Origin of the sequence: Streptomyces sp. NPDC020965 (assembly GCF_044333555.1) — a bacterium.
Classification (GTDB): domain Bacteria; phylum Actinomycetota; class Actinomycetes; order Streptomycetales; family Streptomycetaceae; genus Streptomyces.
Genome location: NZ_JBIRRE010000014.1, coordinates 115,344 through 173,014 on the forward strand (window position 1 = coordinate 115,344; position 57,671 = coordinate 173,014).

The following is a 57,671-nucleotide window of genomic DNA, read 5'->3' on the forward strand; positions in this document are numbered from 1 at the left end:
TCGGCGGCGCCCCACCGTCCGCGCAGCCGGTCGCGGTGGTCGCGTCCATAGCCGCTGGAACCGGTGTAGTTGACGTCGGCGACACCGATGCCACGGCTGGTGAAGTACGCCTTGCCCAGGTCGAGCGCGGGCCCGGCGAAGCCGGTGGGGCCGCCGTGCACCCAGATGACCCACGGGGGTTTCCCGGCGGTGTCCGCCGCGCCGGCCGGCCGGGGCAGCGGACCGGTCGGGGCGTAGAGATAAGTCGATACCGGACCGCCGTCGCTGCCCCGCACCACGCGTTCGTACGGTTCGGGGAGCCGGTCGGCGGGCGGGAGGCGGTCGCTCTGGCGGGCGAGCACCCGGTGCCGTCCTGAGGCGACGTCCACGGCGAGCACCGACCGCGCGAGCCGGGTGCCGCCCGCGATGCCGGCCACCGTCATACCGTCCACCGCGATGCCGCCGTCCCAGCAGTCGTACGGCAGGTCGAGGTCGTCGAGGGTGCCGGTCTCCGGGTCGAGGATTCCCAGGCGCAGCGGTCCGCGCCCGTGCAGCACGGCGAGCCGGCCGTCGCCCAGGACGCCGTAGGGGCGGTCACCGAGCTGCCACGGCGGTTCGGCGAACTCCTCATCGGCAGGGCACAGTGCCCGCGCGGCGGAGCCGTCGGCGGCCAGCAGCCAGAGGTTCCACCAGCCGGACGCGTCGGACACCGCGTACAGCTCGGTGGTGTCCCGCCACACCGGTGCCAGCACGGATTCGCCGGGGCCGCCGCGCAGGACCGTCGATCCCGCCAGGGTGCCGTCCGGCAGGATGCGGGCGAGCCGTAGTTCGGTGCCGTCCCAGGGCATCCGTGGGTGGTCCCAGGCGAGGTAGGCGAGGGTGCGGCCGTCGGGTGAGACGGTGGGGCAGGCGTAGAAGTCCGCTCCCCGGGCGAGGGTGCGGACGGCCGCCGGATCGTCGGCGGCCGAGCCGCAGAGCGGGACGGCCGCCAGAGAGCGGACCGATCCGTCCGTGGCACCTTCCCGGACGCACTCCTCCTGGCCGCGTTCCTCCTGGACGCACTCCTCCCGGACGCACCAGACCTCGCCGTCCGGGCCGGGGGTGAGGTCGGCGTAGCGGACGGCGGGTCCCGCGGGGGAGGGTGCGGGGGTCAGCGGGCGGGCATCGCCGTCCGGCCCTGACCGGTAGATGCGCTGGTCGGCACGGTGGATGAAGAGCACATCGCCGTCGGGCAGCACGAGGTAGGAGCGACCGCCGTACTCATGGACGCGGGTCGCCACGTCCCAGTGGGGGGCGAGGGGCTCGGCGGCCTCCCCCGGGCGGTGCGGGGGTCCTCCCCCGGCGGCCCGGGGGGCGGGCGCCGCTTCTCCGGCATGCCGGGCCCCCGCCGGGGGCTCATGGGCGGGCGGCTCTTCCCCGGCGGGGGCGCCGGTGTGCCGCACCAGGACCGTACGGCCCTTCTCGTGGGGTCGGCACTCCTGCCACCAGATGCCGGCGCCCGGCCCGTCGGCGATGACGGTGGGGAAGCCGAAACCGAGCCGGGCCCGCGCGACATCGGCCGCGCCGATCGGGGAAGGTGTGGCGCCCGTCGGGGCGCCCGGGGCGTTCAACGCTCCATCACCGCGACGGGGCTGCCGCCGTCCAGCAGCCACTTCGCGACCATCGAGGCCCGGGTGTGGACCTGGTACCGCGAGTAGAGGCGCTGTAGGTGGGAGTCGACCGTCCGGGCGGACACCCCTAAGCGTCTGGCTATCTCCTTGTCGCAACAGCCTTCCGCGATCAGCGAGAGGATCTGTGCTTGGCGTGGGCTGAGATCCATGGGGTCTCCTCGTCCATGGCCGGGGCACACGTACCGGGCGATCAGCGGAGTGTGCGGCGGCTGCGGCGATCTCTGGGCTCGGTCTGTGGTGCGTGATCACTGAACGCGGCGTGGGAGACTCACCTCCGGCCGGGGGAGCCGGGAGATGTGCCGCGGCGGATGAAGTCCAGGCCACCATACCCCGAGGGCGTACTTGTTCCGAGGTTGTCGGAGGCGTTGTTGAGGGCGTTCCGGTCGCTGTGGACCCCGGCCCGTCCGACCAGGAAACAGGTTAGGCTAACCTAAATTCATGTCGGTTGCTCATGTCTCCTGCCGTGCACGCGTCGAGGCGGACCCGGCCGCGCCCCCGCGGTGGTCCGCGCCGGTGATCGGCGGGGCCGAGGTGCGTCCGCCGTATCTCCTCACCACCGCCGTCTTCGACGGCAGCGGGCGCATGGGGCCGTTGTTCGGCGAAGCGCACACCCATACCGACGCGCTCCTGGTGTGGCCGCACACCGGGTCGATGACCCTGCACACCCCGACCGGGCTGCGGCGGCTGGTCCCCGGGCAGGGGCTCTGGGTGCCGCCGGACACCCCGCACACCTCCACCGCCGACCCCAGCGGAGTCGGCTGCTACACCTATGTGGCCCGGTCCGCGGTCCCCGCCGAATGGACCGCCCTGCGGGTGCTGAAGGTGGGGCGCGCGCTCCAGGAGATGCTGCTCCACCTCGACGCGACCCCGATGCCCGACGATCTCCGACTGCGGACCCAGCGGGTCATCCTGGAGATGCTCCAGGACGACCCGCTCCCCGTCCTGGAGGTGCCGATGCCGGCCGACTGGCGCATCCAGGCCCTCGCGGACGACGTCCTGCGCGACCCGGACAGCGATCGCTCGCTGGAGGAGTGGGCCGCGCGGCACGCGCTCAGCGTGCGTACGGTCACCCGGGTGTTCAGCAGTGACATCGGGATGTCGTTCACCCGCTGGCGGTCCCTGGTGCGGATGTCCGCCGCGACGGCCCTGCTCGCCCAGGGACAGCCGGTCAATCTCGTCGCGCACCGCTGTGGCTATGCCACGACCAGCGCGTTCAGCGCGGCGTTCCGCCGGGTGACCGGCGCCAGCCCGACCGAGTACCTGCGGGAGCGCTCCGTACCGGCGGCGCCCGCCGCCGATTCCGCCGACGGCTCGGCCGATGGGCCCTGACCGGTCGGTCGGTGGCCGATTCGCGACGCACCCTGGCCGGGGCACGACGCCCGAGAGCCCCGGCATTCCCTAGCGTTGATTCAGGTGAGGGTTACCTAACCTCCGGTACGGCAGATCGAGCGCCCCCGTACCCCGACCGCGCGCGTACGTCCCGCACCGCTGTGACGGCTCGCCACCCCGAGCACCGTCACGCCGCCCCCGCGGTGCACAGAAACGAGGAGAACCATGTCCGTACCCCCGGCCGCCCCGACGGCCGCACCCGCCCCGGCGCCCCACCGCGCCAGGGTCTGGGCCCGTGCCGCGGGACTGGCGGTCGCCGCCGCCCTCGTCCTGACGGGCTGCGGAACCTCCGCCTCGGGGTCCGACGGTGACGGCAAGGACGCCAAGGCGGGCTCGTCCGCCGCGTTCCCGGTCAGCATCAAGCACGCCCACGGCACCACCGAGATCACCGCGAAGCCCAAGCGGGTCGTCGCCGTCAGTTGGATGAACCAGGACATCGTCGCGGCGCTCGGCACCATGCCCGTCGGCGTCGACAAGCAGTGGGGCGGCGACAAGGACGGCCACACCCCCTGGTTCCGCGCCCAGGCCGAGAAGATCGGCGGGAAGCTCCCCGAGACCCTGAACTACGGGGACGCCGGCGAGATCGACTTCGAGCAGATCCTGTCCCTCGAACCGGATCTCATCCTCGGCCTCTACTCCGGTATCACCGACGTCGACTACAAGCGGCTCGCCGAGATCGCGCCCACGGTCCCCTACCTGAAGCGGCCCTTCGACGGGGGCACCTGGCAGAGCATGACCCGCACCATCGGCAAGGCCCTCGGCGAGAACGAGAAGGCCGAGGCCCTGGTCACCGGCGTGGAGGGCCGGCTCGCCACCGTCGTCAAGGAGAACCCCGATTTCCAGGGGAAGACCTTCACCTTCGGCACCGCCCTCACCCCCGGCTCCACCGAGGCCGGGCTGTACGTCGACTACGACCCCAGGGTCCGGCTGCTCAACGAGATGGGCTTCGTGAACACCCCCTCCATGAAGGCCATCACCGACACCGTGAAGGGCACCAACTTCTACGGCGGCATCAGCCTGGAGAAGCTCGACACCATCAAGGCCGACGTCTACGTGGGCTGGGCGTACGACCCCAAGGAGGTCCCGTACTCCCTGAACGACCCGCTCTTCAAGCGCTGGGCGCCCATCAAGAACAAGAACTACACGTTCATCAAGGACGCCGAACTCGGCATGGCCACCAGCGGCCCGACCGTGCTGTCGATCCCCTGGGCCCTGGAGCGGTACGTGCCGATGCTGGCCGACGCGGTCGCCGGCAAGGGTGCCCCCGCCTCCTGATCCGCCCGGCCACCGCCCGTACCCCACCCAGCCCACCCACGAGGATCACCCGTGACGACGACCGCATCACCTCCCGGTGAGACCGCCCCCGCACGGCGTGACGCGCCAGGCCCGTACTCCGGTACGGGCCTGGTCCCGCGTCATCGGCACCGCTCCCTGGTGCTGCTGGCCGCCGTCGCGCTGCTGCTCGCCGTGTCCGTCCTCAGTGTCATGGTCGGCGCCCGCGGGATCGCCCCGGGCACCGTGTGGGACGCCCTGTTCCACTTCGACGGGTCCTCCGACGAGCAGGTGATGGTCCGCGAACTGCGCGTGCCGCGTACGGTGATCGGGCTGCTGGTGGGGGCGGCCCTCGGCATGTGCGGTGCCCTCATCCAGGCGTTCACCCGCAACCCCCTGGCCGACCCGGGAGTCCTCGGCGTCAACGCGGGCGCCGGCTTCGCCGTGACCTTCGCCGTCGCCGTGCTCGGTCTCACCGATCCGTCCCAGTTCGTCTGGTTCGCGCTCGCCGGGGCCTTCGGAGTGACCATCCTCGTCTACACCCTCGGTTCGCTGGGCGCCGACCGCGCGACCCCCGTGAAACTCACCCTCGCCGGGGTCGCGCTCACGGCCGTGTTCGGCGGACTGACCTCCGCCCTCACCCTCAAGAGCCTGGCCACCCTCGACATCATGCGGTTCTGGGGGGTCGGCTCCGTCGGCGGACGCTCCCTCGACATCCTCCCGGTCGCCCTCCCCCTCATCGGCGCCGGACTGGTCCTGGGCCTGGCCTCCGCCCGCTCCCTCAACGCCCTCGCGCTCGGCGACGACAGTGCCCGCGCCCTCGGTGTCCGCCTCGGTGCCACCCGCACCGGCGTCGTCCTCGCCGTCACCCTGCTCGCCGGTACCGCCGTCGCCGTCGCCGGTCCGATCGCCTTCGTCGGACTGATGGTGCCGCACGTCGTGCGCTGGTTCACCGGCCCCGACCAGCGCTGGATCCTCCCCCTCACCCTCGTCGTGGCCCCCTCCTTCCTGCTGGCCGCCGATATCGTCGGACGGGTGGTCCTGCCCTCCGGGGAGCTGCGGGTCGGCCTCGTCACCGCGCTCATCGGCGCGCCCGTCCTGGTCGCCCTCGTCCGGCGCCGGAACGTGAGCGGACTGTGAACACCCACCCCACCCAGGAACGTGAACCCGCCGTGACCCCCGCTCACCTCCCGCCCCCCGCATCGGCGCCGACCGCCGGAGGGCCGCCCGTACGGGTCGACTTCGGACGCCCCGCCTGGACCCTGCGGTGGCTGGGCGCCGCCCTGCGCGTGGACCGCCGTGCCGTCCTGGTCTGCGCCGTGCTCACCGCCGCCGTCCTCGCCCTGGGCGTGCTCACCCTCGGCACCGGGTCCATCTCGCTGAGCCCCGCCCAGGTCGTGACCGCGCTCATCGATCCGGAAGCCGACCGCCGCGCCCGGCTCGTCGTCGTCGACTGGCGGCTGCCGAGACTGCTGTTCGCGCTGGTCTGCGGCGCCGCGCTGGCGATCAGCGGGGCGATCTTCCAGTCCCTCACCAAGAACCCGCTCGGCTCCCCGGACATCATCGGCTTCTCGTCCGGCTCGTACGCCGGGGCCAGCGTCGTGATGCTGCTCCTCGGCACCGCCAACTACTACGCCATCGCGACCGGGTCGCTGATCGGCGGGGCCGTCACCGCGCTCGTCGTCTACCTGCTGGCGTACCGGCAGGGACTGCATCCGTTCCGGCTCATCATCGTCGGTATCGCCGTCGGCGCCGGCCTCAGCTCGCTGACCTCGATGCTGCTGATCTCCGTCAATCCGCACCAGGCGATGCTCGCGGCGACCTGGGCCGCCGGATCCCTCAGCGGACTCGGATTCGGGGAACTGGGCCCCACCGTCGTCGTCTTCCTCGTTCTGCTGCTCTGCTCCGCCGCGGTCGTCCGGTCCCTGGTGCACCTGGAGATGGGCGACGACACGGCCGTGGCCCTCGGCGTACGGGCGAACCGCGCCCGGCTCGCCGGAACCGTCGTCGGGGTCGCGCTCACCGCCCTGGTGACCGCCGCCGTCGGACCGATCGCGTTCGTCGCGCTCGCCGCCCCCCAGATCGCCCAGCGGCTCACCAGGGGTTCCACCACACTGCGGCTCGTGCCCGCCGCCCTCACCGGGGCCCTGATCCTGGTCGCCGCCGACTTCGCCGCCCAGCGCGTCGACCTGCCGGTGGGAGTGGTGACCGTCTGTGTCGGCGGGGCCTACCTCGCCTGGCTGCTCGCCCGCCAGTACGCGTCCCGCCGATGAACCCCGCCCCGCCGCCTTCCCGAGGACCCCTCATGCCCCCGAAGACCGACCGCCCCGGGCCGCCCCGCGCAGCCGCGCCCACCCGGACCGCCGACCAGGACCGGGGCCCCGGTGCGGGCGCCGTGCCGACGCCTCCCGCCCCGCTGGAGGTACGGGACGCGACCTTCGGCTATGCGCGTCACCCCGTCTCCGAGCACCTGGACCTCCGGATACCGGACGGCTCGTTCACCGCCATCATCGGCCCCAACGCCTGTGGCAAGTCCACCCTGCTGCGCGCGGTGGCCCGGCTGCTGGCGCCCACCGCCGGACAGGTGCTCCTCGACGGCCGGTCGATCGCGTCATACCGCTCCAAGGAGGTCGCGCGCCGCCTCGGACTGCTGCCGCAGACCTCCCTCGCCCCGGACGGCATCAGCGTCTCCGAACTCGTCGCCCGGGGCCGCTATCCGCACCAGACCATGACCCGCCAGTGGACCGCGGACGACGAACGCGCCGTCGCCGAGGCAATGGCCGCCACCTCCGTCACCGGGCTGTCCGGCCGGCTCGTCGACGAACTGTCCGGCGGCCAGCGGCAGCGCGTCTGGGTCGCGATGGTGCTCGCCCAGCAGACCCCCCTGCTGCTGCTGGACGAGCCGACGACGTTCCTGGACATCGCCCACCAGATCGAGCTGCTGGAACTCTTCACGGATCTGCACCGCTCCGGCCGGACCCTCGTCGCGGTCCTGCACGACCTCAACCACGCGGCCCGCTACGCGACGCACCTCGTCGCCATGCGGGACGGCCGGGTCGTCGCGGAGGGCCCGCCGTCCGAGGTGATGACGGCCGAGTTGGTGCGCGAGGTGTTCGAGCTGCCGTGCCGGGTGGTGCCCGACCCGGAGACCGGCACCCCCATGGTCGTCCCGCTGGCCCGTCACCGGGACACCCCGTGAAGCGGCCGGAGGACGCCGGGCCGGCGGTTCGGGCGGTGCCGGCCGGGGAACTGTTCAAGGTCGCCCTGCTGCGCGGCGGACGCGGCCTGCGGCTGGGCCTGACCACTCTCGCGTTCATGGTCCACCAGCTCTGCGAGGCCCTGGTGCCGATCCTCATCGGCGTCGTCATCGACCGGGCGCTGGAACCCGGCGACCCCGCGGCCCTGCTGCGCTGGCTCGCGGTGCTCGCCGGGGTGTTCCTCGCGCTGTCGCTGTCGTACCAGCGGGCCTCGACGGCGATGGTCGGCGTCTACGGCTACGCCGAGCACGAGCTGCGCCGGCTCACCATGACCCGGCTGCTCGACCCCTACGGGCTGCGCCGCCGGCGCGGCCCCGGTGAGACCCTGTCCCTGGTCACCTCCGACACCTACCGGGTCGCGGGCGTCTCCTGGAGCGTCGTCGAACAAGCGGCCACGATCACCGCGATCCTGACGGCGTCGACCGCGCTGCTGCTCATCTCCGTACCCCTCGCGCTCGGGGTGATCGTCAGCACCCTGCTCGTCCTCTTCCTGATGCGCCGCATCGCGACCCCGCTGGAGGCGCGCGGCCTGGCCGAACAGGGCTCCGCGGCACGCGCCGGGGAGGTCGCGACCGACATGATCACCGGACTGCGGGTGCTCGCCGGGATGAACGCCCGGACGGAGGCGGCCGACCGGTACCGGTCCGCGAGCGACGCATCGCGGCGGGGCGCGGTCGCCGCGTCGCGCGCCGTCCTCGCCTACTCGGCCCTCAGTCTGCTCCTGTCCGGCGTCTTCCTCGCCGGGCTGGCCACCGCGTCCGGTCTCCTCGCGCTCGACAGGCAGCTCACCATCGGACAGTTGGTGACCGTCCTCGGTCTCGCCCAGTTCCTCCAGGGCGCCCTCGCGCACGTCGGGACGTTCGCCTCCAACTGGGCCCACAAGCGCGCCTCCGCCCGGCGGATCGGCGAGCTGCTGGCCGAACCGCCGCTGATCACACCGCTGGTGCCCGGTACGGCGAGCGGGTCGCGCGCCGAGGCCGCCGTCCCCCGGCCCCGTACCGAACCGATCCCGCTCCACGCCCACGCCGACGCCGACGCCGTACCGCCCACCGGCGCGGTACCGTCGCACGCCCGGACCGTCTGGCGGCCACCCGGCCATGAGCAGCCCGTCGAACTGGCGCCCGGCACGCTCATCGGAGTCGTCCCCCGGCACCCCGCGCACGCCCGGCACCTCAGCGACCGGCTGGCCTGCCGGGTCCCGGCGGACCGGGGGGAACTCCTGATCGACGGGGCCGACGCCGTCGATCTCGGCCCCGACGCGGTCCGCGCCCATCTGGCGGCCCCGCCCCATCAGGGCACCCTCTTCTCCGGCACCCTGCGCGCCAACCTCACCCCGCCGGGCGGCGCTCCCGACCCCGCCGTGGTGCGGGCGGCGATGCTGGACGACGTGCTGGAGCACATCGGCGGCGCGGACACGGACATCGGGGAGCAGGGCCGCAGGCTCTCCGGCGGTCAGCGACAGCGGCTGTTGCTCGCGCGGGCGCTGCACGCGGACGCCCCCGTGGTCGTCCTGGACGAGCCCACCACGGCGGTCGACCCGGTGACCGAGCAGCGGATCGCCCGTGGGCTGCGGGAACTCCCGCGCACCACGCTGCTGATCACCACGAGCCACATCCTGCTGTCCGCCTGCGACCAGGTGGTCGACCTCACCGACGCGACCGGCGACGACGACATCGCGGAACCCGGCGACGCGGGCGGTGGGGACACCCGAGACGACGACCCGAACGGACACCCCCGGTGACCCCGCCTGCGACCACGCCCGCGATCGTCCCCGATCCGGACCCGACCGCCGGGGGCGCCCCCGGCACGGACACCCGCGCCGACCCGGCGGCCGCCCGGCTCCCCGTCGCCACCCCGGACCGCACCCGGCGGGAGGTCGTCCGCCGACTCGCCCGCCACCGGCGCCGGCTGACGATCACCCTGCTCGTCCTGGTGGCCGGTACGGCCGCCGCCCTCGCCACCCCACCGCTCCTCGGCGCGGTCGTCGACGCGGTCGTCGACCGGGCCGGCCGCGGTCGGGTGATCGCCCTCGGCGCCGCCCTCGTCGGCTCCTCGCTGGTGGGCGCCGCGCTCATCTACCTCGGGGGCCGGATGCTGGTCGGCCTGGTCCAGGAGACCCTGGCCGGACTCCGCGAGGACGTGTTCGACGCGGCGGTACGGCTGCCGGCGGACACCCTGGAGTCGGCCGGCAGCTCCGATGTGGTCTCCCGGGTCACCGGCGATGTCGAGGCGGTCTCCGAAGCGGCGTCCGGCGTACTGCCGGACATCACCGGCGCGGCCCTGACCGTCGTCCTGACCGTGGCGGGCCTCGCCGTCCTCGACCCGCGACTGGCCCTCGCCGGACTGGTCTGCGTACCGCTCCAGTGGTACGCCACCCGCCGGTTCCTCACGCACTCCCACGAGGTGTACGGGGACGTCCGCCGGCTGGAGTCCACCCGCGGGCAGACGGTCATCGAAGCGGTTCGGGGCGCCGAGACGATCCGGGCGTACCGCACCCAGGACACGCATCTGACCGAGTTGGCCGAGCGCAGCGAGCGGGCGATCGACCGGCAGCGCGACGGGGTACGGCTGCGCAACCGCTTCTTCGGCTGGCTGAACACGGCGGAGTTCGTGGGTCTGGCCGCCGTCCTGGCGACCGGGTACGTGCTGCTCGGGCAGGGCGCCATCACCCTGGGGACGGCGACGGCGGCGGCCCTGTACTTCCACCGGCTGTTCGGCCCGATCGGTCTGCTGCTCACCAGCCTGGACGACATCCAGCGCGCCACGGTGGGCCTGGCCCGCCTGGTCGGTGTCACGGACCTCGCCGCACCGCGCCCGGTGTCGCCGGAGCCCGCGCCGGGCACCCGGCCGCCCCCGGCCGTGACCGTGACCGGGGTCTCGTACAGCTACGGCGACGCCGCCCGCGAGGCGCTGAGCGACGTCACCCTGACGATCCCCGGCGGTGCGACCGTCGCCCTGGTGGGCGCGAGCGGGTCGGGCAAGAGCACGCTGGCGCGGCTCGTCGCGGGGGTCGGCGAACCGGACCGGGGCCGGATCGCGGTCGGCTCCGGACCGGAGACCGGCCCCCGATACCTCGTCACCCAGGAGATCCACCTCTTCGGCGGCACCCTCGCCGACAACCTGCGGCTGGCCAGGCCGGCGGCCACCGACGCCGAACTGGTCACGGCGCTGCGGGAGACGGGGGCCGGCTGGGCACTGGAACCGGGGCGCGGACTCGACTCGGTCCTCGGCGGTCCCGACGGCGCCCCCCTGGACGACGCGTCGGTTCAGCACCTGGCGCTGGCCCGGGTCCTGCTGGCCGACCCGCCCGTGGTCGTCCTCGACGAACCCACCGCGGAGTCGGGCCCGGCGAGCCGGGCCGTCCTCGGCGCGGCCCTCGAACGGGTCACCCGTGACCGGACCAGCGTGATCGTCGCCCACCGACTGGAGCAGGCCCGCGACTGCGACCACATCGTCCTCCTCAAGGAGGGCCGGGTGGCCGAGCAGGGCACCCATGAAACCCTGATGACCTCGGCGGGCGAGTACGCGGCGCTGTGGCGGGCGTACACCCCGGCGGGGGAACCGGACGGCGCGCACGCGGCGGAGCCGCCCGCGCACGCGGAGACCGGACCGCGACCACACCCCGAGCTGAACACCGCACCGGAACCAGGCACCGGCGCGGGAACCGACAAGGAGCACTGAACGTGGAGATCTACCGAGCCGTCGTCGCCCGGGTCCAGCACCTCACCACCACCATGGTCCGGGTGACGCTGACCGGCGGGGACCTGCCGACGTTCACCTCGACGGGCGTGGGCGACGAATACGTACGACTGTTCTTCCCGCACGGCCCCGACCGTCATGACCTCTCCCTGCCGGTCGCGACGGAGACGAGCTGGGAGACCCCGGAGGGCCGCCCCACCGCTCCCATGCGGACGTACACGGTCCGCGCGGTACGGCCCGAACTCAACGAGATCGATATCGACTTCGTCGTGCACGACCACGGAGTGGCCGCCACCTGGGCGGCGGCGGCGCAGCCGGGTGACCCGGTGGGGCTCAACTCCCCCACCGGGCTCTACGACCCGCCCGAGGACTTCACCCGTCAGATCCTGATAGCGGATCTGACGGGGCTGCCCGCCGTAGCGCGGCTGCTGGAGAACACCCCGGAGCACATCGAGACCCGGGTGATCGTCGAGGTCCCGGACGAGGCTTCGGTGCTCCCCCTCCCGGCCCACCCGCGGACGAAGGTCACCTGGACGTACGGGGGCAACGGGCACTCCCCGAGCCGGCTCGCGGACCTGGTCACCACGGCCCTGCCCGAGGACCGGGATCTGGCGGGGACCTATCTCTGGACGGCGGGCGAGACGACCGCCCTGCGCTCCGTCCGCAAGCACCTCCGCAGGACGCTGTCCCTCCCCACCGACCGTTTCAAGGTCGTCGGCTACTGGGTCCCGAACTCCGATTCCTGGTCGGAGCGGTGGGAGGCCCTCCCGGCGACCGTGAAGGCGCAGCTCGAGGCGTTGTGGGAGGACCCGACGGACGATCTGGAAGACGTCACGATCGAGTACGAGGACCGGCTGAGCGGTCTGGGCCTCTGAGCCGGGCGTGGTGCACCGCGATGGGCCGGGGGCGCCCATGAGTGTGTGCAGTCGTCCGCATGGGCGTTCGCGCCGGTGCGCCGCGGCGGTGTCCGTCACCGCACGTCGACACCGTGGGCCCGGGCCAGGCCGTCGAGTCCGTCGGCCCAACCCTGGCCGATGGCGCGCATCTTCCACACCGGCCGGCCGTTCGCGCTGTGCCGGTACAGCTCGGCGACGACCATGGCGCGTACGTCCGGGTCGCTCGGCGGCCGGCACTCCCAGGCGGCCCCGGTGCCGCACTCCACGCGCAGCACGGCACGGGTGAGGGCGTCGCAACCGAGGCCCGTCTCGACATTCATGTTGACCGCCACGGCGACGCGCCGGACCTGCGGGGGCAGGGCGGCCAGTTGGACGGACGCGCTCTCCACGGTGCCGGTCCCCGCCGTACTCCTGCCCAGCAGCCGGACCGCGCCCGCGGCGGCCGACGGCTGGTTGTAGAAGACGAAGTCCTCGTCGCCGGCGACCCGTCCGTCGCCGTCGGTCAGGAAGAACGTCAGATCGGCGTCGGCTCCGGCGAATTCGAACGCGATCAGCAGCCCCTGCCACGCCTCTTCCGGAAGCGTCAGGGTCTGCCCGGGGACGAGGGAGACCGGGGCCGCGCGCTGCATGACCACCGTGGCGGCCGTCGGCGAGGCGGTGATTCCCTCCCGCCACTGCGCGAACGGCATGATCCAGTACGGGTCCGACGGCGGCGCGGCGGCACCGGAGGGGGCTCCGTCGCGCAGCCCGATGTCCAGATTGGCCAGGGTGGATCCGCCGGAGTCCGGATCGTCCTCGGCGTGGTCGAGGAGGTCCTGGAGTCCGGGCAGTCGACGGGTGTTCAGGGGTCTGACCGTGCTGGAGATGTTCCCCGTCGGGGTCTTCCGGACCGAACAGAGCACGTCCTCGCCGATGTCCAGGAACCGCAGCGCGTCATCGGGCCCCTGCCAGACCGCGTTCTCGATCGCTTGGCGGGTCCACCGGCCGTACGCCACCACACCGAGCTGCCGGCTCTCGGGCATCCGGGTCAGTACGGCCAGGTTGATGGCGGTGATGCCCGGAGCCGTCGCGAACCCCTCCTTGAGGGTGGCGATGACATGGGAGCCCATGGCGGTGAGCCACCACCGGGTGCGGTCGCGCTTGGTGAGGTCCTTGAGCGTCGGTCTGCCGGCGGGGGTGAGCCCCGGCGCCTGCTCGGGCAGCGAGTCGAGGTCCTGCTGCCGCATCACGACGGACATCACCGAGCCGTCCACCCCGACGGCGCACCCCGCGGCCGGGTTGTCGGCGAAAGCGGCGTTCACCGCCTCACAGACGGTCTCCTCGTCGTTGCCGGTCAGCGCCCACCACCACTGCTCCGCCTCGGACATCAGCTGATCGTGCGCGCTCCGCAGCCGCATCTGCTGGTCGGCCAGGTAGACGGGGGCGTCCCGCTCCGCCCGTTCCTTGCCCGCCGCCCGCTCGGCGCGGGCGAACATCCCGGTCCCCCGCAGGTGGAACGCCTGGGCCTCGGCGCGCGCCCACTCCATCCCCAGGGCCGGCGGGCCGGGCACCACGGGCGGCCGGGCCGCCTGGAAGCTCCGCACATGCTCATTGGTCGTCCGGTGCCACAGCTGCCGCAGCTCGGCGATGGCCGCGTCCCGCTGGGCGTCCAACTCGGCCCGCTCCGCCGCCCGTCGGGCCCGGTGGAGTTCCTCGGCCGACGGTGCGACCTCGCGGGGCGGCGGCGTGCGCCGGGTGCTGGTGCCCGGATACGCGGCACCCGGTGTCCCCGCCGGGGACCCGGAGCCCTGTGGCGGGATCCCCCGGAACTGCCCCTGCCCGGGCGGGACCCGGGTCCCCCCGCTGCCGGCACCGACCCGGACCACGCGTGACCCGACGGACACCCGCACCCCACGGGTCGACACCCGCACGCTCATTCCCGGCACACCGACACGAAAGCCGAACCCCATGGTGGCACCCCTCCCTCAGGGCTGGAGTCTGTCACCACCTTCGGCTGCATGGGCACCCGACACCCGACACCCAATACCTGGCTCCGCGGCGCGGCGGCGCCCCGGAGCCGCCCTGGTTGCGGGGCGGTCGCGACCCCGACCGTAGCTAAGGTTAGCCTTACTTCACTGCGTGCCCGATGTCTTCGCGGCCGGGCAAAAAGCCGGGGCGGAAAGGCAGTTGGGCCCATCCGGAGACCGGTGCGGCCGGGCGGAAGAGGAGAGCTGGAAGATGCGGTGTGCCATGTTCGGCTGCCAGACCCGGGGGCATCGCGCGGTGGCGCGCTCCCGTACGGGCGCGCCACCGCCGCTCCGGGCGTCCGTCGGCGGTGCGCCGACAACCGCCCCCGCCGGCCACCCGGATCCGGTCGGTGATACGCGCCCGTGAGCCGGAAAGCCGTACTCTCACCCGCTCCGCTCCCCGACCGGGACGATGAGCGGAGCACGACCCGCGCGGTACTGCGCGGCGCCGGACTGCTGCTGGCCGTCGGCGTACTGCTGCTGATGGTGGTCCTCAGCACCTGGATCGGGACCAAGGACACCTCCCTCGGGCAGGTCTGGTCCGCGATCCGGGGCGACGACGGCTCCTACGCCACCGGAGTCATCCGGGAACTGCGGCTGCCGCGCACGCTGATGGGGCTGGCCGTCGGCGCGGCGCTCGGGGTCGCGGGCGCGGTGATGCAGGCCATGACCCGCAATCCGCTCGCCGATCCGGGACTGCTCGGTGTGAACGCCGGGGCGTCCGCCGCGGTGGTCCTGGGCATCGCGGTCCTCGGCCTGGGCACCTTCACCTCGCTGGTGTGGGCCGCATTCGCCGGCGCCGGAGCGGCCACCGTCCTCGTCTACGTGCTCGGCGCATCGGGGCGGGCCGGGCCGACACCGGTACGGCTCGCGCTGGCCGGGGCGGCGGTCAGTGCCTGCCTGGGCGGGGTCATCGGCGGGCTCACCGTGTTCAACGCGGCCTCCTTCGAATACATGCGGTTCTGGATGGTCGGCTCGCTCGCCGGTCATGATCCGGATCTGCTGCGGCAGTTGCTGCCGTTCGTGGTGACCGGTCTGGTGGTCGCCCTGCTGATGGCGCGCTCGCTCAACTCCCTCGCCCTCGGCGAGGAACTGGGCCGGGCGCTCGGCACCGGGGTGGCGCGGACCCGGCTGGCCGGCGTCGTCACCGTGACCCTGCTCTGCGGCGCGGCGACCGCGGCCGCCGGGCCCATCGGGTTCGTCGGACTCGTCATCCCGCTGGTGGCGCGCTGGCTCACCGGCCCCGATCTGCGCTGGGTGCTGCCGTACTCCCTGGTCCTGGCGCCGATCCTGCTTCTCACCTCGGACATTCTAGGGCGGGTGGTGCTGCCCGAGGGAGAGCTGGAAGTGGGCGCCGTAACCGCTCTGGTGGGTGCGCCCGTATTCATCGCCATGGTGCGCCGGCGCAAGGAGATCTCGCTGTGACCACCACCACCGGCCGTCCCGGCCCCCCGTCCGACACACCGAAGGGAGTCGGTGCGAACCGGCCGGTGAGTCTGCTCTCCGCCAGGATCACCTTCCGGCTGCACCGCCGCACCGGCGAGGTCTGCCTGCTCGCGGTGGCGCTGTCCGCCGTGGCACTGGTGATCAGCCTCAGCGTCGGCGCCTATCCGGTCCCGCTGCCCGATGTGGCGCGGGCGCTCTTCCAGGGCACCGGGGACCGGTTGGCGGTCCACTTCGTCAATCAGGAACGGCTGCCGCAGGCACTGCTGGCGGTGCTGGTGGGCGCGGCCCTCGGGGTCAGCGGCGCCATCTTCCAGAGCATTTCCCGCAATCCGCTGGCCAGCCCGGACGTGGTCGGGTTCAACAGCGGCGCCGCGACCGGCGCCATCGCGGTGATCGTCACCCTCGGCGGTGCCGCCAGTGCGGCGGCGACGGCGCTGGGGGCCATCGGCGGTGGTCTGGCCACCGCCCTGGTGGTCTTCGTGCTGGCGAGCCGGGGCGGGCTGCACGGGGTGCGGCTGGTGCTGATCGGCCTGGGGGTGACCGCGATGCTCGGCTCGGTCAACTCGTACCTGCTGACCCGTGCCAGCCTTAACAACGCCCAGAGCGCCCATATCTGGCTGGTCGGCACCTTGAACGGCCGGGGCTGGAGTTCGGTGCAGATGATCGCGCTCGCCCTGGTCGTGCTGTTGCCCGCGGCGATGCTACTCGGCCGCCCCCTGCGGATGCTCGAACTGGGTGACGAACTGGCGAACGGACTCGGGGTGCGGGTCGACCGGGCGCGGATCGCCCTGACCGTCCTGGGCGTCGGGCTCTGCGCGGTGGCGGTGGCGAGCGCCGGTCCGATTCCCTTCGTGGCGCTGGCGGCGCCGCAGATCGCGGTGATGCTCACCCGCAGCCCGGGGGTCAGTGTGCTCGCGGCGGGGGCGGTGGGCGCGGCGCTGCTCTCGCTGGCGCATGTGGTGTCCAGCCAGTTCTTCACCGCGCTCGCCTGGGTGGGGGACCGGGTGGGCTGGCTGAAACTCGTGGACGACTCACAGCGCAACAACCTGCTGCCGGTGGGGGTCACCACGGCGGTACTCGGCGGCGCCTATCTCGCCTGGGTCCTCTTCAAGCGGCGCGGGACGGGCCGCGCCTGAGCGGGTCCCCGGCACTGCCGGCCCGGTCCCGCGGCGGCGCGGGAGGTGGGCGGCCGGGGGCGTCGGCATCGGTGTACACCGAACACAACAAGCCATTCCCAGCGGGCTATTGTTCCGAATCGATCACTGAGGTTAGCCTTACCTAACCCAAAGGAGGACTCAGTGACCAATCCGTTCGAGGACGAGGACGGCACCTATCTGGTGCTCGTCAACGACGAGGGACAGCACTCCCTCTGGCCCGCCTTCGCCGAGGTTCCGGCCGGGTGGACGACGGTCCACCCGGAGGACTCGCGCCAGGCATGTCTGGCGTATGTCGAGGAGAACTGGACCGATATGCGTCCCAAGAGCCTCGTGGAGAGCATGGCGAACGACCGGCCATGACCGCACCGCGGCTGCGAGCGACGACGGGATGGGCCGCGCGAGGAGAGAGTGTGGGCACCGGTGAGCGGGACTGAGAACGGCACCACCGGCCGCGGGACCGACGGCGGTCCGGTGGCCGAGACGGCGGACCGCCGGCCGGGCGGCGCGCTCCGCAGACGCAGGTTCCTCGCCGGCGCCGGGGCCCTGGGGGGCGCGGTCGCCGTGGGGGGCGGTATGGCCCTCACCGAGGGCCGTGGCCACGCCGCGGTGCCACCCCGGCCCGATCTGATGACCGCCGCCCTGGGCACTCCGCTCGCCGACCTTCCCGGCGCCACCGAGGCCGCGCGGTCGAAGGCCGGCACCGTCCGCGCGGACCCGGCGGTGAGTCGCGCGTTACGGGCGGCCCGGCAGCTCACCCCCTTCCGGGACCCATTGCCCATCCCCCGGGTACTGCGGGGCCGGAAGGGACAGTTGACCGTGTCCCTCCGGGAGGCCCGGTTACGCCTGCACAGCGCGCTCCCGCCGACCCGGCTCTGGACCTACGAGGGCACCCATGTGGGGCCCACGATCGAGGCACGGAGCGGGCGGCGGCTGCGGATCGCCTGGGAGAACGACCTGGACGGGGAGTTCCCCGTCCCGGCGGTCCGGGTGCCGTTCGCCTACGATCCGGCGCTGCCCCTGATGTGGGACCGGCCCGGCCGCGAGGGCGCCACCGCCCGTGCGGACGTGGCGCGGCTGCCGCCCTGGGCGGCGGTCCATCTGCACGGCGCCATCACCGGCGGCGGCAACGACGGCTGGGCGGAGAACGCGGTCCTGCCCGGCGCGGCCCAACTGGCCGAGTATCCCCACCAACAGCCCGCGGCCGGGCTCTGGTACCACGACCACGCCATGCACATCACCCACCTCAATGTGATGACGGGGCTGGGCTCGGGCTCGTATCTGATCCGGGACGAGGAGGAGGCCGAGCTGCGGCTCCCGTCCGGCGACCGTGAGATACCGCTGGTCGTCTTCGACCGGAATCTCGATGTGGACGACGAGGGCGCCCTCACCGGTGGCCTCCTCTACAAGGGCATTGTCGTCATCGCCGAGCCCTATCAGTTGGTGCGCCCCTTCACCGGTCCCTTCAACCTGGTCAACGGGGTGATCTGGCCCCATCTGGAAGTCGCCGCCGGCTGGTACCGCTTCCGTGTCCTCAACGCCTCCAACAGCCGCCCCTATCTGCTGAAGGTCCTCGACGAGGACGGCACCGAAGTACCGTCCGACGCGCTGGTGATGATCGGTACGGACGCGGGGCTGCTGCCCCGCCCCGCCCCGGTGGCCGGCGGGGTTCCCCTCACTCCGGGCGAACGCGCCGATCTGCTGGTCGACTTCTCCCGCTTCCGGGGGCAGCGGCTGCGGCTGGTCAACGACTCCCCTGAGCCCGGCATCCGGCCCGATCTGATGCAGTTCCGCGTCGGGTCCCGGGCCGACGCGGGCGGCTTCGCCCCACCGGCCGTGCTCGCCGCGTCCTTCCGGCCGCCGGGCCCGGCCGAGACGGCCCGGGCGACCGAGCGGCTGGTGGTCGTCACACCCGTCTACCCCAAGGACCCGGAACTCTGGGAGATGGTGGAGACCGGCCCGCCGAGCGGACCGCTGCCCATCGACGGAATCATCCAGATCGAGGAGGCGGACGGCACCGTACGGACCTTCCAGCGGGTCTCCGCCACCTTCCACGACCCGGTGCGGTTCACCGTCCCCTCCGGAGCGACCGAACGCTGGACCTTCCTGAGCCTGGAGAGATCCCCGGGTGCCTATCCACACCCGATGCATCTGCACGCGGTCGCGTTCCAGGGCGTCAGCCGTGAGGTGTACGACGTCAGCTCCTTCGCCTTCTTCGAACAGGAGGGCGGCGGCTACGGCGCCGGAACCACCAGGCCCCTGAGACGGACCGGTGGTCGAAGCCTCACGGCGGCCGAGCAGGGGCCCAAGGACGTCATCAGGCTGGCACCGGCCGAACGCCTCACGGTGGTGGCCCGCTTCGACGGACCACCCGGCCGGTTCATGCACCACTGTCACACCTATGAGCACGAGGACATGATGATGATGCGTCCCTTCCTCGTGCAGCCGAAGGCCGTTCTCGACCTGGCCCCGCACGGCGGCGGCAGCGGGCCCGGCGCCCACCACTGACCCGGGCCCGCCGCCCCACCCCTGACCCGGGCCCCCGCCGCGTCACGCCCGTACCCACGGGACCGTGCACCGCGGCGGCTCCCCCGGCCCCTGCCGGGCCCGGACCGCGGCATCGGCCGCCCCCGGCCGGGCCCCCCGCCGGGGGGCCACTCGGACGGCGAGCACACCAGCCGACGTACGGACACCAGTCCCTCCCCCTGGACGGGAGGCGGCCGGGGTGCCCGCGCACACCGGTGCGCCCTCGCGCGCACCGGACGGACCGACATATCCACCGGCCCGGCTCCCGGCGTCCAGGGCCCGACCAGCGCGCATGGGACCGGGACCACCGCACGATCACGACCCCACGACCACCACCACCGGACTCGGGCGAGTCCGTTCTGCCGGGAGATTTCGCATGAGCATCCGCCGTGATCGTCTGCCGCTCAGCGCGGCACAGCTCGGACTCTGGTCCGCTCAGCAGTTGGACCCGGCGAGCCCGGCGTATCTGACGGCCGAGTACGTGGAACTGACCGGCCCGCTGGACGAGGCCGCCTTCGTCGCCGCGGTGCGGCGGGCGGTGGCCGACACCGACGGGCTGAGCGTCCGGTTCTCGGTGGTGGGCGACGCGGTCCGGCAGGAGCTCGGCGCGGTGCCGCCGGCGGAGCCCCTGGTACTCGATCTGAGGGCGGAGACCGACCCCGGGGAGCGGGCCCGGGAGTGGATGGACCGCGAGCGCTCGGTCGCCGTCGATCTGGAGAGCGGCGAACTCTACCGCCACGCGCTGCTGCGGACCGGTGAGCAGCGGTGGCTCTGGTACCACCGCTGCCACCACATCCTGCTCGACGGATACGGATATCTCCGCTTCGCCGAACGCGTCGCCGAGGTCTACGGCGCCCTCAGCACCGGGCGCACCCCGGAGGAACACCGGCTGGGTTCGCTGCGGGATGTGCTGACGGCCGACCGGGAGTACGCGGGATCCGAACGGGAGCGCGCGGACGCCACCTACTGGCGCGGGCTACTCGCCGACCGGCGGGACCCCGTCACCCTCGCCGGACGGGAACCGGACGGCCCCAGCGGTCACTTCCTGCGGCACCGGTGCGCGCTGCCCGCCCCGGCCGCCGCCGCGTTGGAGGAGTTCGCCCGCCGGGCCAGGGCGACCTGGCCGGAAGTGGTGCTGGCCGCCTGGGCGCTCTACCTGACCCGGCTCACCGCCGTGGACGAGGCCGTACTCGCCCTACCCGTCATGAACCGCACCGGTGGTGCCCCGGCCCGGGTTCCCGCCACCACCGTCAATGTCGTCCCCCTGCGGATCGCCGTGGACGAGCGGACCGGTCTCGGTCCGCTCGTCCGCTCGGTCGCCCGCTCCCTCCGCGACCAGCGGCGCCATCAGCGCTACCGCGGCGAGCGGCTCCGCCGGGAACTCGGCCTGTCCGGGCGGGGACAGCGGCTCTTCGGTCCGCAGGTCAACATCAAGCCCTTCCCCACCCGGCTCTCCTTCGGCGCCTGTTCGGGCGAGACCCGCTATCTGGCGGCGGGGGCCGTCGACGATCTCACCGTGACGGTGAACGGCCTGCCGGGCGCCGACGGTCTCGATGTCACCCTCGACGCCAATCCCCGGCTGTACGGGGCCGCCGAGACGGTCGCCCACGCGGAGCGGTTCACCGACCTCCTCGCCCGCATCGGTGGCTACGACGACGACACCCCGGTGGGCCGTGTCCCGCTGGTCGGCCCCGCCGAGGCGCGGCGGATCCTGGACGACCACCACCCCGACCCGCGGATCCGGGCCGCGGAGGAGAGCCGGGCGGCCGGGACGTCCCCCGACCTCTGGGCCGCCTTCGCCGACCGGGTCCGGCGCACGCCCGACGCGGTGGCGGTGGTCGGCGGCACCGGCCGGCTCACCTACCGCGAACTCCACGCCCGGGCCGAACGGCTCGGCGCCACGCTGCGGGGGCTCGGCGCCCGGCGCGGCACGCTCGTCGCCGTCGCCCTGTCCCGTACCGAGGCGCTCCCGGTGGCCCTGCTCGCGATCATCCGCACGGGCGCCGGTTACCTTCCGCTCGACCCGGCCCAGCCGCGCGACCGGATCCGGCGGATGGTGGCCGACTGCGGACCGGTGCTGCTGGTCGCCGATCCCGGCGCGGAGTGGGACGTACCGGTACCGGTGCTGGCCGTGGCGGCGGGCGGATCCGCCGACGCCACCGGCGCCACCGCCGCGGCCACCACCGCAGAGGTTCCGCATCCGGAGGACACCGTGTGTGTCATCCACACCTCGGGCTCCACCGGCCGCCCCAAGGGTGTGGTCGTCACCCGGGGCGCCCTCGCCAATGTGCTCGCATCGGTGGGCGGGCTGCTCGGGCTCGGCCCGGCGGACCGGATGCTGGCGGTGACCACCGTCTCCTTCGACATCGCCGCGACCGAACTCCTCCTGCCGCTGCTCAGCGGCGGCCGTGTGATCGTCGCCGGTACCGACCAGGTGCGGGACCCGTTCGCCCTCGGGGCGCTGATCCGGGCCACCCGACCGACCGTGATGCAGGCGACCCCGTCGCTCTGGCGGGTGCTGACCGAGGCCGTGCCGGACGATCTCGCCGGAGTGCGTCTCCTGACGGCGGGCGAACCCCTGCTGCCCGATCTCGCCCGCACCCTGCGGGATCTGGGCTCCGGGCTGGTCAATCTCTACGGCCCCACCGAGACCACCGTCTACTCCACGGCCGGCGAGGTGACCGCAGCGGACGGCCCCCCGCACGTGGGCCGCCCGGTCCGGCACACCCGCGTCCTCGTGCTCGACCGGGCCCTCACCCCGGTCCCCGCCGGACACACCGGTGAGCTGTACATCGGCGGCGCCGGAGTGGCCCGGGGCTATCTGGGCCGCCCCTCGCTGACGGCCGAACGCTTCGTCGCCGATCCCTGCGGTCCGCCGGGCGAGCGGCTGTACCGGACCGGCGACCTGGCCCGGCGGCGTCCCGACGGCCTGCTGGAGATCGCGGGCCGGGCCGACGACCAGCTCAAGATCCGGGGACACCGGGTCGAGCCGGGCGAGATCGAGGCGGCACTGTTGGAACACCCCGGAGTGCGGGAGGCCGCGGTCGTCGCCCACCCGGCACCGGACGGGGGCCTCGTCCTGGTGGCGTACCACACCGGACCGGAGGCTGACCCGGCCGATCCGACCGGGGCGACGCCCGCGCCGGCGGACCGGTCGGGGGAGCTGCGGGCGCACCTCGCGGCCCGGCTGCCGGATCATCTGGTGCCCGGACTCTACGTCGCGCTCGACCGGTTGCCCCGTACCGCACACGGCAAGACCGACCGCAAGGCGCTGCCCGCTCCCGTCCCGCCGGTGCGGGCGGGACGGGACGGCCGGGCGCCGTCGTCCGCCGCCGAGACCCTGCTGTGCGCCCTGTTCGCGCGGGTGCTCGGGGTCGGTGAGGACAGTGGGGTTGGTGGGGTGGGACCGGACGACGACTTCTTCGCCCTCGGCGGGCATTCGCTCACCGCCGCCCGGCTGGTCACCGCGGTCCGTGCCGAGGCCGGGGCCGAACTGACCGTACGGGCACTCTTCGACCACCCGACGCCGGCCGGGCTCGCCGGCGTCCTGGAGCGGGCCGGGACCGCCAGGGAACCCCTGCGCCCCCGGCCGCGGCCCGCCCGGCTGCCGCTCTCCGCCGGTCAGCGCCGGCTCTGGTTCCTGGCCGGGTCCGGCGCCCCCGACGGGGCGTACAACATCCCGCTCGCACTGCGCGTCCGCGGACCGCTGGACGTCGAGGTGCTGCGGGCGGCCGTCGGCGACCTGCTGGCACGCCACGAGATCCTGCGCACCCTCGTCCCCGCCGTCGCGGGTGAACCCTTCCAGCGGATCCTGGACCCGGCCGAGGTGGCTCCGGCGATCGCGTGGTACCGGGTGACCGATGCCGAGTCCGAGCGGCGGATCACCGAGGAGGCCGGCCGCGCCTTCGACATCGCGGCGGAGATCCCGCTGCGGGTGGCGGTCTTCTCCACCGGGGATGACCACCACACGCTGCTGCTGGTGCTGCACCACATCGCGGCCGACGAGTGGTCCCTGCCGCCGCTGCTGCGCGATCTGGGCACCGCCTACGCGGCGCGCGCCGACGGCCGGGCCCCGGAGTGGACCCCGTTGCCGGTGAGCTACGCCGACTTCACCCTCTGGCAGCGGGCCACCGGCCACCGCGACGAGCGGGCGCTCGGCGACCACTGGCGCGCGACGCTGCGCTCGGCACCGGAGCGGCTGACGCTGCCGTGGGCGGGCACCGACCGCGCGGCGGAGACCGGGCCGGACGACGGCCCCGCCGAGGACCGGGCCCGGACCCTCGACTTCCCGATCGGCGCGGAGCTGCACGCCCGGGTGCGGGAGCTCGCGCTGCGCACCCGCACCACCACCTTCATGGTGCTGCACGCCGCGTTCGCCGCCACCCTCTCCCAACTCGGCTGCGGGGAGGACATCGTGGTCGGCGCGCCCGTCGCCGGACGGGACGACGAGGCGCTCCGGGACGCCGTCGGCTTCTTCATCAACACCCTGGTGCTCCGGGCCGACCTCAGCGGCGGCCCCACCTTCCTGGAGCTGCTGGAACGGATCCGGGAGACCGACCTCACCGCCCTCGCCCACCAGGAGTTGCCGTTCGACCGGATCGTGGAGGCGGTCAACCCGGTGCGGCTCCCGGGGGTCAACCCGCTCTTCCAGGTGCTGTTCGCGGTACGTGAGGAGTTCTCCGCCGACCCCGTACTCCCGGGCCAGACGGGCCGCCCGACCCTGGTGAACACCGGCAGCGCCAAATTCGACCTCCAGCTCACCATCAGCGAGGACACCGCGCACGGCGGCGCCACCGGTCAGTTGGAGTACCGCACCGGTCTCTGGACCGCGCCGGCCGCGGCCCGGACGGCCGACGCCTATCTGCGGCTCCTGGAGCGGATGACCGCCGACCCCGGCCGGCCCGTCGCCACCACCGACCTGCTGACCGGCGCCGAGCGGGCCCTGCTCGGCGCGGAACACACCGCCCCCGTACGCACGGTGCCCGGTGTCTCGCTCGCCCGGCTCTGCGCCGACCAGGCCGCCCGTACCCCTGACCGGACCGCGCTGGTCAGCGGCGGCGAGGAGCTGAGCCACCGGGAGCTGGACCACCGGGCGGCCCGGCTCGCCCGGCTGCTCGCCGATGCGGGCGCGGGCGCGGGACACCTCGTCGGGGTCTCCCTCCCGCGCGGCACCGATCTGCTGGTCACCCTGCTCGCCGTCGCCCGCACCGGCGCCGCCTATCTGCCGGTCGATCCCGATTTCCCCGCCGAGCGGATCCGGCAGTTGCTCACCGACGCGGGGCCCGCCCTGCTGGTCACCGACCGGGCGACCGCGGCCGCCATCGGCCCGATCGACGCAGAGCGGGGCCGGACGGTCCTGCTCGATGATCCGGCCGTCCACCGGGCCCGGGAGGAGGCCGTGCCCCTGCCGCCCGCCGCCGCGCGGCACGGCGCCCACCCCGCCTACGTCATCCACACCTCCGGCTCCACCGGCCGCCCGAAGGGTGTCGTGGTGACCGAGGCCGCGGTCACCAACTTCCTGCTCTGCCTCGCCGAGACCCTCGCGTTCACCGGCCGGGAGCGTCTCCTCGCCGTCACCACCGTCGGCTTCGACATCGCCGTGCTCGAACTCTTCCTGCCCCTCGTCACCGGCGGCACGGTGATCCTCGCCGACCGGGAACAGGTGCGGGACCCGGCCCTGCTGAACCGTCTCCTCGTGTCGTCCGGTGCCACCGTCATGCAGGCCACCCCCTCCCTGTGGCGGGCGTTGACCGAGACCGACCCCGAGGCGGTACGCGGGGTACGCGCCCTGGTGGGCGGAGAGGCGCTCGCCCCCGATCTCGCGGGCACCCTCGCCACCCACGCCGCCCAGCTCGTCAACCTCTACGGCCCCACCGAGACCACCGTCTGGTCCACCGTCGCGGTGCTGGACCAGCGGTCAGCCACCGCGCCCCCGGTCGGCCGGCCGCTGTGGAACACCCGGGCCCATGTCCTCGGGCGCGGTCTCCGCCCGGTGCCCACCGGGGTGACCGGCGAGCTGTATCTCGCCGGAGACGGAGTGGCACAGGGCTATCTCGGGCAGCCCGGCCTGACCGCCGAACGCTTCACCGCTGAGCCCGGCGGTCCCCCCGGCAGCCGGTTGTACCGGACCGGGGACCTGGCCCGGCGTCGCCCGGACGGCACCCTGGAGATCGTCGGGCGGGCCGACCACCAGGTGAAGATCCGGGGGCACCGGGTGGAACCGGGCGAGGTCGCCGACGCCCTGCGCGCAGACCCCCGGGTCCGCGACGCGGCGGTACTCCCCCACGTCGACGCGGGCCATCCGACACCCCGGCTGGTCGCCTATCTCACCGGCCCCCGCGACCCGGCCGAGGCGGCCGCGGTCAGGGCGGACCTCGCCGGCCGGCTCCCGGCCCATCTCGTCCCCGCGCTCTGTGTGGTGCTCGACGCCCTGCCGCTCACCCCCAACGGCAAACTCGACCGCGCCGCGCTCCCGGTGCCCCGGCTGGCGGCACCCGGCGGCCGGGCCCCACGGGGTCAGCGCGAGGAACTGCTCGCCGCTCTCTTCACCGAGGTCCTCGGGGTGCCGGAGGTCGGGGCCGACGACGACTTCTTCGCCCTCGGCGGCCACTCCCTGCTCGCCGCCCGGCTGGCCGGACGCACCGCCGACGCGCTGGGGCGTGCCCTCTCCGTACGCGAGGTGTTCGACACCCCGACCGTCGCCGGGCTGGCCGCCCGGACCGCGGCGCCCGGTGCCGCGCTGCCCGCACCGGCGCCCCGGCCGCTGCCCGAGCACCCGCCGCTCTCCCCCGCCCAGGCCCGGCTCTGGTTCCTCAGCCGGCTCGAAGGACCGGCCGGTGAAGTGGCGCCCGCCTATCAACTGCCCTTCGTCCTCACCCTCGACGGAGCCGTCGATGCGGCCGCACTCACCGCCGCGGTCGGCGATGTCGTCGCCCGGCACGAGGTGCTGCGCACGGTCTTCCCCGACACCGACGGCGTCCCGCACCAGCGGATCCTGGCCGCCGGCGGGGACGTCGCCGTCCGCAGCGTCACCGGTCCCGGCCACCCCGCGGAGCTCATCGACCGGCTTTGCCGGGAGCCGTTCGACCTGGCGACCGAACCACCGTTGCGGGTCACCCTCTTCCGGGAGCCCGGACGCACCACCGTCCTGTTCCTGCTCCACCACATCGCGGCCGACGAGGGATCGGCCGGCCCACTCCTCACCGATCTCGCCACCGCCTACACCGCCCGGCTCGCGGGCGAGCGGCCCGATCTGCCACCGCCGCCGCTGACCTGCGCCCACCACGCGCTGTGGCAGCGGGAACTCCTCGACGGCGACCGGTACCGGCCGCAGCTCGACTTCTGGCGGCGGACCCTGGCCGGAGCCCCCGCGGAGCTGGTGCTGCCGACCGACCGGCCGCGACCGGCCCGGCCCGGCGGACGGGGCGGTGTCATCCCCTTCGCCCTCCCCGACGACACCGCCCGGCGTCTGCGCGAAGTGGCCCGGGAGAGCGGTGTCACCCCCTTCATGGCGGTCCAGGCGGCCGTGGCGGCGCTGTTGAACGCCCTCGGCGCGGGCGATGACATTCCCCTGGGAGTGCCGACCGCCGGCCGCGACCGCGCCACGGAGGACCTGGTCGGTTTCCTCGTCAACACCCTGGTGCTCCGGACCGATCTCACCGGGAACCCCGGCTTCCGGGAGCTGCTCGGGCGGGTGCGTGCCACCACCCTGGACGCCTTCGACCACGCCGATGTGCCGTTCGAGCGGGTCGTTGAGGAGCTGAACCCCGAACGTACCGCCGCCAACCCGCTGTTCCAGGTGATGCTCACCCACCGCACCCGTACCGCACCGCCCTTCGACGCACCGGGCATCACCGCGGACCTCGCCCTCTGGGAGACCGGCGCGGCGAAGTTCGATCTGCTGATCGGCTTCACCGACCACCCGGACTCCCAACGGATCGACGGGGCCGTCCACTACAGCGAGGACCTGTTCGACGCCGGTACCGCGCGCGCTCTCGCCCGGCGCCTCGTCGCCCTGCTGACGGCGGCGGTCGCCGACCCCGACCTGCCCATCGGCCGGTACGACCTGCTCACCGCCGAGGAGCGCCACACCCTGCTGCACGACTGGAACCCGCCCGCCGCGGACGCCGGACCGGCCGGGCGGGCGGCGACCGCACCGGCCGATGTGCTCGACCGCCTCGCCGCCGCCGTCGCCGCCGGCCCGGACTCGGTCGCGGTGGTCCATGAGGGCCGATCGCTCAGCTACCGCGAACTCGACCGGCGCAGCAACGCGCTCGCCCGCCGGCTCATCGCCCGGGGCGCCGGGCCCGCGCAGCGGGTGGCGCTGCTGCTGCCGCGCTCGCTCGCGCTGGTGGAGGCGGTCGTCGCGGTGGCCAAGACCGGGGCGGCCTACGTCCCCCTGGACCCCGGCCACCCCGCCGACCGGCTGGCCCACCATCTGATCGACGCGGCGCCCGTCCTGCTGCTGACCGATACGGAGACGGACCGGACCGCCGCCGACGCCCTGGCCGCCGCCACTGCCACTGCCACTGCCACTGCCACTGCCGAGGTCACCGATGGCGGGCTCCCGGAGGTCCTGAACCTGAGCCGGCTCGCCGCCGACCGTGACCGCGACGGCGACCGGCAGCCCACCGGGGACATCACCGACGCGGAGCGCACCGCCCCGCTCCACCCCGACCAGGCCGCCTATCTCATCCACACCTCCGGCTCCACCGGCCGCCCCAAGGGCGTGGTCGTCACCCGGCGCAATCTCGCCCGCCTCTTCGACGCCACCCGCGACCACTTCTCCTTCGGCCCGGACGATGTGTGGACCCTCTTCCACTCGTACGCCTTCGACTTCTCCGTCTGGGAGATGTGGGGCGCGCTCCTGCACGGCGGACGGCTCGTGGTCGTGCCGCAGGACGTCACCCGCTCCGCGCCCGACTTCCTGCGGCTGCTCCACACGGACGGCGTGACCGTCCTCAACCAGACCCCGTCCGCCTGCTATCAGCTCACCGAGGCCCTCACCGCGCCGGGCTCACCCGGCATCCCCCGGACGCTGCGCCGGATCGTCTTCGGCGGCGAGGCCCTCGATGTCGCCCGGGTCGCCCCCTGGGCGGCCGGTCCCGACGCGCCCCAACTGGTCAATATGTACGGGATCACCGAGACGACCGTGCATGTCACCGCCTACGACCTCACCCCCGAGCGCATCGCGGACGCCACCGCGCGGGGCGCCGTCCCGATCGGACGGGCCATCGGGGATCTCCGGCTCACCGTGCTGGACGACGCGCTGCGCCCGGTACCGCCGGGGGTGGTCGGGGAGTTGTACGTCGCCGGCCCGGGGCAGGCCCGCGGCTACCGGGGGCAACAGGCCCTCACCGCGACCCGGTTCGTCGCCGATCCGCACGGCGCGCCCGGATCGCGCATGTACCGCAGCGGCGATCTGGCCCGCTGGACCCCGGACGGGCAACTGGTCCATCTGGGGCGGGCCGACCGCCAGATCTCGCTGCGCGGCTTCCGGGTGGAGACCGCCGAGATCGAGTCCGTGCTCCGCACCCGGGGCGGAGTGGCGTCGGCCGCCGTGGTGCTGCGCACCGATCTGCCCACCGGCCCCGGGCTCGTCGCGTACACCACCGGCGCCGCGCGGGCCGCCGATCTCCGCGCGGCCTGCGCCGCGGCCCTGCCCGACCATATGGTGCCGACCGCGTTCGTCCCGCTGGACCGGCTGCCGCTGACCGTCAACGGCAAGCTCGACCAGGCCGCCCTGCCGCTGCCCGAACAGGCCCGCTCGGAGGGGGGCCGGGGGCCGCGCACCGAACGGGAGCGGGTCATCGCCGAGCTGTACCGGGAAGTCCTCGGCTGCGGCCCGGTCTCGGTGGACGACGACTTCTTCGCGCTGGGCGGGCACTCCCTGCTGGTGACCCGGCTCGCCGGCCGGATCCGCGCGGAGTTGGGCACGCACGTCGCCGTACGCACCCTGTTCGAGGCCCGCACCGTGGCCGGTCTCGCGCGGCGGCTCGACGACGCCGGCCCGGTGGCGCGGGCCGTGCCGCCGCCGGTCGTCCCGGTCGCGCGGCCGGAACGGCTACCGCTCTCCCCGGCGCAGGCCCGGCTCTGGTTCCTGCACCGGCTCGCCGGCTCCGCCACCACCTACACCGTCCCGCTGCTGCTGCGCTTCTCCGGGCCGGTGGACGGCGGCGCGCTCGGCCGGGCGCTGGCCCGGCTCACGGAACGCCACGAGATCCTGCGCACCGTCTATCCGGAGTCGGAGGGCCGGCCGGTGCAGCGGATCCTGTCGCCGACCACACCCCGGCTGGAACACCTCTCCATCGGGGCGGACGACGAGCCGCACCACGACACCGGCCCCCGCCCGGAGAACGAGCCGCACCACGACACCGGCCCCCGCCCGGAGAACGAGCCCCGCCGGGACGCCGGATCCCGCCCGGAGCGGCCCGGCGCGGGGAGCGACCACGGCGACCGCAGCGGCCGGAGTGACCGGACCGACGCGAGCGACGGGAGCGACGGGAGCGACGGCCAACCGGGTCCGGGCGACGACGTCTTCACCCGGGCCGCCCGGCGGCTCGCCACCGTCGAGTTCGATCTGCGGACGGAGCCGCCGCTCCGCACGCATCTGCTCACCGGCCCGGACGGCACCACCGCGCTCCTGCTGGTGCTGCACCACATCGCCACCGACGAGTGGTCCACCGGACCGCTGGCGCGCGATCTCGCCCTGCTGTACGACAGCGCCAGGGACGGCACCCCCGAGCCGCCCGCGCCCCGCCTCCAGTACGCCGACCACACCCTCTGGCAGGACCGGGTACTCGCTGACGACGCCCCCGGGCTGCTCGCACACTGGCGCACCGCACTCGCCGGAGCCCCCGCCGAGATCGCGCTGCCGCTGGACCGGCCCCGGCCCGACGAGATCGACCAGCGTGGCGACTCCGCGGAGTTCGCCATCCCGCCGGAGACCCACCGGGCCGCGGCCCGGCTCGCCGCCGCGAGCGGGGCCACCCTCTTCATGACCCTCCAGGCAGCCCTCGCCGCCCTGCTCACCGCCCATGGCGCCGGCACCGATCTACCGCTGGGCACCGTGGTCGACCAGCGGCACGACGACGGTCTCCGAGAGCTGCCGGGGCTGATCGCCAACACCGTCGTCCTGCGCACCGACACCTCGGGCGACCCCACCTTCCGGGATCTCCTGGAGCGGGTCCGCCGTACCGACCTGGACGCCTTCGAGCACGCGGCGCTCCCCTTCGAGCGGCTGGTGGACGAGGTCCGGCCGGAGCGTTCGCTCTCCCGGCATCCGCTCTTCCAGGTCGCCGTGATCCATCAGAACGAATCCGTCGCGAGCGTGGACTTCGGTGCGGCCCCGGCCCGGATCGAGCTGGTGGAGACCCGGGGAGCGAAATTCGATCTCACCCTCGCCGTGGTCGAACGCGCCGGGACGGACGGGCTGCGGGCCGCCTTCAACTACCGTACGGCGCTGTTCGACCCGTCCACCGCGAGCGCGCTCGGCGCCCGGCTGAACCGACTGCTGGAGTGGTTCTGCGCCCACCCCGACCTGCCGATCAGCGCCGCACCACTGATGGACGGGGCCGAGCTGCGGCAGGCCGTCGCCGACGGCACCGGCCCGGAGTCCCCGCTGCCCGCGACCACCCTGGTGGAGCTGGTGCGCCAGCGGTGTGCCGGCGAACCCGACGCGGAGGCGCTGCGCGACGGCGACCGCGTCTGGAGCCGGGCCGGGTTCGACGCCGAAGCCGACCGGATCGCCCGATTGATCGCCGACCGGGGCGCGGGGCGGGGGCGGGTGGTCGCCGTCCTGCTGCCGCGCTCCGCGGAACTGGTCCTCGCCGTGCACGCCGTACAGCGGGCCGGGGCCGCCTATCTGCCGATCGACCCCGGGCTGCCCGCCGCCCGGATCGATGAACTGCTCGGCGAGTCCGGAGCGGTCCTCGTCGTCGGGGCGGGAGCGCGCACCGGCAGCGGGGAGTACGGCTCCGGTGCCCGTGCTTACGGCTCCGGTGCCGGCGCCTGGCCGGGGGAGCAGACCGGTGCCGGTGCGGCGGCGCTGCCGTATCTCGACCTCACCGCGCCCGCCGGGACCGGGACACCGCCCGCCGGTACCGGTAATGCGGCGCCGGCCCCGATCCACCCCCCGGGCCCCGGCGACCCGGCCTATCTGATCTTCACCTCGGGCTCCACCGGCCGCCCCAAGGGCGTCACCGTGCCGCACTCCGCCATCGTCAACCGGCTGCGGTGGGCGCAGGAGACCCACCGGCTCACCAGCGGTGACCGGGTGCTGCTGAAGACGCCCGCGAGCTTCGACGTCTCCGTGTGGGAGCTGTTCTGGCCGCTGCTGGCCGGCGCGACCCTGGTGGTCGCCGGGCCGGAGGACCACCGTGACCCGGCCCGGATCGCCCGGCTGCTGCGCGAACACGCCATCACCACCGTGCACTTCGTACCATCGATGCTGGCGGCGTTCGTCGCCGTCGCCGGCCCGTCCGAGTGCACGAGCCTGCGCCGCGTGATCGCCAGCGGGGAGACCCTGCCCGCCGCCACCGCCGACCGGCTCCGGCAGCTCGCGCCCCACACCGAACTGCACAATCTCTACGGCCCCACCGAGGCCGCCGTGGACGTCACCGCCCGGCGGGTCACGGCGCGGGACATCGCCGACGGTCGGATCCCCATCGGCCGGCCCGCGGCGAACACCGGGGCGTTCGTCCTGGACGCCGCGCTGCGTCCCACTCCGGCCGGTGTCCCCGGTGAGCTGTATCTCGCCGGTGTGCAGCTCGCCCACGGCTATCACGGCCGGTCGGCGCTCACCGCCGAACGCTTCACCGCCGCCCCCGACCGCCTCGGGCTGTCGCCGGGCGCCCGGCTCTACCGCACCGGCGATCTGGCCGCGCGCCGGCACGACGGCGCGCTCCACCACCTCGGCCGCGCCGACGACCAGATCAAACTGCGCGGGCAGCGGATCGAACCCGGCGAGATCCAGGCCGTGCTGGACGCCCACCCCGGGGTCGGGCACAGCGCGGTGACCACCCACACCGATCCGGCCACCGGCGCCGTCCACCTCGTCGGCTATGTGGTGCCGGCCGTGCCGGCCGGGGAGACGGACCTGTCCGGGCTCGCCCGCCATCTCGCGGAGCGGCTGCCCGCCGCCCTGGTGCCCACCGCGCTCGTTCCCCTCGCCGCACTGCCGGTGACGCCCAACGGCAAACTCGACCGGGCCGCGCTGCCCGCCCCGGAGCTGACCTCGAACGAGAGCTGGGCAGAACCCGTCAGCGCCGACGAACGGCTGCTCGCCGGCCTCTTCGCCGATCTGCTGCGGATCGAGCGGGTCGGCCTGGACGACAGTTTCTTCGCCCTCGGCGGCGACAGCATCCTCTCCATCCAGTTGGTGGGTGCGGCCCGCAAGGCGGAACTGCGGTTCACCCCGCAGGACGTGTTCCGCCACCGCACCGTGCGCGGTCTGCTCACGGTGGCCCGGCCCGCCCCGTCCGCCGACGATCCGCCCGCCCGACCCGCCCCGCTGTCGCCCGGCGACCCCTGGCCGCTCACTCCGCTCCAGGAGGGACTGCTCTTCCTCTCCCAGTACGACGCGGACACCGGCGCCGCGCCGGGGCCGGGCGTGCTCGACGTCTACCACGTACAGGTCGTGCTCCGGCTGAGCGGCGCGGAGATCGACCGGGAGCGGCTGGGCACCGCGCTCACCGCCGTGCTGGACCGGCACGCCGCGCTCCGTACCGCGTTCACCGCCGACGCCGGGGTCTGGACCCAGCGGGCCGCCCCCGGAGCGGCGGCCGTCGTCGACGAACTGGATTTGCGCCGCCGCCGGCCCAAGGAGCGGGACCGCAGGGCCCGGCGACGCGCCGAGGACGACCGGACGCGCCGCTTCGACCTCGCCGCGCCGCCGCTGCTGCGCGCCACCCTGATCCGGCTGACCGACACCAGCGCCGAACTGGTCATCACCGGACACCATCTGGTGCTGGACGGCTGGTCGCTGCCGGTGCTCGTCCGGGAACTGCTCCGGTCGTACGGGGGTGTCGCACTCGCCCCGGCCCCGCACTACCCGGAGTATCTGCGCTGGCTCGCGGACCGGGACGGGGACGCCGCCGGGGAAGCCTGGCGCACCGCGCTGGCGGGGGTCACCGAACCGACGCTGCTGGTCCCGGACGACCCCGGGGCGACCGAGCTCCCCGAGGAGCACACGATCAGGCTCGACGCGGCGCTGACCGCCCGGCTGGGCGCGTTCGCCCGGGAGCACGAGCTCACCCGGAGCATTCTGGTCCAGACGGTGTGGGCGCTGGTGCTCGGCGCCGCGACCGGCCGCCGTGACGTCGTCTTCGGCACCGTCGTCGCGGGCCGCCCCGGCGAACTCCCGGAAGCGGCGGACATGATCGGGCTCTTCGTCAACACCGTGCCGGTGCGGGTCGCCACCCGCCCGGAGGAGACCCTCCTGGAGCTGCTGGAGCGGGTGCGGGACGAGTTCACCACCCTGCTGCCGCACCACCACCTCGGACTCGCCGACATCCAGCGGGCCGCCGGTCACGGTGTCCTCTTCGACACCCTGACCGCGCTGGAGAACTACCCGAGCGACAGCGTCGCCGACCTCGGCGCGGCGGCGGGTCTCGGCCTGGACGAGGTGAGCGGCCGGGACGCCACCCACTATCCCCTCACCTTCGTCGCCGTCCCCGGACCCGAGTTGACCCTGCGGCTGGCCCACCGGCCGCGCGCCATCGGCGCGGCGCGGGTCGCCGCCATCGCCGACCGGGCCCGACAGCTCTTCACGACGCTGGTGGACGCGCCGGAGACCAGGGTCGGCGCGCTGGACCTGCTGTTGGAGCGGGAACACGCCTTGCTGCGCGCCCACGCCGAGGGTCCCACCGCGGCGCCCGTCCGGAGCTGGGCGCGGCTCTTCGCCGATCAGGTCGCGGCCCGCCCCCGGGCCGTCGCCGTGGACGCGCCCGGGACCACCCTGACCTATGCGGGGCTGGCGGCCCGGGCCGCCCGGCTGGCGGACCGGCTGACCGCCGCGGGGGCGCGCCCCGGCGCGCTGGTCGCGGTCGTGCTGCCGCGCTCGGTCGATCTGGTGGTGGCCCAGCTCGCGGTGCAGTTGACCGGCGCGGCCCAGCTACCCGTCGACCCGGACTATCCGCCCGGCCGGATCAGTGCCATGCTCGCCGACGCGGACCCCGCGCTGGTGGTCACCGACCCGGTGTCGGCCGACCGGTATCCGGGGGCGCTGCTGGTGGCACCGCCCGGCGCGGAGGTCGAAGACGACACGCCCGACGGTCGGGGCGACGGCGCGGCCGTCGGGCTCGCGGTCACCCCCCACCACCCCGCCTATGTCATCTACACCTCCGGCTCCACCGGCCGCCCCAAGGGGGTGGTCACCACCCAGCACGGGCTGGCCTCCCTCGCCGCGTCCCAGGCCGAACGGCTCCGGGTCGGACCGGGCAGCCGGGTGCTCCAGTTGGCGTCGCCGTCGTTCGACGCCTCCGTCATGGAGACCCTGATGGCGCTCGCCACCGGGGCGACCCTGGTCGTCCCCGAACCGGGCCCGCTCGCGGGCGAATCGCTCGGTGAGACCATCGCCGCCCGCGGGATCACCCATGCCCTGATCCCGCCGACCGCGCTCACCGGCCTGGAGCCGGACGGTCTGGACACCCTGCGGACCCTGGTCGTCGGCGGTGAGGCGTGCTCCGCGTCGCTGGTCGCCCGCTGGGCCCCCGGCCGCCGCATGATCAACGCGTACGGGCCCACCGAGGTGACCGCCTGCGTCACCATGAGCGAGCCGCTCGCCCCCGGCGGTCCGCCGCCGATCGGCGGCCCGCTGGCCGGAGTGCGCCTCCATGTCCTCGACGCCCTGCTCCGGCCGGTGCCCCCGGGCACCGTGGGCGAGCTGTACGCCGCGGGGCCCGGTGTGGCCCAGGGATACCTCGGCCGCCCCGCGCTGACGGCCGAACGGTTCACCGCCGAGCCCGGCGCCCCCGCCGGCAGTCGGATGTACCGCACCGGCGACCTGGTCTCCCGCGACGAGCGGGGCACCCTGCACCACCACGGGCGCGCCGACGACCAGATCAAGATCCGTGGGTTCCGGGTGGAGCCGGGTGAGATCGTGGCCGCCCTGCACGCCGATCCAGCGGTCCGCACCGCCGCGGTGGTGGTCCGTCAGGAGGAGACCGGCGGACCGCGCCGGCTCGTCGGCTATCTCGTCCCGGCCGACCCCGCTGCCGGTGTCGACACGGACGGGCTGCGTGCCGCGCTCGCCCGCTCGCTGCCGGACCATATGGTCCCCAGCGCGTTCGTGACGGTGGCGGCGCTGCCCGTCACGCCCAACGGCAAACTCGACCGGGCCGCGCTCCCGGCGCCGGACTTCGCCTCCGCCGCCGGCCGGGCGGTCTGCGCGACACCGCTGGAGGAGGCCCTGGCCGGGGTGTTCGCCGTGGTGCTGCGGCTGCCGTCGGTCGGCGCCGAGGACAGCTTCTTCACCCTCGGCGGGGACAGCATCCTCTCCATCCAACTGGTCGCCCGCGCCCGCGCCGCCGGGGTACGGCTCACGCCCCGTGAGGTCTTCGAGCACCCGACCGTACGGCGGCTCGCCGCCCTGGTCGCGGAGCGCGATCCGGTCGCCTCGGGTCCCGCCCCGGCCACCGGGGACCCGGCGGCCATCGGAGAGGTCCCGCTGACCCCGGTGATGCACTGGCTGGCACAGCGGCGCGGTCCCGTCGGCCGGTTCAGCCAGTCGATGCTGCTGACCCTGCCGCCCGGGATCGGGGACGACGCGCTCGCCCGGGTACTCTCCGCCGTCTTGGACCGGCATGCCGCACTGCGCGCCCGGGTGGACCTCGCCGCTGGGACGTTCCTGGTGCCCCCCGGCCCGTACGACGCGGGTGGGGTGCTCGACCACGGCACCGGGACGGGCCGGTTCGGCGAGGCCGAGCTGGCCCGCGAGGTGGACGGGCTCGCCGCCGGGCTCGACCCGGCGGCCGGGCGGATGGTCCGCGCCCGTGCCTACCGTGCCGACGGCGGTGGTGCGGGACGGCTGCTGCTCGTCGTGCACCATCTGGTGGTGGATGGGGTGTCCTGGCGGATCCTGCTGGACGATCTCGCCCAGGCGTGGAGCGCTGTCGCCGGGGGCCGTGATCCCGTGCTCCCCCCGCCCGTCACCTCCTTCCGGGGGTGGGCGCACGCGCTCGTCGAGCGGGCCGCCGGGCGCACCGGCGAGCTGCCGCTCTGGCGGGACGCCCTCGGTGCCCCCGGTGCGCTGCCCCGGATCGCCCCCGGCCGTGCCGGCGCGACCGCCGACGCCCGCCACCGGACCGTGACCCTCCCCCCAGAGACCACCCGGACCCTGCTGACCACGGCCGTCGAACGCCATGACGCCCGTGTCCAGGACCTGCTGCTGGCCGCGCTCGCCATCGCGGTACGGGAGTGGAGCGGTACGGACCGGGTGAGCTTCCCGGTCCACGTCGAGGGCCACGGCCGGGAGGAGCAGATCGGCGAAGGGCTCGATCTCGCCCGTACCGTGGGCTGGTTCACCAGTGTCTACCCCGTCCGGCTGACGGCCGCCGCGAGCGACTCGTGCGCCGGGACCGTCGCCCGGGTACGGGACGAGCTGGCCCGCGTCCCCGACAGCGGAATCGGGTACGGACTGCTGCGCCATCTCCACCCGGCATCCGGTGCCGTGCTGGCCGGTCTGCCGGAGCCCGCCCTCGCCTTCAACTACCTGGGCCGATTCACCTCGGCCGGTGAGACGGGTGAGGCGGGCCGGACAGACAAGGCGGCCGAGACCGTCGAACGGCCGTGGACGGCGGCACCGGGGGCGGGCGTCCTCGGCGGCGCCGTCGACGGCGAACTGCCCATGGCACACGCGGTGGAACTGAACGCGGTCACCCGTGACTCGGCGGCGGGGCCGCACCTGCACACCCGGCTCACCTGGTCGCCGGAGGCCCTCACCGACGAGGACGCCGGGGAACTGGCCCGGCTGTGGACGGCGGCCCTCACGGGTGTCGCCGAGTCGGCCGCCGCGCCGACCGCCGAGCGTGACACCCCGGGACCGGCGCCCCGGACCACGCCGGACGCGGCGGCCCTGTCGCCGCTCAGCGCCGAAGAGACAGCACTGCTCGCAGCCCGATGGAGGAACCGGTGAGTGTCAGTAACAACGCCGAGCGAGGGAACGGCGACCGAGGCGGGGACCGGAGCGGTATCGGTGACGGCGGCAGGGGCGGCGACGCGGTGCGAGCGGACGACTCCCGGTACGGCTCCGGCACCTCCGGCCCCGGCGATTCCCGCGACTCCCGCGACTCCCGCGACTCCGAACCATCCGGCGCGTCCGGCACGTCCGGCACGTCCGGCACGTCCGGCACGTCCGGCACGTCCGGCACGTCCAGCACGACCGGCACGACCAGCGCGTCCAGCGGCTCCCATGACGGCACGAGCGGTCTGGAGGACGTGCTGCCGCTGACCCCGCTCCAGGAAGGGCTGCTCTTCCACGCCGATTTCGACACCTCGGCGCCGGACGTCTACACCCTCCGGCTCGTCTTCGAGCTGCACGGCGAGATCGAGGCCGCCGCGCTCCGCGCCGCCGCCGACACCGTACTGCGCAGGCACCCCAATCTGCGGGCCGCCTTCCTCCAGGACGGACTCGAACGCGCCGTCCAGGCCGTCCCGCGCGACTGGGAGGTGCCCTGGCGGGAGCTGGACCTCCGCGCCGCCGCCCCCGGCGACCGGGCCGCCGAGCGGGACCGCGTCCTGGCCGGGGAACGCGCCCACCGCTTCGACCTGACCCGCCCGCCACTGCTGCGGTTCACCCTGATCAGACGTGAGGACCAGGCGTACACGCTCATCCTGACGGCGCACCACATCCTGCTCGACGGCTGGTCGATGCCGCTGCTGGGCAAGGAGCTCTTCACCGCGTACGCCCTGCACCGGGATGCCGCCGCCGGACCGCTCCCGGAGGTGCGCCCCTACCGCGACTTCCTCGCCCACCTCGCCGCCCAGGACCGGCCCGCCGCGGAGGCCGCCTGGCGCCGGTCGCTGGCCCGCGCCGACGAACCCACCCTGCTGGTCCCCGAGGCGTCCGGGCCGTCGGCCGGGTCCGAACCGCCCCGGGAGCTCGAACTGCGGCTCTCCCCCGGCACCGCCCGGAAGCTGGCCGCGCTCGCCGCCGACCGGCAACTCACCGCCGCCACCCTGTACCAGACCGCCTGGGGCGTGGCGCTGGCCCGGATCACCGGCCGCGCGGACGTCGTCTTCGGCACCACCGTCTCCGGCCGCCCGGCCGAACTCGACGGCGCCGAATCGATGATCGGCCTCTTCATCAACACCCTGCCCGCCGCCGTCAGCGCCCCGCCGGGACGCACCATCGGCGAAGTGGCCCGCGATGTCCAGCGGGATCGCACCGCCCTCCTCGGCCACCACCATCTCGGGCTCGCCCGCATCCGGGAGATCGCCGGGCCGGGGGCGCACTTCGACTCGCTCCTCGTGGTCGAGAACTTCGGAGTGGACTCCACCGGGCTCGCCGCGGCGCAGCGGGCCGGCGGGCTGACCGTCGCCTCGGTGCGCGGCGAGGACGCCACCCACTATCCCGTGACGCTGGTGATCCACCCCGGCCCCGAGCCCGGGATCGTGCTGCGCCACCGCCCCGAACGGGTTTCCCCGGCACGGGCGGCGGCGCTCGGCACGGCCTTCGTCCGGGTGCTCGACGCGCTCGCCACCGACCCAGACCGTCCCGTCGGCGCGGTGGAACTCCTCACCGACCAGGACCGCCGACGGGTCCTGGACGACGGCGCACCGGCCGTCGGGGAGAGCAGCCCGGCGGACGACGGCACACTGGTCGAGCGGTTCGCCGCCGCCGTCGCCCGCGACCCCCACGCCATCGCCGTCACCGATGGCGGCGATGGCGGCGATGGCGTTAAGGCGATGAGCTACGCCGAACTGGACGCCGAATCCAGCCGGATCGCCCGGTTCCTCGGGGAGCACGGCGCGGCGCCCGGCACCCTCGTCGCCCTCGCGCTGCGCCCCTCCGCCCTCCAGATCAGCGCCGTCCTGGGCGTCCTGAAGGCGGGCGCGGGCTATCTGCCGCTGCCCCCCGACGCCCCCGGAGCCCGGGTCGCCGCCCAACTGGCCGTCGCACGGCCCGTCATCGGTCTCACCACGACGGACGTCGCCACCGGCGGATTCACCGGCACCCGGTGGACCGCGCTGGACAGCGAGCCCGTCCGACAGCGCCTGAGCGCCCTCCCCACCACCACGCCGCCCGTCACCCGCCACCCGGGGGACACCGCCTACGTCATCCACACCTCGGGTTCCACCGGCCGGCCCAAGGGGGTGGTGATCGAGCACCGCAATGTGCTGCGGCTGTTCGACGCCACCGAGGACGAGTTCGGCTTCGGGCCCGCCGATGTCTGGACGCTCTTCCATTCGTACGCCTTCGACTTCTCCGTCTGGGAGATCTTCGGTGCCCTGCTGAGCGGCGGACGGCTCGTCGTCGTGCCGCCCGCGGTGACCCGTTCGCCCGAGGAGTTCGCCGCGCTGCTGCGCCGCGAGGGGGTGACGGTGCTGAACCAGACCCCGTCCGCGTTCCACCAGCTCGCGGACGCCGTGCTCGGCGCCGACCCCGGCGCGACGCCCCTCGCGCTGCGCACCGTCGTCCTCGGTGGCGAGGCGCTCGCCCCTGAACGACTCACCGCCTGGCGGCGCCACCACGGCGCCGACGGTCCCGAGCTGGTCAATATGTACGGCATCACCGAGACCACCGTGCATGTCACCCACCATCCGCTGGACGACGACCCGCACGGCCCGCACGGCCCGCACCCGCTGGACGACGAACCGCGCGACCACGATCCGCTGGACGCCCCCGGTCACGGTGTCCGGAGCCCGATCGGGCGGCCCATCGAGGACCTCGGCATCCATCTCCTGGACTCCGCGCTCCAGCCGGTCGCCCCCGGAGCCGAGGGTGAGCTGTACGTCCACGGGCCCGGCGTCGCGCGCGGCTACCTCGGCGCGCTGCCGCTGACCGCCACCCGCTTCGTCGCCAACCCGTACGGTCCGCCGGGCGGCCGGATGTACCGCACGGGCGACCTCGCCCGCTGGACGGCGGACGGCGAACTCGACTATCTCGGACGCGCCGACGAGCAGGTCCAGATCCGTGGCTTCCGGGTCGAGCCCGGCGAGGCGCGGACCGCGCTCGCCGCCCTGGAAGGGGTCGCGGAGGCCGAGGTGCTGGCGCGGCCAGCCCCCGGTGGCGGCACCCGGCTCATCGGCTATGTCACCGCCAGGGCGGCGGCGGACACCCTCGACCCGGCCCGACTGCGGGAGGCGCTGGCGGCCCGGCTGCCGCACTATCTGGTGCCCGCAGCGATCGTCCCGGTCCCGGCCTGGCCGCTCACCGGCAACGGCAAGCTCGACCGGCGCGCCCTCCCCGAACCGGAGGACCGCGCGGACGCCGGCTCCCGGGCCCCGGCCGGGGCCCGGGAGGAGATCGTCGCGGGGCTCTTCGCCGAGGTGCTGGAGCGCGACGGGGTCGGCGCGGACGCCGACTTCTTCGCCCTCGGCGGGCATTCGCTGCTCGCCACCCGGCTGGCGTCCCGGATCCGTTCGGCGTTCGGCGTGCAGCTCTCCGTGCGCGATGTCTTCGAGGCTCCGACCGTCACCGCCCTGGCCCGCCTGACGGAGTCCGCGGGCACCGCACGGCCACCGCTGCTGCCCCGCCCGCGCCCGGAGCTGATCCCGCTCTCCCCGGCCCAGCGCCGCCTCTGGTTCCTGCACCAGTTGCACGGCCCCAACTCCCACTACAACATCCCCTTCGTCGCCCGCCTCACCGGACCGCTCGACCTTCCCGCGCTGCGCGCGGCGCTCGGCGATCTCGTCGCCCGCCACGAGAGTCTGCGGACCGTGTTCCCCGCCACCGAAGGGCGGCCCCGTCAGGAGATCCTGCCGATCGAAGCGCTGCCGGACCTGCTGACGGTGACGGAGGTGACCGGTGCCGAACTCGACGCGCGGGTCGGGGAACTGACCCGCACGGTCTTCGCCATCGAGCGCGAGATCCCGCTCCGGGCTTCCGTGCTGCGGCTGGACACCGAGCAGCATGTGATCGCGCTCGTCGTCCATCACATCGCCGCCGACCAGTGGTCGGCCCGGCCCCTCCTCGGCGATCTGGCCACCGCGTACGCGGCCCGGCGCCGGGGCGCGGCACCGGACCGGCCCGCGCTGCCCGTGCAGTACGCCGACTACACCCTCTGGCAGCAGGACGTCCTCGGCACGGCGGACTCCACCGCCCCGGCGCCCCCGCGTGCCACCGCCACCGCCACCGCCACCGAGGAGAGCGACTCCGTCGGCCTGCTCGACGCGCAACTGGCGCACTGGCGGGAGCGGCTCGCCGGGCTGCCCGAGGAGATGCGGCTGCCCACCGACCGGGCCCGGCCCGCCGAACCCACCCACCGGGGCGGATTCGCCCGCTTCACCGTCCCGGCCGAGGTGCACCGGGGGATGCGCCGGCTGGCCCGTACCGGTGCCGCCTCCATGTTCATGGTGGCGCACGCCGCCGTCGCCGCGCTGCTCCACAAGACCGGGGCGGGTACGGATGTGGTGATCGGCACGCCCGTGGCGGGGCGTCAGGACAGCGCGCTCGACGACGTCGTCGGCTTCTTCGTCAACAACCTCGTGCTGCGCGCGGACACCGGGGGCGATCCGACCTTCACGGAACTGCTGGCGCGCGTGCGGGAGACGGATCTGGCCGCCTACGCCCACGCGGACCTTCCCTTCGAGTCCCTGGTCGACGCGGTCAGCCCGCACCGCTCGCTCGCCCGGCACCCGCTGTTCCAGGTGATGCTGGCCCATGAGAACCGGGCGGGCGACGAGGTCGGACTGCCGGGGGTGACGACCACCCCCTACCCGGTCGGCGCGCACACCGCCAAGTTCGATCTGACCTTCACGCTGGCCGAGCGGGACGGCACCGACGGCATCGAGGGTGTGCTGGAGTACGCGACCGATCTCTTCGACCCCGGGACCGCCGCCGCGCTCGCCCAGCGGCTGGTGCGGCTGCTGGGCGCCGCCGTCGCCGACCCCGGGGCTCCCCTGCACCAACTGGATGTGCTCGACCCCGCCGAGCGGGCCGCGCTGCTCGCCCGGCCCGACGCCCCCGCCCCGGCCGCCGACCCCAGCGGCGCCACCCTGCCCGGTCTCTTCGCCGCCCGGGTGGCGGAGCACCCGGAGGCACCGGCCATCGCCGGGGAGTCCCTGACCGGCGGCCGGGTCGAGCTGACCTACGGCGGACTCGACGCCGCGGCCGACGCGGTGGCCCAGGCCCTCGTCGAGCACGGTGTCCGGCCCGAGGACCGGGTCGCCGTGGTGCTGCCCCGTACCGTCGACGCGGTCGTCGCGTTCCTCGCGGTGGTCCGGGCCGGTGCCGTCTATCTGCCCGTGGACCCGGACTATCCGGCCGACCGGGTGGCGTACATGCTCGCCGACGCGGCCCCGGTACTGGCGATCGCCGCGCCCGGGGCGCACCACCCGGGCCTGGACGGAGTGCCCGTGCTCGCCCCGGCGCCCCTGGGCGCCCCGGACGGCACCCCGGCGCCCCTGCCGCATCCGAACGGCGCCGCGGCCGGGCACGCGTCGGGACCCTGGCCGGCCGCGCGGCCCGAGGCCGCCGCGTACATGATCTACACCTCGGGTTCCACCGGCCGCCCCAAGGGAGTGGTCGTCTCCCACACCGGGCTGCCCGCCCTCGCCCGTACGGTCATCGACGGATTCGCCACCGGCCCCGGCTCCCGGGTGCTCCAGTTCGCCTCGCTCAGCTTCGACACCTCCGTCTGGGAGATCGTCATGGCGCTGCTGTCCGGCGCCGTCCTGGAGATCGTCCCCGCCGACCGGCGGCTCGGGCCACCGCTCGGCGGCTTCCTCACCGAACACGGCATCACCCATCTCACCGTGCCGCCCGCCGTGCTCGCCACCCTGCCCGAGGAGGCCGTCGCACCCGGCACCACCCTGATCGTCGCGGGTGAGGCGTGCACCGCCGAACTGGTCCGGAACTGGGCGTCCCGTACCCGGATGTTCAACTCCTACGGACCCACCGAGACCACCGTCGACGCGACGCTGTGGCGGTGCGCCGCCGGTACCGGTCACGGTCCCGTGCCGATCGGGCGGCCCGTCGTCGAGACCGGGGTGTACGTACTGGACGCGGCGCTCCAGCCGGTCCCGCCGGGGACCGCGGGCGAGCTGTATGTGTCGGGTTCCGGCCTCGCCCGCGGCTACCACCGGCGGCCCGGACTCACCGCCGGACGCTTCACCGCCGATCCGTACGGTGCGCCCGGTGGCCGGATGTACCGGACGGGCGATCTGGCCCGCTGGAACCGCGCCGGTGAGCTGGAGTACCTGGGGCGCGCCGACGACCAGGTGAAACTGCGCGGCTTCCGGATCGAGTTGGGGGAGATCGAGGCCACGCTGACCGCCCGGCGGGACGTCCGGCAGTCCGTGGCCGTGCTCCGCGAGGACACTCCGGGGCAGCGGTTCATCGCCGCCTACGCGGTGCCCGATCCGCGGGTGGGCGCGTCCCGCCTGGACACGGGTGCGCTGCGGGAGGCGCTCGCCCGCGCGCTGCCCGACCATCTCGTCCCCACCGTGATCGTGGAGCTGGCGGCGCTGCCGCTCGGGCCGAACGGCAAGGTGGACCGTACGGCCCTGCCCGTACCCGTACTCGGCGGCGCGGACGACACCGTCCTGGCCGGCCCCGCCGCGGAGTTCGCCGGCCTCTTCGCCGAGGTGCTGCGGCTGGAGCGGGCCGGGGGCGACGACTCCTTCTTCGCCCTCGGCGGCGACTCCATCTCCTCCATCCAACTGGTGGTGCGGGCCCGCCGGGCGGGATACGCGCTCACCGCGCGCCAGATCTTCGAGCACCGCACCCCGGCCGCGCTGGCCGCCGCCGTGGAGCGGCTGTCCGGCGGGACCGGTGCGAGCCCCGCCGGTCCGGCAGATCCGGCGGCGGACTCCGGGTCCGGCCCGATCCCGCTCACACCGGTGATGACCTGGCTCGCCCGGCACCCCCGGCAGTGGCGCGGCTTCCATCAGTCGATGCTCGTGACGGTTCCCGCCGATCTCTCCGAGGACCGGCTGCGCACGGCGCTCGCCGGTGTCATCGACGCCCATGAGATGCTCCGCGCCCGCACGGTGACCGCCGAGGACGGGACCACGGTCCTGGAGACGGCCCCCGCCGCCGACGGTGTGCCGTTGACCACGATCGACGCCGACCGGGCCGACGGAGCCCGGCTGCGCGGGCTGATCGCCGCGGAGTCGGCCGCCGCGGTGGCCCGGCTGGACCCCGCCGATGGCCGGATGCTGCGCGCCGTCTGGTTCCGGCGCGGCACGGCGGACGGGCGGCTGCTGCTGACCGTGCACCACCTCGCGGTGGACGGGGTCTCCTGGCGGATCCTGCTGCCCGACCTCGCCGCCGCCGTCGCCACCGGCCAGGCCCCGGCCCGGCCCGCCACCTCCTTCGGCCACTGGGCCCGCGGGATCACCGCGTCCGCCGGCGCGCACCACGCCGAACTCCCGCACTGGGAGGCCACCCTGCGGGACGCCCCGGAGCCGTTCGGCGACGCCGGCCCCCTCAGCGGCGGGACGGGGACGCTGCGCACCGAGATCCCGGCCGAGCTGACCGGACCGCTGCTCAGCCGGGTCGCCGACGCCTTCCACGCCCGTCATGACGAACTCCTGCTCGCCGTACTCGCCCACGCCGTCGGTGGTGAACTCCTCGTCGATCTGGAGTCCCACGGCCGCCATGAGGAACTGCTGCCGGGCGCCGAACTCTCTCGGACCGTCGGCTGGTTCACCACCCAGTACCCGGTACGGCTCGACGCCGGACCCGGCGATCCGGGCCGGGCCGTCAAACGCGTCCGGGAGCAACTGCGCGCCGTACCGGGCCACGGCACCGGCTACGGACTGCTGCACGACCAGGCGCCCACCGGCGCCCGGGTCGCCTTCAACTACCTCGGGCGGTTCACCACCGACACCCCCGGCGGGCACTGGGCCCCCGCCCCGGAGTCGGCCGCCGTCTCCTCCGGCGAACCGGCCGGGGGCGGCCTCCTCGACGGGCACCGGCTCGCCATCAACGCCTCCACCCTGGACGCCCCCGGCGGGCCCGTGCTGACCCTCCGCTGGACCTGGGCGGAGCACGCGCTCGACCGGGACCGGGTCGGACGGATCGCCGCCCGTTTCACCGGCGCGCTGCGGGAACTCGCCGACCGCCACACCGAGCCCGGATACGCCGGTCACAGCCCCGCGGACTTCCCGCTGCTGCCGCTGGACCCGGCCGAGATCACCGAGCTGGAGGCGGCCCGGCCCGCCCTGGACGGCGCGCTTCCGCTCTCCCCGCTGCAACAGGGCCTCGCCTACCACGCGTTGGCGGACCCCTCGGCACCGGATGTCTATGTGGTCCAGTTGGAGCTGGAGATCAGTGGCGCGGTCGACCCGGTGCGGCTGCGCGCGGCGGCCCGCTCGGTCCTGGCCCGGCACGCCGTGCTGCGGGCGGGGTTCCGGCAACTGTCCACCGGCACCCTGGTGCAGTACACCGTCTCCGGCGCCGAACCCCCGTGGCGGGAGACGGATCTACGGGAGGCTCCCGACGCCGTCAGCGCGCTCGCCGCGCTGGCCGGGGAGGACCGGACCCGGCGCTTCGACCCGGACCGGCCCCCGCTGCTCCGGTTCACCCTCGCCCGGCTCGGCGACGACCGGTACCGGCTGCTGTTCACCAGCCACCACCTCCTCCTGGACGGCTGGTCGGCACCGCTGCTGCTGACCGACCTCTTCACCCGGTACGCGGGCGGGGAGCCGGTGGCGCGCCGCCCCTTCGCCGACTATCTGGGCTGGCTCGCCGGGCAGGACGAGCAGAGCGCGTTGGCGGCCTGGCGGGAGGCGCTGGCCGGAACGACCGGACCCACGCTGGTCGCACCGGACGCCGCCGGTCTCGCCCCTGGGTTCCCCACCGAGGCCGTACGCACCCTCGACGCGGGTCTCACCCGGGCCCTGGAGGACCGGGCACGGGCCTGCGGAACGACCCTCAACACCCTGGTGCAGACCGGTTGGGGGCTCGTTCTGGGCCGTCTCACCGGCCGCGACGACGTGGTCTTCGGCAGCGCGGTCTCGGGGCGGCCCGCCGAACTCGCCGGCGTGGAGTCGATGATCGGGCTCTTCGTCAACACGCTCCCCACCCGGGTACGGACGGCCCCCGGCCGCCCCGTCGGTGCCGCCGTGGCCGATCTGCACCAGCGCGGTCTCGCCCTCCTCGACCACCAGTACACCGGCCTCTCGGACATCCAGCGCGCGGTGGGCCTGCCCGTGCTCTTCGACACCATGACCGTGTTCGAGAACTACCCCTTCGACGACGCCGCCCTCGCCGCGAGCGAGCACGCGGCCGGGCTGCGCGTCCGGGGCGTCGGCGGCCGGGACGCCACCCACTATCCACTGACGCTCGCGGTGACCCTGCGGGACGGTGTGCTGCGGCTGGTCCTCAAGCACCGGCCGGAGCTGACCGACGGACCGGCGGCCGAGCACATCCTGAGCCTGCTCGCCGACGCGCTGGAGACCTTGGCCCACCGGCCCGAGACACCGGCCGGCCGGATCGGCGCGCCCACCGCCGGCGAGGGCGTCGCCGGAGTGCCGGGTCTGCTCACCGGGGGCGCACCGGCGCACCGCGCCGCCCCCGGGATCGCGGCGGCCTTCGCCGCGCTCGCGGCACGACAGCCCGATGCGACCGCCGTGAGCACGCTCGACGGCGGCGGTCCGCGCATCGGCTACGCCCGACTCGCCCACCGCGCGGCCGGGCTCGCCACCCGGCTGCGCGCGGCGGGGGCCGGGCCCGACCGGGTGGTCGGGGTGCTGCTGCCCCGATCGGCCGAGCTGGTCGTCGGCCTGCTCGCGATCGCCTGGTCGGGCGCCGGATTCCTGCCGCTGCACCCCGACTGGCCGGCCGCCCGCCTCCGTACCGTGCTCGCCGACGCCGGCGCGGTCGCGCTGGTCACCGCGCCCGGCGACGACACGCTCACCGACCCGGGGATTCCGGTGCTCGCCGTCCGGGAGCCGGCCGGCACCGATCAGGACCCGGACCGGGACCATCCGGCTCCGGTGCCGGTCGGTCCGGACCACCTCGCCTATGTGATGTACACCTCCGGCTCCACCGGCGAGCCCAAGGGCGTCGCCGTCACCCAGGGTTCGGTGCTCGACCTCGCCGCCGATTCGCGGTTCGCGGGCGAGGCGCACCGCCGGGTGCTGCTGCACTCCCCGCACTCCTTCGACGCGCTCACCCATGAGTTGTGGGGCACCCTGCTGCGCGGCGGCGAGGTGGTTCTCGCCCCCGGCACGCCGATCGACCCGCCGCGCTGGCGGGAGCTGCTCGGCCGGAACCCGGTCGGGGCCGCCTGGTTCACCGCGGGGCTCTTCGCCCTGCTCGCCCAGGAGGCGCCCGAGGCGTTCACCGGTGTGCGGGAGGTGTGGACCGGCGGCGATATCGTCTCCCCGGCCGCTGTCGCCGCCGCGCTGCGGGCCGCGCCCGGGCTGCGGATCGTCAACGGCTACGGGCCCACCGAGACGACGACCTTCGCCACCGCCGGCCCGGTCGGTCCCGACGCTCCCGGCGCTGCCGGCGCCGGGGCGCCGCTGCCGATCGGACGGCCGCTGGACGGGACGACCGCCCGGGTGCTGGACTCCGCGCTGCGGCCGGTGCCCCGGGGGGTCGCCGGCGAGTTGTATCTCGGCGGCACCGGGCTGGCCCGGGGCTATGTCGGCCGGTCGGCGCGGACCGCCGAGCGTTTCGTCGCCGACCCGTGGGGCGGGGCGGGGCGGCGGATGTACCGGACCGGCGATGTGGTGCGGGAACGCCCCGACGGCTCGCTGGACTTCCTCGGCCGCACCGACGATCAGCTCAAGCTCCGCGGGTACCGGGTGGAACCGGGTGAGGCGGAGGCCGCGCTGCTGGCACTCCCCGATGTCACGCGGGCCGCCGTGACCGTCCGTACCGATCTGCCCGGCGGACCCGCGCTCGTCGGCTACGCGGTGGCCGGACCGGGTGCCGTCCTGACCCCCGACGGGCTGCGCGAGGCGCTGGCCGCGACCCTGCCCGGCTATCTGGTGCCGGCCGCGCTGGTCGTCGTCCCCGCCATCCCGCTCACCGCCCACGGCAAGGTCGACCGGGCCGCACTGCCCGCCCCGGTACCGGCGCGTGCGGACGGCGGACAGGGGTACGGGCCCGGGGCGCCCGGCGGGCAGCGGGAGGAGCTGCTGGCCCGGCTCTTCGCCGACGCCCTCGGGGTCGGATCCGTCGGACCGCACGACGACTTCATCGAGCTGGGCGGTCACTCGCTGGCCGCGATGCGGCTGGCGGGCACCGTACGGGCCGCGCTGGGCGCGGAGATCTCCGTACGCGATCTGCTGACCGCCCGTACCCCGGCCGCCACCGCCGCCCTGCTGCGGCCCGCGGCGCGCGCCGCCCTGCCGCTGACCCGGCGGGAGCGCCCCGCCGAACTGCCCCTCTCCCCGGCGCAGCAGCGGCTCTGGTTCCTGGACCGGATGGCCGGGGCGCCGACCGCCGCCTACAACGTGCCGCTGGCGATCCGGTTCGACGACCGTCTCGACCCCGGTGCGCTGTCCGCCGCCGTGGCCGATCTGGTGGCCCGGCACGAGTCGTTGCGCACCGTCTTCCCGGACCGGGACGGCCGGGCCCACCAGCTCGTCCGCGACGCCGCCGGGGCGAGGGTGGAGCCACGGGTCGCCGACTGCCCGGCCGAGGGGCTGGCGGCCGGGCTGCGGGCTGAGGCCGTCCGGCCCTTCGACCTCTCGGACGACCTGCCGTTCCGGGTCACCCTCTTCCGGGTCGCGGACGGCCGGGACGTCCTGCTCCTGCTGCTGCATCACATCGCCGCGGACGAATGGTCGGTCCGTCCGCTGCTCGGGGATCTGGCCGGTGCCTACGCGGCCCGGGTCCGGGGCCTGGCCCCGGAGTGGGAGCCGCTGCCCGTCGGCTATCCCGACTACACCCTGTGGCAGCGTGAGTTCCTCGGCCACGGGGAGGGGGAGCGCGACGAGGCCGACGGGGGCGGTGGGCGTGCCGACGGGGAACCGGCGGGCGGCGAGGCGGCCCGGCAGATCGCGTACTGGCGTCGCCGTCTCGACGGCGCGCCGCCCGAGCTGCCGCTGCCCCTGGACCGACCGCGCGCCGAGGAGAGCGGACACGACGGCGGTGTCGTCGAGTTCACCGTCCCCGACGAGGTGCGGGAGGGGCTGGTCCTGCTGGCCCGGCGCACCGGGGCCACCCCCTTCATGGTCGCCCATGCCGCCCTCGCCGTACTCCTGCGGCGGCTCGGCGGCGGCACTGACATCCCCATCGGCACCCTGACCGCCGGACGGGACGACGTCGCCCTCCACGATCTGGTGGGGTTCTTCGTCAACACCCTGGTCCTGCGGACCGACACCGGTGGGGACCCGACCCCGGCGGAGCTGATCGCCCGGGTCAAGGCCGCGGATCTGGCCGACTTCGACCACGCCCGGGTGCCGTTCGAACGGCTGGTGGACGTCCTGGGGGTGGAGCGCTCGCTGGTCCGGCACCCGCTGTTCCAGGTGATGCTCAACCACCAGAACCGTGCCCCCGCAGGGCCCGCGTTCGACGGGCTGCGCGGTGAGCCGGTGCCGGTGCACACCCGTACCGCCAAATTCGATCTCACCGTCACGATGGTTCAGCACTCCGGTCCGGCCGGGGCGCTCACCGGTGGCATCACCTACCGCACCGGTCTCTTCGACGCCGCCACCGTCGAGGAGTTGGCCGGCTGGTTCCTACGGGTGCTGGCGGCGTTCGCCGAGCGCCCCGACGCGCCCATCGGGTCGCTGCGACTGCTGGACGACGCCACCCGGCACCGCGTCCTCACCGAGTGGAACAGCGCGGAGGAACCCCTCCCGGCGGACGGGACCCCCGGTGTCTCGGCCGCCTTCGCGGAGCGGGCCGCCCGTACCCCGGCCGCGCCCGCCGTCATCGAGGACGGGAGCGTGCTCGACTACGGCGGGCTGCACCGCCGGGTCACCGCGCTCGCCGCGCTGCTGCGGGAGCACGGGGTGGGGTCCGGCGATCCGGTCGCGGTGCTGTTGCCGCGCTCCACGGATCTGGTGGCCGCCGCCCACGCGGTGCTCCGCGCGGACGCGGCGCTGATGCCGCTCGACCCGGCCCACCCCGCCGAACGGCTCGCCGCGATGCTGGCCGGGCACCCGCCCCGGGCGGTGATCACGCACACCGGTGCCCTCGCGCTGCTGCCGGAGGGGCGGCCGTGGCCCGTGCTCGCGCTGGACGATCCGGTCACCGGCGGGTGGCTCACGACACGTCCGGCGGACGGTCCGGCCGAACTGCCCGTACCGCGTCCGCATCCGGCGCAGACCGCCTGTGTCGTGCACACCTCCGGATCCACCGGCGTGCCCAAGGCGGTCGCGGTGCCCCACGGGGCGCTCGCCAACCGGCTGGCGTGGACCCAGCGGCGGTATCCGCTCGGACCCGGGGACCGGATGCTGTTCAAGGCCGCGCCCGGTTTCGACGTCGCGGTCTGGGAGATGCTCGGACCGCTGCTCAGTGGGGCCGCCCTCGTCGTCGCGGGCCCCGACGGGCACCGCGACCCGGCCCGGCTGGCCCGGCTCATCGGCGAACAGCGGGTCAGCGCGGTCCACTTCGTGCCCAGCGTGCTGGCCCTGTTCGTCGCCGAACCGGGGGCCGCCGGGTGCACCGCGCTGAAGTGGGTGTTCAGCGGCGGTGAGGCGCTCAGCGATGAACTGGTCCAGCGGTGCGCCCGGGTGTTCGCCGCGCCCGTGATCAATCAGTACGGGCCCGCCGAGGCCACCATCGACGTCTCCGCCCGGCCCGCCGTCCCCGGCGAGCGGCCCATGGTCCCCCTGGGCAGGCCGGGTGCCGGCTCCCGCTGCTACGTCCTGGACGAGGCGCTGCGGCCACTGCCGCCGGGGGTCGCCGGTGAGCTGTACCTCGCCGGTGTCCAACTGGCGACCGGCTATCCGGGCCGGCCCGGTCTCACCGCCGGACGTTTCGTCGCCGCCCCCGGCGGATTCGGTCTCCCGCCGGGGGCACGGCTCTACCGCACGGGCGATCTGGCCCGCTGGAACCGCGCCGGTGAGCTGGAGTTCACCGGCCGCGCCGACGACCAGATCAAACTGAACGGGGTACGGATCGAGCCCGACGAGATCCGTTCGGTGCTGCTGCGCCACCCGGCGGTACGGGACGCCGTCGTCGTCCTGAGTGACGGCGGCCCCGGTGGCGGCGCGGGCGGCGGTCGGCTGATCGGCTATGTGACGGGTGTCCCGGACAAGCTGGACCCGGACGAGCTGCTGCGGCACGCCGCCCGGCTGCTGCCCGCCGCGATGGTTCCCGGGGCCCTGGTCCCGCTGGAGCGGCTACCACTGACCGCCGCCGGCAAGCTGGACCGGTCGGCGCTCCCCGTACCGGAGGCGACGGCGGGGAACGACGACGCGCGGCCACGCACCGAGGCGGAGGCCGTCCTGGTGGAGTTGATGGCCACACTGCTGCGCCGGCCCTCGATCGGTGTCCATGACAGCTTCTTCGCGCTCGGCGGGGACTCCATCACCTCCATCCAACTGGTGAGCGCGGCCCGGCGCAGGGGACTGGTGATCAGCCCGCGCGAGATCTTCGAGCACCGCACGCCCGCCGGCATCGCCGGAGTGGCACGGCGGGAGGACGAGGAGAAGACCGTCCATGACCCGGGCCACGGCACGGTGCCGTTGACCCCCGTGATGCACGCCCTGCGCGAACGCGGCGGGGACCACCGGGAGTACAGCCAGTCCCTGCTCGTCACCACGGACGCCGGACTCAGCGCCGAGCGGCTGCGGGAGGCGGTGGAGTCGCTGGTGCGACACCATCCGATGCTGGGGGCACGGCTGATCACCGACGGCGGCTGGCGGCTGGAGGTGCCGGAACCGCCCGCCACCGGAACCGGGCCCGATACCGTCCACCGGATCGAGGTGACCGGCGGCCGGGGCGAGCTGGAGGAGGCCGTACGCCGGGCGTCCCGGGCCGCCGCCGGGGGACTCGACCCGGAGCACGGCCCTATGCTGCGCGCCGTCTGGTTCGACCGGGGGCCCCTGCGGACCGGACGGCTGCTGCTGACCGCCCACCACCTCGTCGTGGACGCGGTCTCCTGGCGGGTGCTGCTGCCCGATCTGGCACAGCTCCGCACCGATCCGGCGCGTCCCCTCCCGCCCGTGGAGGTCTCCTTCCGCAGCTGGGCGCTGGCGCTGGCCCGGGGGGCCGCCGCGCACCGCGCGGAGCTGCCGTACTGGACCGCGACCCTCACCGGCACCGCCCCGGACATCCCGCTCGGCGGGCGGCGGCTCGACCGGGCCGTGGACACGCCCGACACCCTCCGGCTGTTCTCCGCCACCATCCCGGCCGCGTTGAGCGAGCCGGTGCTCACGGAGGTCACGGCCGCCTTCCACTGCACCGAACAGGACGTCCTGCTGACCGCGCTGACCATGGCCCTCACCCAGGAGCACGCCGGACAGGACTCCGCACTGATCCTGCTGGAGGGTCACGGCCGGGACGCGGAGGTGCTGGAGGGCCGCGAACCGTCCCGTACCGTCGGCTGGTTCACCGCCCTCCATCCGATGCGGACCCGGCTCGACGGGATCGACCCGGCGACCGTGCACACCGACCCGCACGAGGCGGCGAAACTGCTGAAACGGGTCAAGGAACAGGTGCGGGCGGTACCGGCACGCGGCGCGGGATACGGTCGGCTCCGCCATCTGGACCCCGCGTCGGGCGCCGTTCTCGCCGGTCTGCCCGTACCGGAGGTCAGCTTCAACTACCTCGGCCGCTTCGACGTCGGAGCGGCGGGCGAGGACACCGGCCCGACCGGGGACCGCCCGCAGGACGGTCCCGGAGGCTCCGGGCCCGCGCCGTGGACCCCAGCGCCCGAGTCCGCCGCCGTGTGGCGGGCCCCCGCCGCGCTCGGTGTGGAGACCGCCCTCGACCTCGGCATCACCGCACTGCGCCGCCCCTCGGGCACGGAGCTGTCGGTGACCTGGCAGCACGCCTCACTGCTGCTCCCCACCGCCCGTGTCGCCCTGATCCACGAGCGGTGGCGGACCGCCCTGGAGACCCTGCTCACCGCCACCCGCGCAGCCGCGGGCGGCCACACCCCGTCCGACCTCGGTCTGCTGTCCCTGAGCCAGGACGAAATCGATGAGTTCGCAGACGAGTGGAGGACTTCGTGACCGGCGCGCCCTCAGGACTTCAGGACATTCTTCCCCTGTCGCCCCTTCAGCACGGGCTGTACTTCCTGTCGTCGTACGACGACGACGCACCCGATCTCTACAACGTCCAGCTCGCCTTCGACCTCGAAGGCCCCCTGGACCGGCCCCGGCTGCGGCGCGCAGGTGAGGCGCTGCTGCACCGCCACCCCCATCTGATGGCGGCGTTCCGGCAGCGGAAGAACGGTGAACCGGTCACCCTCGTGCCGCACCGGGTGGACCTCCCGTGGACCGACGTCGATCTCTCGGAGCTGCCCCCGGCTGAACGGGACCGGCAGCTCGGCGAGCTGACGGACACCGACCGGCGGACCCGGTTCGACCTCGCGACCCCGCCGCTCGTCCGGTTCACCGCGGTCCGGCTCGGCCCGGAGCGGCACCAGCTCCTCCTCACCCACCACCATCTGCTGCTCGACGGCTGGTCGACCGCCCGGGCCGTCCAGGAGCTGTTCACCCTGTACGAGCGCGACGGGGACGGTTCCGGTCTGCCGCCGGTCCGCCCCTACCGTGACTACCTCGCCTGGGTCGCCCGCCGGGACACCGCAGCCGACGCGCGGGCCTGGAGCTCCGCACTGGCCGGACTCGACGGCCCGACGATCGTCGCCCCCGCCCAGGGCGGGCCGCCGTCCGGTGAACCGGCCGCGGTGGCGGTGGAGCTGGCTCCGGGTCTCGCCGCCCGGCTGGCCGGCGCCGTCCGCGCCCTCGACGTGACCCTGCCGGTCGCCGTGCAGACCCTGTGGTCCATCGCCCTGGGCGAGCTGACCGGACGCCGCGACATCGTCTCCGGCACCACCGTCTCCGGCCGCCCGGCCGAACTCGACGGCGTGGAGTCGATGGTGGGGCTCTTCATCAACACCCTGCCGGTACGGGTCGCCCTGCGGCCCGCCGAGACGCCGGCCGCCCTGCTGCGCCGGGTCGCCGCCGAGCAGACCGCGCTGCTGCCGCACCACCACATCGGGCTCGCCGACATCCAGCGGACCGCGGGGTTCGGCGGACCCCTCTTCGACACGCTCTGCGTCTTCGAGAACTACCTGGTCGACCAGGGGGAACAGGCCCGGGACAGCACGGAGTTCGCCGGGCTGCGGGTCGCCGCCGTCACCGGCCGGGACGCGACCCACTATCCCCTCACCCTGGTCGCCGCACCCGGCCGGGACGGCGGACCGTTGCTGACCCTGCGCCACCATCCCGACGCCGTCGCCGAGGCCGACGCCCGACGGCTCGCCGACCGGCTGCGGCGCCTCATCGAGGAGTTCACCGCCGATCCGCACCGGCCGCTGGCCCGGCTCGACCCGCTCACCCCGACCGAACGCGCACGGGTCCTGGACGCCTTCAACGCCCACACCGCCGAGGTCACCCGGGCGACCCTGCCGGCACTCTTCGAACGGCAGGTGGCGGCCCATCCCGGCCACCCCGCCGTCATCGACGGCGCCCGTGAGCTGACCTACCGGGAACTCAACGAGCGGGCGAACCTCGTCGCCCACCAGTTGATCGCGCGCGGTGTCGGCCCGGAGGACATCGTCGGCTCGGCCCTGCGCCGGGGCGCCGACACACTGATAGCCCAGCTCGCCATCGCCAAGGCCGGCGGTGTCTTCGCCCCGCTCGACGCGGACCACCCCGCCGAGCGGCTGGCCGGCCTGGTCACCGGTGCGGGGGTCGGACATCTACTCGTCCACGCCGGCACCGATGTCACCGCCTGGGCCGGGCCCGCCACCGTGACCGCGCTGGAGACGCTCACCGCCACCGGTCCCCGGCACAACCCCACGGACGCCGACCGGCGGGGGGCCCTCCGCCTCGACCACGCGGCCTATCTCATCCACACCTCCGGCTCCACCGGCACGCCCAAGGGCGTCCTGGTAGCCCACCGGCCGCTGGCGGATCTGACCGCATGGGCGCGGGAGACCTTCGGCACCGGGCCCGGCGACCGGGTGACCCAGTTCGCCTCGCCCGTCTTCGACGTCACCCTCGCGGAAATCGCCGCCTCCCTCCTCGCCGGGGCGACGCTGACCGTCGTCCCCGACGACAGCCGCGCCGGCGCGCCGCTGTCCGCCTTCCTCACCGAGGCCCGCATCACCCTCGCGGTCATCCCGCCGACCGTCCTCGCCTCCCTCCCCCAGGACATCGACCTGCCGTCCGACATGTCGATGGTGGTCGGCACCGAGGCGCTGCCGCCCGAGGTGATCCGCCGCTGGGCCGCCCGCCACCCGGTGCGCAACGCGTACGGACCCACCGAGGCCGTCGTCAACTCCGCCACCTGGCGGGTACCGGCCGACTGGACCGGCGGACCGGTCCCGATCGGCCCGCCCGACGTCAACAAGCGGGCCCTCGTCCTCGACGACATGCTGCGCCCGGTGCCCCCGGGCGTCCTCGGCGAGCTGTACATCGCCGGTACGGGGCTGGCGCGCGGCTATCTCGGCCGGCCCGGCACCACCGCGGACCGTTTCGTCGCCGCCCCCACCTCACTCGGCAGCCCGCCGGGCACCCGGATGTACCGCACCGGTGACCTCGCCCGCTGGAACGCCGCCGGTGAACTGGAGTACGCAGGGCGCGCCGACCACCAGCTCAAGATCCGGGGGTTCCGGGTCGAGCCCGGTGAGGTGGAGGCCCGGCTCACCGACCATCCGGGCATCGCCCAGGCCGTGGTCACCGCCCCCGTCGACGGCCGGGGCGTACGGCGGCTGATCGCCCATGCGGTGCCCGTTGCCGGGGGGACACCCGACCCGGCCGAACTCATCGCCTGGGTCGGGCTGGCCCTGCCCGACCATCTGGTGCCCGCCGCCGTCGTCCTGCTGGACGCGCTGCCCCTCACTCGGGCCAACAAGATCGACCGCACGGCGCTCCCCGGCCCCGACTTCACCGCCGTGGCCGGGGGCACCCCGCCCAGGACCGAGCGGGAGACCCGGCTCGCCCAGCTCTTCGCCGAAGTCCTCGCCGTGCCCGGAGTCGGCGTCCACGACGGCTTCTTCGCCCTCGGCGGCGACAGCATCTCCGCCATCCAGTTGGTGGGCGCGGCCCGCCGGCACGGCCTGCTGCTCCGCCCGCGCGATGTGTTCGACCACCGCACCGTCGAGGCCCTGGCCACCGTCGCCCGGTCCGCGCACACTCCGCCCGCCCGCCAGGGGCCCGGCCGTACCTCCGGCGGCAGCGCACCCCTCACCCCGGTCCTGCGCTCCCTCATCGAACGCGGCGGCCCACTGACCGGCTACCACCAGTCCCTGGTTCTGCACACCCCCGCCGGCACCAGGCTCGACCAACTGACGGCCGGACTCGCCCAGGTCATCGGCCACCACGAGGCGCTCCGTGCCAGGCTCACGCCCACCGCGCTGGAGATCCCGCCGCACGACTCCGTGGACGCCACCGCGCTGATCACCCGGGTCGACGCGGCGGGCGCCCCACCGGACGAGCTGCCGGCCGTGCTGCGCCCGCACGCCCGGCGCGCCGCCGCAGCACTCGACCCGCACCGGGGCGCTATGGTGCGGGCGGTCTGGCTGGACGCCGGGGCGGACCGCGGCGGACTGCTCGCCCTGCTGATCCACCACGCCGTGGTGGACGGGGTCTCCTGGCGGGTGCTGACCGACGACCTCGGCACCGCCTTCGAGGCCGCCCGTACCGGTGTCCCCGCCGAACTCCCGCCGGTGGGCACCTCCCTGACCGAGTGGGCCCGAGGGCTTCGGGACGCCGCCGTCGACCCCGGGCGCGTCGCCACCGCCGACGACTGGCTGGCGCTCTTCGACGGCGACCCGGCCCGGATCGCCGGGCCGCTGGATCCGGCCGCCGACACCGTCGGCGCCCTGCGCACCGTCTCCGTACGACTGGATCCGGCGACCGCCGGACCGCTGCTCACCGAACTGCCCACCCGCTACCACACCGGACCCGACACCGTGCTGCTCGCCGCCCTCGCGATGGCGCTGTCGGCCTGGCGCGGGCACACCGGTCCCGTGCTGGTCGATCTGGAGGGCCACGGCCGCGACGAGGACGCCGTCCCGGGCGCCGAACTGTCCCGTACGGTCGGCTGGTTCACCCGTGTGCACCCGGCCCGGCTCGACCTCGGCGGTCTGGAGCCCGGCGGTGCGGGCGAAGCCGGCGCCGTGGTCAA

General features: G+C 74.7%; 18 protein-coding genes (2 of these 18 cut by a window edge). 15 read left to right on the forward strand and 3 right to left on the reverse strand.

Annotated elements, in window-relative coordinates; translation table 11 throughout:
• On the reverse strand, positions 1 to 1,589 hold the 5' portion of the coding sequence (locus ACH4S7_RS32590) for a prolyl oligopeptidase family serine peptidase (protein WP_398524981.1). Its footprint begins 538 nt before the window's first position; the window shows 1,589 of its 2,127 coding nt (coding positions 1–1,589); the start codon lies at positions 1,587 to 1,589; the stop codon falls past the left edge of the window.
• Positions 1,586 to 1,798, reverse strand: a complete 213-nt coding sequence (locus ACH4S7_RS32595) for a response regulator transcription factor (protein ID WP_398524982.1) — start codon at positions 1,796 to 1,798, stop codon at positions 1,586 to 1,588. Before ACH4S7_RS32595 ends, ACH4S7_RS32590 begins: the two co-directional genes overlap by 4 nt.
• Positions 1,799 to 2,087: 289 nt before the next feature.
• Between ACH4S7_RS32595 and ACH4S7_RS32600 the strand changes: the two genes are divergently transcribed.
• The 8 genes from ACH4S7_RS32600 (at position 2,088) to ACH4S7_RS32635 (ending at position 12,141) form a co-directional block, all read left to right on the forward strand.
• Positions 2,088 to 2,978, forward strand: coding sequence for a helix-turn-helix domain-containing protein (locus ACH4S7_RS32600; protein WP_398524983.1), 891 nt, complete (start codon positions 2,088 to 2,090; stop codon positions 2,976 to 2,978).
• 225 nt (positions 2,979 to 3,203) lie between these two features.
• Positions 3,204 to 4,313, forward strand: coding sequence for an iron-siderophore ABC transporter substrate-binding protein (locus ACH4S7_RS32605; protein WP_398524984.1), 1,110 nt, complete (start codon positions 3,204 to 3,206; stop codon positions 4,311 to 4,313).
• A 51-nt stretch (positions 4,314 to 4,364) separates the two neighbouring features.
• Positions 4,365 to 5,450, forward strand: a complete 1,086-nt coding sequence (locus tag ACH4S7_RS32610) for a FecCD family ABC transporter permease (protein WP_398524985.1) — start codon at positions 4,365 to 4,367, stop codon at positions 5,448 to 5,450.
• A gap of 32 nt (positions 5,451 to 5,482) precedes the next feature.
• Complete coding sequence (locus tag ACH4S7_RS32615) at positions 5,483 to 6,583, forward strand: FecCD family ABC transporter permease (RefSeq protein WP_398524986.1); 1,101 nt, start codon at positions 5,483 to 5,485, stop codon at positions 6,581 to 6,583.
• A 32-nt stretch (positions 6,584 to 6,615) separates the two neighbouring features.
• On the forward strand, positions 6,616 to 7,509 hold the full coding sequence (locus ACH4S7_RS32620; RefSeq protein ID WP_398524987.1) for an ABC transporter ATP-binding protein: 894 nt from the start codon (positions 6,616 to 6,618) through the stop codon (positions 7,507 to 7,509).
• A complete protein-coding gene (locus ACH4S7_RS32625) occupies positions 7,506 to 9,308 on the forward strand; it encodes an ABC transporter transmembrane domain-containing protein (protein WP_398524988.1) in 1,803 nt (600 codons plus the stop codon). Before ACH4S7_RS32620 ends, ACH4S7_RS32625 begins: the two co-directional genes overlap by 4 nt.
• Positions 9,305 to 11,248, forward strand: a complete 1,944-nt coding sequence (locus tag ACH4S7_RS32630) for an ABC transporter ATP-binding protein (protein WP_398524989.1) — start codon at positions 9,305 to 9,307, stop codon at positions 11,246 to 11,248. Before ACH4S7_RS32625 ends, ACH4S7_RS32630 begins: the two co-directional genes overlap by 4 nt.
• Positions 11,249 to 11,250: 2 nt before the next feature.
• On the forward strand, positions 11,251 to 12,141 hold the full coding sequence (locus ACH4S7_RS32635) for a siderophore-interacting protein (protein WP_398524990.1): 891 nt from the start codon (positions 11,251 to 11,253) through the stop codon (positions 12,139 to 12,141).
• Between the two features lie 95 nt (positions 12,142 to 12,236).
• Here the strand turns inward: ACH4S7_RS32635 and ACH4S7_RS32640 are convergent, their stop codons facing one another.
• A complete protein-coding gene (locus ACH4S7_RS32640; protein ID WP_398524991.1) occupies positions 12,237 to 14,066 on the reverse strand; it encodes a TerD family protein in 1,830 nt (609 codons plus the stop codon).
• 540 nt (positions 14,067 to 14,606) lie between these two features.
• Here ACH4S7_RS32640 and ACH4S7_RS32645 point away from each other — a divergent pair.
• From ACH4S7_RS32645 to ACH4S7_RS32675, 7 genes are all read left to right on the forward strand, one after another.
• The gene (locus tag ACH4S7_RS32645; protein ID WP_398525017.1) at positions 14,607 to 15,593 is read left to right on the forward strand and encodes a FecCD family ABC transporter permease; all 987 of its coding nucleotides are present in this window, start codon (positions 14,607 to 14,609) and stop codon (positions 15,591 to 15,593) included.
• Positions 15,590 to 16,750, forward strand: a complete 1,161-nt coding sequence (locus ACH4S7_RS32650; protein ID WP_398524992.1) for a FecCD family ABC transporter permease — start codon at positions 15,590 to 15,592, stop codon at positions 16,748 to 16,750. The genes ACH4S7_RS32645 and ACH4S7_RS32650 overlap by 4 nt, the downstream gene beginning before the upstream one ends.
• A 162-nt stretch (positions 16,751 to 16,912) precedes the next feature.
• Positions 16,913 to 17,131, forward strand: a complete 219-nt coding sequence (locus tag ACH4S7_RS32655) for an MbtH family protein (RefSeq protein WP_392032503.1) — start codon at positions 16,913 to 16,915, stop codon at positions 17,129 to 17,131.
• A gap of 60 nt (positions 17,132 to 17,191) precedes the next feature.
• Complete coding sequence (locus tag ACH4S7_RS32660; protein ID WP_398524993.1) at positions 17,192 to 19,276, forward strand: multicopper oxidase family protein; 2,085 nt, start codon at positions 17,192 to 17,194, stop codon at positions 19,274 to 19,276.
• A 394-nt stretch (positions 19,277 to 19,670) separates the two neighbouring features.
• Entirely contained in the window at positions 19,671 to 37,427 is a 17,757-nt protein-coding gene (locus tag ACH4S7_RS32665; protein ID WP_398524994.1) for an amino acid adenylation domain-containing protein, read from the forward strand.
• Positions 37,424 to 53,545 (forward strand): amino acid adenylation domain-containing protein, encoded by a 16,122-nt coding sequence (locus ACH4S7_RS32670; RefSeq protein WP_398524995.1) that lies wholly within the window; start codon positions 37,424 to 37,426, stop codon positions 53,543 to 53,545. Before ACH4S7_RS32665 ends, ACH4S7_RS32670 begins: the two co-directional genes overlap by 4 nt.
• On the forward strand, positions 53,542 to 57,671 hold the beginning of the coding sequence (locus tag ACH4S7_RS32675) for an amino acid adenylation domain-containing protein (protein ID WP_398524996.1). It continues 12,883 nt past the right edge of the window; the window shows 4,130 of its 17,013 coding nt (coding positions 1–4,130); it begins with the start codon at positions 53,542 to 53,544; its stop codon lies off the right edge, out of view. Before ACH4S7_RS32670 ends, ACH4S7_RS32675 begins: the two co-directional genes overlap by 4 nt.

Bases quoted from the DNA above. Each gene is read 5' to 3' on its own strand.
- ACH4S7_RS32595 (WP_398524982.1), bottom strand. From the start codon at position 1,798: ATGGATCTCAGCCCACGCCAAGCACAGATCCTCTCGCTGATCGCGGAA.
- ACH4S7_RS32605 (WP_398524984.1), top strand. From the start codon at position 3,204: ATGTCCGTACCCCCGGCCGCCCCGACGGCCGCACCCGCCCCGGCGCCC.
- ACH4S7_RS32665 (WP_398524994.1), top strand. From the start codon at position 19,671: ATGAGCATCCGCCGTGATCGTCTGCCGCTCAGCGCGGCACAGCTCGGA.
- ACH4S7_RS32620 (WP_398524987.1), top strand. From the start codon at position 6,616: ATGCCCCCGAAGACCGACCGCCCCGGGCCGCCCCGCGCAGCCGCGCCC.
- ACH4S7_RS32600 (WP_398524983.1), top strand. From the start codon at position 2,088: ATGTCGGTTGCTCATGTCTCCTGCCGTGCACGCGTCGAGGCGGACCCG.